Annotated in this window: 45 protein-coding genes and 5 pseudogenes (1 of these 50 running past the window's edge); 23 read left to right on the plus strand and 27 right to left on the minus strand. The window is 57.7% G+C overall.

Annotated features, from left to right (window positions below; translation table 11 throughout):
• From glgX to ACSKB8_RS04430, 5 genes and pseudogenes are all read left to right on the plus strand, one after another.
• Positions 1-1,306: pseudogene (gene glgX / locus ACSKB8_RS04410) on the plus strand (glycogen debranching protein GlgX) (it extends 931 nt beyond the left edge of the window).
• A gap of 181 nt (positions 1,307-1,487) precedes the next feature.
• On the plus strand, positions 1,488-1,721 hold the full coding sequence (locus ACSKB8_RS04415; RefSeq protein WP_438102768.1) for a DUF3551 domain-containing protein: 234 nt from the start codon (positions 1,488-1,490) through the stop codon (positions 1,719-1,721).
• A 59-nt stretch (positions 1,722-1,780) separates the two neighbouring features.
• Entirely contained in the window at positions 1,781-2,059 is a 279-nt protein-coding gene (locus ACSKB8_RS04420) for a patatin-like phospholipase family protein (protein ID WP_438102770.1), read from the plus strand.
• 1,032 nt (positions 2,060-3,091) lie between these two features.
• Positions 3,092-3,316, plus strand: coding sequence for a hypothetical protein (locus tag ACSKB8_RS04425; RefSeq protein WP_438102772.1), 225 nt, complete (start codon positions 3,092-3,094; stop codon positions 3,314-3,316).
• 380 nt (positions 3,317-3,696) lie between these two features.
• Entirely contained in the window at positions 3,697-4,074 is a 378-nt protein-coding gene (locus ACSKB8_RS04430) for a hypothetical protein (protein WP_438102774.1), read from the plus strand.
• A gap of 196 nt (positions 4,075-4,270) precedes the next feature.
• On the opposite strand, the gene ACSKB8_RS04435 is transcribed toward ACSKB8_RS04430, so the two are convergent.
• Positions 4,271-4,405, minus strand: a complete 135-nt coding sequence (locus tag ACSKB8_RS04435) for a hypothetical protein (protein ID WP_438102775.1) — start codon at positions 4,403-4,405, stop codon at positions 4,271-4,273.
• 1,567 nt (positions 4,406-5,972) lie between these two features.
• On the opposite strand from ACSKB8_RS04435, the gene ACSKB8_RS04440 reads away from it, so the two are divergent.
• Positions 5,973-6,587 carry a LabA-like NYN domain-containing protein gene (locus ACSKB8_RS04440; protein WP_438102777.1) on the plus strand — a complete coding sequence of 205 codons (615 nt, stop codon included), beginning with the start codon at positions 5,973-5,975 and terminating at the stop codon, positions 6,585-6,587.
• A gap of 76 nt (positions 6,588-6,663) precedes the next feature.
• Here ACSKB8_RS04440 and ACSKB8_RS04445 read toward each other — a convergent pair whose 3' ends face one another.
• From ACSKB8_RS04445 to ACSKB8_RS04455, 3 genes are all read right to left on the minus strand, one after another.
• Entirely contained in the window at positions 6,664-7,122 is a 459-nt protein-coding gene (locus ACSKB8_RS04445) for a hypothetical protein (protein WP_438102778.1), read from the minus strand.
• A 6-nt stretch (positions 7,123-7,128) separates the two neighbouring features.
• Positions 7,129-7,350, minus strand: a complete 222-nt coding sequence (locus ACSKB8_RS04450) for a hypothetical protein (RefSeq protein WP_438102780.1) — start codon at positions 7,348-7,350, stop codon at positions 7,129-7,131.
• A gap of 439 nt (positions 7,351-7,789) precedes the next feature.
• On the minus strand, positions 7,790-8,797 hold the full coding sequence (locus ACSKB8_RS04455; protein WP_438102782.1) for a PAS domain S-box protein: 1,008 nt from the start codon (positions 8,795-8,797) through the stop codon (positions 7,790-7,792).
• Between the two features lie 241 nt (positions 8,798-9,038).
• Between ACSKB8_RS04455 and ligD the strand changes: the two genes are divergently transcribed.
• The gene (ligD, locus tag ACSKB8_RS04460; RefSeq protein WP_438102784.1) at positions 9,039-10,853 is read left to right on the plus strand and encodes a DNA ligase D; all 1,815 of its coding nucleotides are present in this window, start codon (positions 9,039-9,041) and stop codon (positions 10,851-10,853) included.
• A 452-nt stretch (positions 10,854-11,305) separates the two neighbouring features.
• On the plus strand, positions 11,306-11,677 hold the full coding sequence (locus ACSKB8_RS04465; protein ID WP_438102786.1) for a low affinity iron permease family protein: 372 nt from the start codon (positions 11,306-11,308) through the stop codon (positions 11,675-11,677).
• Between the two features lie 480 nt (positions 11,678-12,157).
• Here the strand turns inward: ACSKB8_RS04465 and ACSKB8_RS04470 are convergent, their stop codons facing one another.
• Entirely contained in the window at positions 12,158-12,280 is a 123-nt protein-coding gene (locus ACSKB8_RS04470) for a hypothetical protein (protein WP_438102788.1), read from the minus strand.
• A gap of 64 nt (positions 12,281-12,344) precedes the next feature.
• The gene (locus tag ACSKB8_RS04475; protein WP_438110388.1) at positions 12,345-12,545 is read right to left on the minus strand and encodes a DUF892 family protein; all 201 of its coding nucleotides are present in this window, start codon (positions 12,543-12,545) and stop codon (positions 12,345-12,347) included.
• A gap of 322 nt (positions 12,546-12,867) precedes the next feature.
• Between ACSKB8_RS04475 and ACSKB8_RS04480 the strand changes: the two genes are divergently transcribed.
• Positions 12,868-14,139 carry a DUF892 family protein gene (locus ACSKB8_RS04480; RefSeq protein WP_438102790.1) on the plus strand — a complete coding sequence of 424 codons (1,272 nt, stop codon included), beginning with the start codon at positions 12,868-12,870 and terminating at the stop codon, positions 14,137-14,139.
• Between the two features lie 1,104 nt (positions 14,140-15,243).
• Positions 15,244-15,795 (plus strand): DUF962 domain-containing protein, encoded by a 552-nt coding sequence (locus tag ACSKB8_RS04485; RefSeq protein WP_438110390.1) that lies wholly within the window; start codon positions 15,244-15,246, stop codon positions 15,793-15,795.
• Positions 15,796-16,535: 740 nt separating this feature from the next.
• On the opposite strand, the gene ACSKB8_RS04490 is transcribed toward ACSKB8_RS04485, so the two are convergent.
• The 5 genes from ACSKB8_RS04490 to ACSKB8_RS04510 all read right to left on the minus strand — a co-directional run bounded on the left by ACSKB8_RS04490 (position 16,536) and on the right by ACSKB8_RS04510 (position 19,444).
• Positions 16,536-16,892: a TSUP family transporter gene (locus ACSKB8_RS04490; protein WP_438110392.1), complete on the minus strand. Its 357-nt coding sequence runs from the start codon at positions 16,890-16,892 to the stop codon at positions 16,536-16,538.
• Positions 16,883-17,269, minus strand: coding sequence for a TSUP family transporter (locus ACSKB8_RS04495; protein ID WP_438102791.1), 387 nt, complete (start codon positions 17,267-17,269; stop codon positions 16,883-16,885). Before ACSKB8_RS04495 ends, ACSKB8_RS04490 begins: the two co-directional genes overlap by 10 nt.
• A gap of 835 nt (positions 17,270-18,104) precedes the next feature.
• Positions 18,105-18,425: a DUF736 domain-containing protein gene (locus ACSKB8_RS04500; protein WP_438102793.1), complete on the minus strand. Its 321-nt coding sequence runs from the start codon at positions 18,423-18,425 to the stop codon at positions 18,105-18,107.
• A 177-nt stretch (positions 18,426-18,602) separates the two neighbouring features.
• Positions 18,603-18,797 (minus strand): hypothetical protein, encoded by a 195-nt coding sequence (locus tag ACSKB8_RS04505; RefSeq protein ID WP_438102795.1) that lies wholly within the window; start codon positions 18,795-18,797, stop codon positions 18,603-18,605.
• Between the two features lie 170 nt (positions 18,798-18,967).
• The gene (locus tag ACSKB8_RS04510) at positions 18,968-19,444 is read right to left on the minus strand and encodes a hypothetical protein (protein WP_438102796.1); all 477 of its coding nucleotides are present in this window, start codon (positions 19,442-19,444) and stop codon (positions 18,968-18,970) included.
• 1,845 nt (positions 19,445-21,289) lie between these two features.
• Between ACSKB8_RS04510 and ACSKB8_RS04515 the strand changes: the two genes are divergently transcribed.
• Complete coding sequence (locus ACSKB8_RS04515; RefSeq protein ID WP_438102798.1) at positions 21,290-21,730, plus strand: VirK family protein; 441 nt, start codon at positions 21,290-21,292, stop codon at positions 21,728-21,730.
• Between the two features lie 1,136 nt (positions 21,731-22,866).
• Here the strand turns inward: ACSKB8_RS04515 and ACSKB8_RS04520 are convergent.
• The 3 genes from ACSKB8_RS04520 to ACSKB8_RS04530 form a co-directional block, all read right to left on the minus strand.
• The gene (locus tag ACSKB8_RS04520) at positions 22,867-23,802 is read right to left on the minus strand and encodes a DUF2493 domain-containing protein (RefSeq protein ID WP_438102800.1); all 936 of its coding nucleotides are present in this window, start codon (positions 23,800-23,802) and stop codon (positions 22,867-22,869) included.
• Positions 23,803-24,439: 637 nt separating this feature from the next.
• Positions 24,440-25,522: a DUF7146 domain-containing protein gene (locus ACSKB8_RS04525; RefSeq protein WP_438102802.1), complete on the minus strand. Its 1,083-nt coding sequence runs from the start codon at positions 25,520-25,522 to the stop codon at positions 24,440-24,442.
• Positions 25,522-26,376, minus strand: coding sequence for a strawberry notch-like NTP hydrolase domain-containing protein (locus tag ACSKB8_RS04530; protein WP_438102804.1), 855 nt, complete (start codon positions 26,374-26,376; stop codon positions 25,522-25,524). The genes ACSKB8_RS04525 and ACSKB8_RS04530 overlap by 1 nt, the downstream gene beginning before the upstream one ends.
• A gap of 640 nt (positions 26,377-27,016) precedes the next feature.
• Here ACSKB8_RS04530 and ACSKB8_RS04535 point away from each other — a divergent pair.
• Positions 27,017-29,672 (plus strand): annotated as a pseudogene (locus tag ACSKB8_RS04535) (PAS domain S-box protein).
• 2,060 nt (positions 29,673-31,732) lie between these two features.
• On the plus strand, positions 31,733-31,939 hold the full coding sequence (locus ACSKB8_RS04540; protein WP_438102806.1) for a cold-shock protein: 207 nt from the start codon (positions 31,733-31,735) through the stop codon (positions 31,937-31,939).
• A gap of 744 nt (positions 31,940-32,683) precedes the next feature.
• Here the strand turns inward: ACSKB8_RS04540 and ACSKB8_RS04545 are convergent.
• Positions 32,684-32,888: pseudogene (locus tag ACSKB8_RS04545) on the minus strand (antirestriction protein ArdC); the annotation flags it as partial.
• 746 nt (positions 32,889-33,634) lie between these two features.
• On the opposite strand from ACSKB8_RS04545, the gene ACSKB8_RS04550 reads away from it, so the two are divergent.
• The 3 genes from ACSKB8_RS04550 to ACSKB8_RS04560 all read left to right on the plus strand — a co-directional run bounded on the left by ACSKB8_RS04550 (position 33,635) and on the right by ACSKB8_RS04560 (position 36,437).
• Entirely contained in the window at positions 33,635-34,351 is a 717-nt protein-coding gene (locus tag ACSKB8_RS04550; protein ID WP_438102807.1) for a winged helix-turn-helix domain-containing protein, read from the plus strand.
• Entirely contained in the window at positions 34,348-35,796 is a 1,449-nt protein-coding gene (locus ACSKB8_RS04555; protein WP_438110394.1) for a type II and III secretion system protein family protein, read from the plus strand. Before ACSKB8_RS04550 ends, ACSKB8_RS04555 begins: the two co-directional genes overlap by 4 nt.
• 281 nt (positions 35,797-36,077) lie before the next feature.
• Positions 36,078-36,437 carry a CpaD family pilus assembly lipoprotein gene (locus tag ACSKB8_RS04560; RefSeq protein ID WP_438102809.1) on the plus strand — a complete coding sequence of 120 codons (360 nt, stop codon included), beginning with the start codon at positions 36,078-36,080 and terminating at the stop codon, positions 36,435-36,437.
• 167 nt (positions 36,438-36,604) lie between these two features.
• On the opposite strand, the pseudogene ACSKB8_RS04565 reads toward ACSKB8_RS04560, so the two are convergent.
• From ACSKB8_RS04565 to ACSKB8_RS04615, 11 genes and pseudogenes are all read right to left on the minus strand, one after another.
• A pseudogene (locus tag ACSKB8_RS04565) lies at positions 36,605-37,644 on the minus strand (EscU/YscU/HrcU family type III secretion system export apparatus switch protein).
• Positions 37,641-38,456 carry a type III secretion system export apparatus subunit SctT gene (gene sctT, locus ACSKB8_RS04570; protein ID WP_438102810.1) on the minus strand — a complete coding sequence of 272 codons (816 nt, stop codon included), beginning with the start codon at positions 38,454-38,456 and terminating at the stop codon, positions 37,641-37,643. The pseudogene ACSKB8_RS04565 and the gene sctT overlap by 4 nt, the downstream one beginning before the upstream one ends.
• A 266-nt stretch (positions 38,457-38,722) precedes the next feature.
• A complete protein-coding gene (locus tag ACSKB8_RS04575; protein WP_438102812.1) occupies positions 38,723-38,998 on the minus strand; it encodes an EscS/YscS/HrcS family type III secretion system export apparatus protein in 276 nt (91 codons plus the stop codon).
• Between the two features lies 1 nt (position 38,999).
• Positions 39,000-39,665, minus strand: a complete 666-nt coding sequence (gene sctR, locus ACSKB8_RS04580) for a type III secretion system export apparatus subunit SctR (protein ID WP_438102814.1) — start codon at positions 39,663-39,665, stop codon at positions 39,000-39,002.
• Complete coding sequence (gene sctQ, locus ACSKB8_RS04585) at positions 39,658-40,149, minus strand: type III secretion system cytoplasmic ring protein SctQ (RefSeq protein ID WP_438102815.1); 492 nt, start codon at positions 40,147-40,149, stop codon at positions 39,658-39,660. Before sctQ ends, sctR begins: the two co-directional genes overlap by 8 nt.
• A gap of 625 nt (positions 40,150-40,774) precedes the next feature.
• Complete coding sequence (locus tag ACSKB8_RS04590) at positions 40,775-41,311, minus strand: hypothetical protein (RefSeq protein WP_438102817.1); 537 nt, start codon at positions 41,309-41,311, stop codon at positions 40,775-40,777.
• A complete protein-coding gene (sctN, locus tag ACSKB8_RS04595) occupies positions 41,287-42,642 on the minus strand; it encodes a type III secretion system ATPase SctN (protein ID WP_438102819.1) in 1,356 nt (451 codons plus the stop codon). The genes ACSKB8_RS04590 and sctN overlap by 25 nt, the downstream gene beginning before the upstream one ends.
• Positions 42,639-43,262 (minus strand): type III secretion system stator protein SctL, encoded by a 624-nt coding sequence (gene sctL, locus ACSKB8_RS04600; protein WP_438102821.1) that lies wholly within the window; start codon positions 43,260-43,262, stop codon positions 42,639-42,641. The genes sctN and sctL overlap by 4 nt, the downstream gene beginning before the upstream one ends.
• On the minus strand, positions 43,259-43,891 hold the full coding sequence (locus tag ACSKB8_RS04605) for a nodulation protein NolU (RefSeq protein WP_438102823.1): 633 nt from the start codon (positions 43,889-43,891) through the stop codon (positions 43,259-43,261). Before ACSKB8_RS04605 ends, sctL begins: the two co-directional genes overlap by 4 nt.
• Before the next feature lie 10 nt (positions 43,892-43,901).
• Complete coding sequence (gene sctJ, locus ACSKB8_RS04610) at positions 43,902-44,768, minus strand: type III secretion system inner membrane ring lipoprotein SctJ (RefSeq protein WP_438110395.1); 867 nt, start codon at positions 44,766-44,768, stop codon at positions 43,902-43,904.
• 10 nt (positions 44,769-44,778) lie between these two features.
• Positions 44,779-45,294: a nodulation protein NolB gene (locus tag ACSKB8_RS04615; RefSeq protein ID WP_438102825.1), complete on the minus strand. Its 516-nt coding sequence runs from the start codon at positions 45,292-45,294 to the stop codon at positions 44,779-44,781.
• A 215-nt stretch (positions 45,295-45,509) separates the two neighbouring features.
• Between ACSKB8_RS04615 and ACSKB8_RS04620 the strand changes: the two are divergent.
• The 7 genes and pseudogenes from ACSKB8_RS04620 to ACSKB8_RS04650 all read left to right on the plus strand — a co-directional run bounded on the left by ACSKB8_RS04620 (position 45,510) and on the right by ACSKB8_RS04650 (position 54,861).
• Positions 45,510-46,171: pseudogene (locus tag ACSKB8_RS04620) on the plus strand (secretin N-terminal domain-containing protein).
• A 730-nt stretch (positions 46,172-46,901) separates the two neighbouring features.
• Positions 46,902-48,695 carry an HrpF/NolX family T3SS translocon protein gene (locus ACSKB8_RS04625; protein WP_438102827.1) on the plus strand — a complete coding sequence of 598 codons (1,794 nt, stop codon included), beginning with the start codon at positions 46,902-46,904 and terminating at the stop codon, positions 48,693-48,695.
• A 1,537-nt stretch (positions 48,696-50,232) separates the two neighbouring features.
• Complete coding sequence (locus ACSKB8_RS04630; RefSeq protein ID WP_438102829.1) at positions 50,233-51,126, plus strand: SctD/MshK family protein; 894 nt, start codon at positions 50,233-50,235, stop codon at positions 51,124-51,126.
• 30 nt (positions 51,127-51,156) lie between these two features.
• On the plus strand, positions 51,157-51,687 hold the full coding sequence (locus ACSKB8_RS04635; RefSeq protein ID WP_438102831.1) for a hypothetical protein: 531 nt from the start codon (positions 51,157-51,159) through the stop codon (positions 51,685-51,687).
• Between the two features lie 2 nt (positions 51,688-51,689).
• Positions 51,690-52,115, plus strand: coding sequence for a hypothetical protein (locus ACSKB8_RS04640; protein ID WP_438102832.1), 426 nt, complete (start codon positions 51,690-51,692; stop codon positions 52,113-52,115).
• A 10-nt stretch (positions 52,116-52,125) separates the two neighbouring features.
• Positions 52,126-54,243, plus strand: coding sequence for a type III secretion system export apparatus subunit SctV (sctV, locus tag ACSKB8_RS04645; RefSeq protein WP_438102834.1), 2,118 nt, complete (start codon positions 52,126-52,128; stop codon positions 54,241-54,243).
• 216 nt (positions 54,244-54,459) lie between these two features.
• Positions 54,460-54,861, plus strand: a complete 402-nt coding sequence (locus ACSKB8_RS04650) for a tetratricopeptide repeat protein (RefSeq protein WP_438102835.1) — start codon at positions 54,460-54,462, stop codon at positions 54,859-54,861.
• Positions 54,862-55,850: 989 nt separating this feature from the next.
• Here ACSKB8_RS04650 and ACSKB8_RS04655 read toward each other — a convergent pair.
• Positions 55,851-56,645 (minus strand): effector protein NopP, encoded by a 795-nt coding sequence (locus tag ACSKB8_RS04655; protein WP_438102837.1) that lies wholly within the window; start codon positions 56,643-56,645, stop codon positions 55,851-55,853.
• Between the last annotated feature and the right edge of the window lie 1,026 nt (positions 56,646-57,671).

The following is a 57,671-nucleotide window of genomic DNA, read 5'->3' on the forward strand; positions in this document are numbered from 1 at the left end:
CAGCTATTACCGCCTGCTGCCGGACGAAAGGCGCTACTACATCAACGATACCGGCACCGGTAACACCGTGAACCTCTCGCATCAGCGCGTGCTCCAGCTGGTCGCCGACTCCTTGCGCTATTGGGCCACCGAGATGCGGGTCGACGGCTTTCGTTTCGACCTCGCAACCATCCTGGCGCGGGAGCCTTACGGCTTCGACGAAGGCGGCGGCTTTCTCGATGCCTGCCGCCAGGATCCCGTGCTCTCCAGCGTGAAGCTGATCGCCGAGCCCTGGGACATCGGCCCGGGCGGCTATCAGGTCGGCCAGTTTCCGCCGGGATGGGCGGAGTGGAACGACAAGTTCAGGGACACCGTGCGCGCCTTCTGGAAGGGCGATCCCGGCACGATCGCCGACTTTGCCAAACGCATTTCGGGGTCGGGTGATCTTTTCAACAAGCGCGGACGCCGGCCGTGGGCCAGCGTCAACTTCGTCACTGCGCATGATGGCTTCAATCTGAATGATCTCGTCTCGTACAACGACAAGCACAACGAGGCGAATGGCGAGGACAATCGCGACGGTCACAGCAACAACCATTCTTGGAATTGCGGCGTCGAGGGTCCGACCGATGATCCCGAGATCACGGCCTTGCGCGAGCGCCAGAAACGGAATCTGCTTGCGACGATGCTGCTCTCCCATGGCACACCCATGCTGCTGGCCGGCGACGAGTTCGGGCACACCCAGAAGGGCAACAACAACGCATACGCCCAGGACAACGAGACGACCTGGCTCGATTGGATGCGCATCACCGCGAACGGCCGCAACCTGCGCGAATCTGCGCGAAAGCTGATCGCGACACGCAAAGCATTCCCCATTCTGTACCGCAGTCGCTTCCTGGTTGGCTCGCACAATGAGGAGCTCGACGTCAAGGACGTGACCTGGCTATCACCATCCGGCGAGGAGATGACTACGGAGCAATGGCAGGACGGCAATACCAAGTGCTTCGGGATGCTGCTCGATGGACGCGCGCAGGAGACCGGAATCAAGCGCCGCGGCTCTGATGCGACCATGCTGCTGGTTTACAACGCGCACCATGACGTCGTGACCTTCACCTTGCCGGCCGTGGCAGATGGCTTTAGTTGGTTGGGCCTGATCGACACCAACCAGCCGGACGCGCGGATGGTCGAGTTCGAGTTCGGGCACGCCTACGCGGTGACGGGGCGATCCCTGTTGGTGTTTGGGCTTGCCAACGATAACATCGCGACGCGACGCCTGCGGCAGGGTCTTGGCGCACTTTTGGATATCGCAGACACACCTCTGTCTGGCTAGATAGACCGGTCTCGACACGGCTGATCAGCGATCCATCTCGCCCGGACACGATGTCGAGCCCCCAGAATCGCCGAGACCTCGGCAAGCAGATGCCTCTTCCCAGGCAACTCCATATGCGGACTGAGGAGCATTTGGAACGCCGCTTCAAAGCCGGCGTTCAATGTCGAAATTGGAGATTCGCATGAAACATCGTTTACTCATGGCTGCCGCCGCCGCTGCGGTCTTGGCGAGCTTCGGCGCTTCGACGGACGCCGTCGCACAGGATCGTTATTGCCTTCAGGGCCGTATTTGGGGCTATCCCGGCAATTGTCAATTTGCGAGTTATGCTCAGTGCATGGCGAGCGCATCTGGAACGAACGCCTATTGCGGGGTCAATCCGCGTTATTATGCACGCCGTTATAGAGGATACCGCTAGGCTGCTTTTCGAAGCTGTGGCTGTCCTAACTGAATCACGCCACTAAGCCGAGCCGCATCATGAACCCGGAGCGATGCCTTACGGCCGTTGTCTTCTCCGGCGGTCTGGGCCTTGGTGCCCATCATGGTGGAGTGTTCGAAGCCTTGACCGGTCTCGCGCTGTCGATCGTCTGGGTGAGGGGTTCATCGGCGGGCGCGATCGCGGCCGCGCTGATAGCGGGAAGCTCAAATGCCGATCGACTGCGGAATTTGCGCAGTCGTGGGCATGCCGCCCGTCATCTGAGTTCTATGCACGACCGGAATAGTATTCTTGAGCTACGTCAACAGATGACCAACTGAGGGCGGGATCATGCCTTAGGGTCAAACCTAGTTGCGGGAGTGCTGCCGCCTCGGCTAAGTAGCCCAAGCCGTCGTTCCAGCTCTTCCTTTTTGGCAATGATCCTCCCCGCGAGAACGTCATTGACCATTGTGTGGAGTCGCCACAGCTCGTCTACAGACATGCTCTGAAGCCACTCCCGTTCCATGAAGCCCTCGACTCGCGTAGCAGCCTTAGCTTGGAGTGACCAGACCGGGCCGGCAACGAGACGCCGGTTGAAGGTGGAAGGTTATCTACATTTCCGGCGTTGGCTTCGCTTCTACGAAGCTGACCGACTCGATCTTCACCGAGAGCGGCACATTGCAGCTTTTTCGGCAACTAGGTCCCTGGGCATTCAATGGGAAATTTGGACCAAGTACGAACGGTGCCAGACCAAACATAAGAACAGTAGGAGAAACTAGGATAATAACACTGAGAAGGTCCGGCTCGCCGAGCTCGCTCGCGTATTGCACTAACGTTGGCCGGCTTGAGGCGCGTTAAGACACCCCCGGGCGGTTTCGCACCTCCACCCGTAAATTTTCCAATATCGATCGCGTTGAGCTCATTCGATCATTTCGAAATGAGATCGTCGAAACCGAAGGAATGGACTGAGGCAGAGCGGAAGCGACTTGCCTGGCTAGCGCGTCGTCAGGTCGTGTCGGAGATAGCGGCGGCGCTAGGTCGGCACACCGGATCCGTGAGGCGAATGGCGCGCGCAATGGGGCTTATTCTGAAAAAATAATATTGCCTACCTTCCAGGCTCATCCCTTGCGCTCCCGCAAGAAACGATGAACCGCATCGGCCGCCGCACGACGATCTGCATTCTCGTCCTGGTGATCGAGGCGGTGGTTTGGCAATTGGCCAACCGAGGGTGCTTACGCGCCCTTTGGTCGTCGCCCTTTGATTGTGATGGTCAGAGGAGCGACCATGGTGGTGGACTGGCACCATAGGCAAGCAGCATTGAGAAGCAGCTCGATCAGCTAAGAAAGGATCTTGCCCCCCTTGTGTCAGCAGGAATGAAGCTCGGCGAGCGCGAGGGAACGCTCGGCGAGTTGCGTTCGAGCGGCGTGCGCGACTTGATCGCCTTCTGTCAGGACTATCGCTGTGGCCACAGGGTGAAGCTTTCGGCCATGGTCGTTGACGAGTGGTCGGACGATATTGTCGTAACTCGAGCCGCGGTTCATCTGTGGCGTGTGACCAGCGCGGCGCCATCCTGCGCGCCGGCAGCGATGGGACCATGATGGCAGTTGGACGGCCCCGGCCCAGGTAGAGAGGAATGTCGTAGGCCGGGGCCGCTGGAGGTTGCCTGGTCCTTACGCTAGCAAGGGCCAAGCGAGAACGAGCCTATTCCCAGGTCACCGTATTCCTCTGTTCGCTTCAGCACTGTTCCGATTAGGAACTTGCCCTATCGGCTAGGATTCGTAAGTGGTGCCTATCTGCGTTTCATGCGTATGGCGTACGAGCTCTGCGGCCACTGCTGCGAAGCAAGCACGACGGCTATCGGATGCTGGTCATCCGGGAGAACGAGCGCGTGCGCTTGCTCTCTCGCAACGGTACCGACTGGACGAAGCGCTACCCCTGAATTGCTGAGGCCGCCCGGAAGAACCGGCAGAAGTGCTTTGTGATCGACGACGGGGCCGTGATCCTTGGGGTGGGCGGCATCAGCGGCTTCAACGCGCTCCACAGCCGGCAACCCGACCACGAGGTGCAACTCCACGCCTTCGATATCCTCGTCATAGGCGGCGATGATTTGCGGTCCCTCGCCCTCCACATGCTCAAAGCAAACTTGGAGCAGCTATTGGCGCGGCGGCCGGACGGGATCGGCGTGGCCCCTTTCGAACGAGGCGAGATGGGGTCTGACCTATTTCGGGCGGCCTGCCCCATGGGACTTGAGGGTTTGGTCTCCAATCATCGCGATCGGCCGTACCGCGGCGGTCGGCAGAAGCACGGGATCACGGTGAACAGCCGAGGCCATCCCGCGATGACACGCGAGCTCTGACGATGACGGCCCCGGCCATGGGGTGGAGTGGGAGGCCGGGGCCGTTGGGGTGCTTGGACCTTGGGGAGGATCAAGCAGCTCCGAGCTTACTCACGGTCGAAGCGCCGTTATGTTCGTTTCCGGACATTGTCAGTACTCTTCCGGAGAGCACCGGTTTCGCGCTTGCGGCCCGCCAACGTGAAAAGCTAAAACGGCCTTAGTTCATCTTCTGGCGTAGCCGTCTGATGATCTCGCGCAGGTTGGCAGCGTACTCTTCAATAACCCGACGCGCCTCGTCCAGGGGCGACGACTTGTCTTCCTTGCACTCGGTCCGTTTTTCGGGGTCAGGCATGGCCTGATGGACTGTCGCAGAGGGGGCATCGCTTGAGCCAGATCAAGAGAACGGCGCCCAGCTGAGGCGGCCTTGAGCAAGGCGGACCCGGTGTGCCCAGGAGGCCTGGCCCATAGCCTCAGCAACGGCTGCACCGCCGTTCGGCTACCAGCCCCTTAAGTGTCAAAGAGAACATTCGTTCCTTCGGGAAATTTGAACACTTTCCAAATTCAACTTAGGACACCGGGGCTTAAACACGAACGGTACTTGGACGATGCGCAAGAACATTTCGTGAAACGAGAACAATGGGGCCTGCCAGGGTGAACCAGACAGGCCGCCCAACTGGGCGGGCCTACTCGGGCTCGAACGTCTCGATTTTGGTCGCGCCTTCCCAGAGCTCTACAGCGTGCCCGTCAACAAGCTGCTTGGCTCTTTCCCTCGCGGCTGCCTCGTCATGCACATCGAGGTCAATCCGCAGCTCGATGTGTCCATCGGCACCAATTATGTTAGCTCGATATACGCTCATGATCTTCTTCCAAAACAGCCGTTCCGAAGCCGGAACTAGCTTAGAGCCGATCTAGACTCGCGTCACCATGGGATATTCACTTCGGGGACTGGGACGCGATCTTTGAGCTTTCTCCGCCATCGCCAGCCACTGTTCCCCCAGCTTTAGCCAAGCCTCCTTATCGGCCGGGCTTGTGGCCTTCTCTGCCTCATCGAGGCAGTCCTTCGCTTGGCGGAAGTATCTCGCGGCGGCGTCGCTCATTGCCGAATAATCTGCCCGCTTGAAGAAGGTGCCAACGAAAGCCGCAGGCGCCGATCTGGAACAGCGCCTGCGGCCGGTGCCACGACGTTCCGCACGATCGGCGGGGCACGCCAAATTTGCTAGCACAGAGGCCCGCCAGCGTGAACCGGCGGGCACGTGTCGCACACCTGTGGCATGGCCGTTGCACAGTTGAGACCGACTGGGCACTCAGTTTGAGAAGAAAACGTTGCCGGGACAGGACGCAAATAGCGTCAGCATGCATCTCGACGGGACGGCCTGGAAGCTCTCGGGGATTGGGCGACCGCGAAGGCTGTGATCTCCTCTTCGGCCTATTACCTTGGATCGAAATGCATCCTGGCATTCGTGTGGATGCGAGGGTGCCGACGGCGCTGCCTTAAACCCGGTCGATTGCGATAAGGGGCTGTCAACAAAAACTGGAAAATGGCGCGGGCAGCCATGTATTGCGCCCCAGGCCGGCTGCGCTCATTTCCCGCCAACAGAAGATTCCCGCATTGATCTGAGACAGACCACCGCCAAGTGCGGCCGCGCCTGCTGATGGAGAATTCGAAGAGAGCAAAATCGCCAGACGTCATGACGCGACTAGCCTCAAAAAGCTTCTGGAATGGACAGCAAAAATGACAAATTTGACAGAACAACTTTCGTCTACAGCACGAGTTCCGAAGCAGGCTTGAGCGCCTCGAGCTGTCCCATCTGGCGCTCAAAACCTCCGTTGATTATCTGTATGAAGCGCGATCGCTTCTTCCCGCTGAGCGCGCAAATCCTGGCATCTTCAATTCATCACTTAGCTTCTGTAAACGGCAAATGCCCTCTCCTACCAACAAGATCGCGCTCTTCATCGACGGGGCCAATCTCTACGCGACGGCGAAAACTCTGGGCTTCGACATCGATTACAAGCGCCTGCTGAAGGAGTTTCAGAGCCGCGGAACGCTGCTTCGGGCGTTCTACTACACCGCGATCATCGAGGATCAGGAATACTCCTCGATTCGCCCGCTGATCAACTGGCTGGACTACAACGGCTACACCGTCGTCACCAAGGCGACCAAGGAATTCATCGACGCCTCCGGCCGCCGCAAGGTCAAGGGCAACATGGACGTCGAGCTTACGGTCGACGCCATGGAGCTCGCCGAGCATATCGACCAGATGGTGCTGTTCTCGGGTGACGGCGACTTCCGCTCCCTGGTCGAGGCCGTCCAGCGCCGCGGCGTGCGGGTCACCGTGGTCTCCACCATCGCCAGCCAGCCACCGATGATCGCCGACGAGCTGCGCCGCCAGGCCGACGTCTTCACCGACCTCGTCGAGCTGCAATCCAAGCTCGGCCGCGACCCGTCCGAACGCCCCGCCCCGCGCGATCGCGAGCCGCGGGGCCGTCCGCCGAAGTTGTTACAAGAGCCGAAAGGGAATGACCCACCGGAGTGAATCGGTCTCGCTGCGTCGGGTCATATGGGCGGTGGATTAGGGCGGGTCTCTTGATTGCGAGCTCCTCAAGCGGGCTCTAGCTGGGATAAAGGCGTACGCGCGAACTTCCTCCCTCCGAGGAACGACTAACGGGTAGGCGCCACTGGACAGGCCCCGGGAAGCTGTTGGCGATGTTCAAGGCGCGTTCTTCGTCCGTTTCGAGAGCTATTTTCTGGGCGAGCATGACGTCGCCCTCGACCAAGCCGCCCAGCGGGACGAAACACCACCCGGTTCCGAGCCGCCCGTATTCGTCGATCTCGTTGACGTTACCGAACGTCCCCCGCCGGATGCGGTATCGCTTCCCGGTATCGCATCCTACGACGTCGAAGTAGCCCTTCGCATCGAACTCGACCCTTTGCTGGGGCGAAAGCCAAGAACGCAGCAGTCGCAGCGCACGAGCCTGAATCGTTTTCTCGTCCTTAGCTGCTTGATAGAGCCTACCAACAGCCAGGCTTCGAAGCGGCCACCGGCCGACGCGACCAATCTTTCTCCTCACTTGATATCACCCGCCGACGAGCCGCGGGAAGAACAACGTCTCTTCGGCGGTCGGATCGAAAGTGGTGATCCTGGTTACCTCGCCCGGCCCGTTCCGCACCGCCGCGATATACCCTTTGCCTGTAAATCTCCGAAAAAGCTTCTCGGCTTCTGCCAAGGCATCTGCACTGGAGTTGTCGAAGAAGTGCCGGCTGTCGCCGCTGTGATCCATCACGATTTGCGTTGCCATGCTGAGGCTCCCGATTGCACCTCAGAAAGAATGTGGAAGCCGAGAGCTCGTTCCTAACTTCTCAAAGACGCCCGTGAGACTTTCCATCGCGCTGCCTCATCGGCGCGGGACAGTGTATCCGCCTGATAAGGCCTGCCGGACGATCGCTTCTAATCATTGCTCGATTGAATGTCGAAATCTGCGATCTCGCGGCAGCGTGGGCGGAGTGGCTCTGGGCTCTCGAATCGAACGGCTAGGTACTGCCGCGCAGCTTGCAGCATTAGATTGAAAGCTTGTTCACCCCTCAAGCCTGGATTCCAATAATCAACGTGTTCCCAAGATGATCAACTGCCAGCTGCACCTTATCCGCTCTCTCATCGCAAGCAGACGAAACATCTCCAGGGCTTGACGTTTGCAAAGGGCCTTGCCGCGGCTGAGAGCCGCGAAAGCGCAGTTCATTTCACGTCGGAACGGCGATTTCACAAATGAGCCCTTCCGCGCGCCAGTCAAACCGCGTTTTGCCACCTAGTTGGCCGATCGTTCCTTCGATGAGGCGACTACCAAATCCCATGCGTTCGGGCGCATTTACCTTCGGACCGCTCAATTCGGTCCAGCGGAGCGCTAGTTGCCCATCCTCACTGCGCGACCACGTCAACCTAATCTGGCCGTTAGCGTCAGATAGCGCTCCATACTTGGAGGCATTGGTCGCTAGCTCGTGTAAGACCACAGCAATCGCCTGCGCAATGGTGGGTTCTAATACTATTTGCAGACCCTCCATCCGAACCTGCGTGTCGTGGCATTCATCGAGATAAGGGGCCAGCTCCTGCTTGGCGATCGCTGAGATTTCGGCTCCTATCCAACGCGTTTCAACAAACAGGGAGTGAACATTTGCCATCGCTTGGATGCGGCCGCTGATCACTTCCTTGAGGCTTTCGGAGGTATCAGACTGAGAAAGATTAATGATCGCCTGTACGTTCGAGAGGATATTCTTGCTTCGGTGCTCCGCCTCGCGAGCCAAAACGCTAATCTGCTCCTGAGCTCGTTTCTGCTCGGTAATATCTCGAGCAATCTTTGAAGCGCCAACGATGTTGCCGACGGCATCTTTGACAGGAGAAACGGTCAGCGAGACGATGATTGAGCTACCATCCCTACGTCGCCGAACAGTCTCAAAATGGTCGATGCGGTCACCTCGGCGGATGCGGGTTAAAATCTCACGCTCTTCGCTTTGCCGATCCTGCGGGATCACAAGTGTAATGGGCTGACCGATCGCCTCCGAGGCTGAGTAGCCGAAGATGCGTTCAGCCGCCTTGTTCCAGCTTGTAATAATGCCATCTAAATTCTTGCTAACGATCGCGTCGTCGCTCGATTCAACTATGGAGGCCAGCAGATTGGCCAAGAGCTCGGCACGTTCCAGAGCCGGCTCCCTGACGAGAGGCTTGCTTTGAAGTTCCGCTTCGTCTTTACGCATCACTGAGAACCTCCAAAATCCAAATGCTGCAGTGCCGTTGGCGGGTCCAATCATAGCACCAAACGCGAGGGCCGCGACGAGTCCCTTGAGGCTTCGGACGCCGGCCGCCGAATGCGCGGCGACTCTCGCAAGCGGCGTGTAGCGCCTCAACCTAATACCCGATCAGCCGAGGCGAACTCGATCGCATTCACCAGAGCCGACGCCAAGAGGGAACGAATCGGCCAGGACGCGTTGAATCCGCATGTGTGCCGTAGCGTTGCGTCAGCCTCGTTCGGGAGTATCGCGCGTCGCGGGAGCGCGCAAAGCTGCTATTCCAGGTTACATCGAACCATGTGATCCCACGTTGCGCGAGAAACCACCGCGCGACGAAGGTTGGGTCTATGAGATCAAGGCCGACGGCTACCGCGCGCAGCTGCACCTCCACGACGGCGAAGTCAAAGTCTACTCCCGCACGGGTTACGATTGGACCGAGCAGTTCTCGTCAATTGCCAACGCCGCGCACCAGTTGAAAGCAAACAGCGCGATCATCGACGGCGAGGCTGTGGTTTACGGCAGCGGTGGATTGCCGGACTTTCAGCAGCTCCGGCGCGAGCTCGGCAAGAAGCGCAGCGAGCGTGTGCGCTACCACGCATTCGATCTGCTCTACCTCGATGGCTACGATCTGCGTCCCGTTGCGTATGAGGATCGCAAGCGTTTGCTGCAAGGCCTGCTCAAGCACGCACCTGAGACCTTCCTCTATGTCGAAAGCCTGGAAGCCGACGGCGACCAAATCTTTCAGAACGGGTGCAAGCTGGGCCTGGAAGGGGTCATCGCCAAGCGGCTTGGTCAGCCCTACCGTTCGGGCCGGCAGGAGACCTGGATCAAGCTCAAATGCAAGAAGAGCGAAACCTTTCCAATCGTGGCGTTCGTGGAGAAGCTTGGGGCTCACCCCCGCAAGGTCGCTTCGCTCTACGTGGGTCGCCGTGAACACGGCAAGCTGCGCTATGCTGGCAAGGTCCGCACCGGATACACGGAGGCCACCGCGCGTGAGCTACGCGAGCGGCTGGATCCGCTGATCCGGCGGACGTCGCCGCTGGACGTCCGGATCAAAAAGCCGAAAGCCACCTGGGTCGAACCGAAGGTAAACGCTGAGGTCGAATATGGCGCGTTGACGGACGACGGCCTGCTACGCGAGGCCGTGTTCAAGGGACTTCGCGACGACCTCAACGTCAGGAACGTCAAGGCGCCACGGCTGGTCCCCTCGGCCGCCGGACGGCCGAAGCTTGGAATCCCCAAGGAAAACATCCTCCAACTGCTGCCCGACGCAGTCGTCCCCTCGAAGGAAGAACTCGCGAAGTACTGGAAGCGCGTGTGGAGGAAGGCGCTTCCCCACCTCGGCAATCGTCCGCTCAAGCTCGTCCGCCACGTGCACGGCACCACCTTTTACCACAAGGGGCCACTGCCGAAGGACATCCCGCACGCTGTGCACCAGCTCCGACTCCGAAAGCGCGAAGGCGGCCAAGGCACACGCCTGTGGTTCGACAGTCTCGACGGCTTGCTCGGTCTTGTCGAGATTGGCGCCGTCGAGCTGCACCCGTGGAATTCCACCGTGGATGACTTCGAGCACGCCGACCGCATCGTGATCGATCTCGATCCAGGAGATGACGTGGAGTGGGAGACGATCGCCGACACCGCTCTTCAGCTCCGCGCGCTGATGGAGCGTGAAGGATTCGACACCTGGCCGAAGGCGACCGGAGGCAAGGGCATCCATTTGATGGCCCCGCTGGATCAGCCCATGCTGCACGACCAGGCGCACCGCATCGCGCGAGGGCTCGTCTCGGACTTCGCAACGCGCAACCCCGCCCGCTACATCCTCTCAGCACAGTCCAAGCGCAGCGGCCGGATCTTCCTCGATTACTTGCGGAACGGACGCGGCACCACCGCCATCGGTGCCTACTCACCGCGGGCGCGAGATGGCTTTCCAGTGGCCGCGCCCGTCAGCTGGACACGCATCGAGAGCGGCATCAGGCCGGATGCCTTTACGATGGACAATCCATTCCACGCGAAGCGGAGGTAATGGCTTGAGCGGAACGCACAGAACGGCAAGATCTGGGAGTATCCGGTCGACGAGTAAGACGTGCGCACGTTCGCCGACAGCTCGGTATGGTTCGCCGCCGCGTACAAACGCGACCGCGACAACCTCGCCAAGTCCATACTGCTCAGCATCGATGGTGTACTCTCACGGATCAAGTGCTGACTCAGACCTCGCAACTGCCCAGGGCCCGGCGGCAGGGGTCGCAGAACGTTATGGAGCCTGTTACGGCGAGCGCCTCGAAACGGCTTGGAAAATATCGGAAGCATATCCGACTGAGGAGCTGTCGCTCGTTGACCGCACAAGCTTCGCGGTGATGCCATCATGCCTTCGCGCTTTCAAACGGGGCAGGCAAGTAGGGACCGCGGAATAGCCGGTCCCAACTCAAGACGGCTTTCTGCCGCAACCAACAGCCGCCGCAAGATACGGAGGATCGCATGACCGGTTCAGCACGGACACACTTGCAGACACTACAAGCTCGTCAGGAGAATAAGAGCCGCGAGTGGTTTCATTGGTTCGCTTGTGAATGCGGCCGTCTTGCCGGGAAACCTGTCGCGTTCATTCTCGCATCCGCGGCTATTGTGCTCTGGGCCGTTACCGGACCGATCTTCGGCTACAGCGATACTTGGCAGCTCGTCATTAATACGGGCACGACCATCATTACCTTTCTGATGGTTTTCCTGATCCAGCATTCCCAAAACAGGGACACGCTCGCCCTGCAGGTCAAGTTGAGCGAGCTCGATTCTCGCCGTGGAGGGCGCCCGCAACAAGATCGCGGCCGCAGAAGAATTCGATCAGGATCAGCTTGAGAGGATCAAACACTCTCAAGACAAACCTGCGAGCAGCGGCGGAGCCGCCGACCGCAAGTGACGGACTAGGGGATTGAACAGCGACGGGACCTGATCGGCTCAGTCTGCGGTGCTCGGAGCGGCTGATCCGAACCCTATGCAAGCGGATCGCCCATCCGTAGCCCGTACATTGATTGGCTTACCCGTCTATCGGGATTAGGCTCTCCGTTATGGACCTGCGGCTCATCCGGCGGCACTTGGTGCAGCGGAGCGGCAAGTCGCTCTGAGCCGACAAGCATATTGCCCGCCGAGTGGGAATCATCGATCAATTGGAGCGCATGGGGCATCCGACCTGCTGGCGCTGGAAGTCCTGCAGATCTATCGCATTCTCCGCGCAGCTCGTGCTGCGTATCGCGATTTCATTCGCCGGAGAGCTCAACGAGACGGCCTCGCTGGTGCGGAGCCGGTAGCCACCTTCGGCGCCTTGGTCTGCTCGCTGCCTCACGCGGCTCGTTCGTGGGCTACATACTCCACTGTCACCTTCGCGAGGTTGGCATCGATCCAGGCCGCCATGCGCTCTTCTTCCTTCAGCGAAGTCTCTAGGGGCGCCCGGGCTGAGTCCATGCCGCCCGCCGGGCACAGCGTTAGCAGCGACTTGTACGCGGCGATCTAGAAGTGCTCGAACGCGTTATTGGCGAATGTGTTCTTCAATACCTCGTCGCCAGCCATGGAGTGCGCCATCGCCACGGCATTGGCAGCGAGCGGACTGGGCGGTGTCCTTGAGCGTGGAAGTGCTCTCTCCGCAAGCCTCGAGACACTGCTCCAGCCGCTTCGACTGTTCGTTGGTCTCCTGAAGGTGAGCCGCGACCTTGCCTTCACCTCCGGGTATTCGTCCAGCCGTTAGGACTGCCTCTCCATCATTTCACGAGCCTGGATCTCCATCGCATGCTCAAGCCAACCACAAAGATGTGGCGCGCCCCGTCTGTGTCATCTGTCTCTCCATCGTGCCTAGTTTGAATCCAATCGTCGAACTCAGCCGGCAAGAACAGGACGCGAAGATCAATGTTCCTATTCCTAAGCAGGGTGCGCGGTTTAACCGCGCCGTATCACAATCTCCTTGTTCGGTCGCGCCGAATCTTTCGGCGCTCTAGGAACAATCCAGAACGCCTGCCGTTCGGGAGTGATCTTCCTCCCGACACCCGAGGCCTTTCATGTATCACCATGTCAAGAAGCTCATGTTCACCGTCCGCGTCGATGAGCCGGACCCCCGCTTCGGCAACATGCTTCTCGAACAATTCGGCGGGGCGAATGGCGAGCTCGCGGCGGCAATGCAATATTCGATACAAGGCCTCAACTGCGAAGATCCGGATCGCAAGGACCTTCTGATGGACATCGGGACAGAAGAGCTGAGCCATTTGGAGGTCGTCGGCACCCTTGCCCGCATGCACCTCAAGCCTTCGAAGTTCGACCGTCAGGCGGCGGAGGCCGACCCTCTGATTGCGATCGCCGGAGGCGGCGGGGTGAACCTATTCAATTCCCAAGGCAACGCCTGGACCGCCGACTACCTGAAGATCACCGGCGAGCTCGACGTCGACCTGCGCAGCAACATCGCCGCCGAAGCGCGGGCCAAGATCGTCTATGAGCGGTTGATCAACTTCTCCGACGACGCAGGCACCAGGGATGCGCTCCAGTTCTTGATGACGCGGGAAATCACGCACATAAAGGCCTTCGCGCTCGCGCTCGAGAGCATGGAGAAGCCAGCCTTCACCATTGGCCGGATCGCGCCAACACCCGGCCTTGTCAATCAATTCTTCAATGACTCCACCGGCACGGGCGAACATGGCGAAATCGATACCCGCGGCCCTTGGAACGAGGGTGGCGACTGGGTTTTCACGGAATCGCCCGCCATCCAGGCCGGAGAGCCGAGTCCGGCGACCGCCATTGTCACGGAAAGCTCCTCGCCGGTGGATGAAAATGGTCTCGGCGATCTGCTGCTTGATGAGCTCCGCGATATTCTGCACGCGGAGAAGCAACTGACGAAAGCGCTTCCCAAGATGGCGGAAGCGGCACGGTTCGACCAGTTGCGGGAGCTCTTTGAGCAGCATCTCGCCGAGACCGAGAGCCAGATCGAGCGCATCAATGAATGCTTTGAGCTCCTTGGCAAGTCTGCCCGAGCCAAGCCGTGCAAAGGCATGATGGGTCTGGTCGAAGAAGGCCAGGAGATCATCGCCGAAGGCGAGGAGAAAGAAGACGCGGCTGCCGACCTCGCGCTGATCGGTGCCGCACAGCGGGTGGAGCACTATGAGATCGCCGGCTACACCACTGCGCGCAATCTCGCTCAGCAGCTTCGCCACAGCGCCGTCGTTGCCTTGTTGTCAAAGTCCCTGGCCGAGGAGGAGAACGCGGACCAGTTGCTCAACCAGGTGGCTCGATCGTTGATGTCTGTCGCAAAGATGCCCGCGGCTATCGAACAGGCCGAGTAACTCTCGGTCTTATGGTCGGAGTGCTAGCGGCCATCTGCTCAGCCCGTATCCACCTCCGTGAGCCGTGGGGGTCCGCAAGCTCGTGCCTGTGTCCGAATCCCGAATGGCTTCGGCCAAAGCTCTCAGTGCACGCTCTTCCCTTCAGGTTCCAGAATTAACCCGCCACCGCGACATCAAGCTTAATGCGAAGCTTTGATTGCGGACGCGCGCCAGAGCGCTACCTTTTGCGTGCCGGACATTGCCCTTCGTCCGGATCCCCCAGTGGCGAAGCCGTCGCGCCATCATATTCGGAGCGGCGGCTTCGCTTAATTGCAGGCCACTCGCGAGAGCTTCAACTGAAGAGGCAGTCAGACCGAGAAATTCTGGACCTCATTGAGGTGCGTCAACAGCTGACGGCGTTGCGTTCGCAACACTCGAACAATCTTCAAATCGCCTCGCTGTTGAACCGCTTTCTCGTCAAGATAGCTTTTCTGACGGAGCCTGATGACCTCGCGCACGAGCAGCATCTCCGATCGGAATTTGAAAGAACGTTGGCAAAGGTCACAGAGATTAGTGCACGGACCAAATCCGGCTGATCCGGCGCATCCCTTTCACCATCACCGCCCGCGTTTCCTACTCTGCCATGCCCCTAATTCCACCCGCTGATCCGGCGCCAGAAACTGGAGCCGCACCGGGAATGCCCTGCTCGCGATCGAAGAAGGCGCGGACAGCGCGCGTGTATCGACCGCCCATCAAGCCGTCGATGTTTGGGAAGCCCCGTCCTTCGAGCAAGGTAACGACGGCCCGCCGATAGGTGTATTTGCGGGCCCTAAAAGGGCGTGGCTCAGCGACCGTTCGTCGGTGAATGAAGTTGCTCAAGAGTGACTGTCGATCCCCTGACGCCCTTGGCGAACACTTCCGGAAAAATCTGGCGCTTCACACGCGTCGCGGCATCATCGGGACGGCCGCCACGCCGGCGGCCGGCAAATTCGAAAGCCCATTGACAAGCAGGTTACGCGAATCTGCTAACTATCATGTTTTTGGGAGATTTGACGTGAGGCTATACCGCGCTTAAGCAACAGTATGTTTCCCAGGGGGCGAGCATTGGGTTTGCTAGATAATAAATTGTGCCGTCGTCGCAAACACAGGCGAGGCGAGCGCCTCTTAAGCTCTTACTTCCGGCGGCTGCTCGCGGATTACGTGGAATATCATCGCGCTCCCTGGAATTGCGCGATGCACGTCGTTGGCATCCTGTCCTTGTTTCTGGCTACTAGTCTTCCTCTCGATCTGTGGTTCATCACGGTATTGGGGATCCAAATCAACATGGCGTTTATCGCGCTCGTGCCGGTGCTGATCTTTTGGCTCGTGCTCGATCTCGAACTTGGCGTAATGATCCTAGGCATCGTGATTGCATTGCTTGCAGTCACGACCATGATCCTCAACCATCTGACGACCGTCGGAATGTGGTCGCTTACAGCTGTCCTGACCGTGATCGGCGTTTTGTCCCTGATCATTGGTCATTTCGTGTTCGAGCGGCGGCGGCCGGCGATGGTCGACAATCCTACCCATCTGCTGGTCGGACCGATGTTTGTGATGGCGAAGTTGATTGTCGCGCTGGGCTTTCGGCCCGATCTCCGCACCATCGTCAGCAAGCCTCGCCAAGCGTCTCCCCGGTAACAGGGCTTTGTTGCCACTTCGCTCCGGCGAGCCATCCGCCGCATCTCCCCACGGCTTCGTGAAGACGCGACATCGGATGAGACGCCGCGGATCAATGCAGGTGATTGTCCCTCGCGAGCTACGTTTTGATGGCTATCTTGTGGATTCGAGATCCAAGCCTACGTAACTTGAGCACCATGATCTTTAAAGTGTTCAAGCTGGAATTTTCCTCCCACCGCGCGGACACTGTTCGCTCCCCGGCCGCCAATTCGCCCGCCTTCAGTTGAAGGAACCTGCGACAGCAAGCCTTTACGAGCTCAGCTGCCTGCGCAGAGCGTCGCGCTCTTCGAACAATTCGCGAAGCCTTTGAGCATTGTCGGATTGTATCCCCTGCCACTCGATGCGATCTTCTGCGGTCCACAAGTAAGACTTGCGATTGAACCGAGCTTTCTCAGCCTTATCAAATTCTGTGTACAGTTCGATATCGCACTCAACTTGGCGTAGTTGTTCCTGGAGAGTTCTTAGCATCAGCCGCTCCTTCGGCTTTGCCTCTAGTCCGCTTCGAGCTTGCACGCCATCGCTTTGCTGCCCGTTTTTGTGCCGTTGATCCAGTTTACTGCCGGCACATCGACAACGGCGTCTCCACCATCCTTTGACCTGACTGTCTTGTAAGTGGCGATATCCAAGCCTACGGAACACTTGAGTATTAAGCTCTTTCAAGCCACAAAACACGGCTGCGCAAGGCGGCGATATATCTGGGCCTAAACAATTTGATTTTGTTGAAAGGCCATAAGCTGGATGCCAGCGGCACCGAGTACAACGGCAAGCACGTAGCGCGTTGTCTTGTCGGAGAGCCAGCGAAGACCAACTGTGGTTCCGATCATTGCCCCGACAAAAGCGCCTAGGGCGTATAGCCAGGTCTGCGGTGAAGGCAATTGTCCGACGTGAATTGCGCCGACTAGCCCAATTGCGGAATTCACCCAAATGAAGGGAGCGGATAAGGCTGCGGCCTGTTTGGGTGACGCCCATCGCAATGCGACCAGGATAGGCGCGAGAAAAACGCCACCGCCGACGCCAGTGACGCCTGAAACGAAGCCGACGCCAGCGCCTATTGCAATCGCGCACCATGACGGCGCGACGGGGTCTGGAAGTCTTCCTTCGCTCGCCCGAGCAACAAAACGGCAGCGGCTATTAGAAGGACGGCACCGGTGATAACATCATAAATTTGTTGGGGTAGGACTGTAAGACCTCCGATTAAGGCAGTTGGCACCGAGGCGATTACAAGCGGTGTCAGCTTCTTCCAATCAACATAGCCACCGCGATTAAAGACCCACGTTGAATACGTCGCAGCAACGATGTTGAGCAACAATGCCGTCGGGCGCATCTGAGTTGATGGAAATGACGAAAACGCCATCAGGGCGAGAAACGCTGTACCCCCTGCTTGGCCAACTGTTGCGTAAAGAAGGGAAATGATAGCAAAGAAGATTGTGAGCATTGTAATCGTCGCTTCAAAGTGTCCGCAATGGCGGATGCGGCATGCCCTCCATACTGATGCATTCGCGGGTATGTCAGAGAGCCTGCCATCAAGAAAGCTGCAAGGCGCCGAAAAGCAGTCGAAATGATCCGATTCGCCTCGGTCCCTACATCTACTGTGCCCAAGAACCGGGTCGAACGGGCTTCGATCTGATAAAGCATAGGCCGGCCATCGCGCGCTACAACAAACATGCTGCAACGTTCGTTCAGCCTTTGTCTATCTGGCTCTGGCTGGCGACGCGTCAATCGAATGCATGCCCTGGTTTTGAGGAACGTCACAACACCATGCGTCAACGTGACGGCTTTGCACCCCATCAGAATTGATAGTTCTCCAGGATGACGGCCTGCTGAGATTATCTTCCTCCTCAAGGTATTCATGCGAGTGCCAAATACAGCATCGCGCAGATTGGCCCAAAGCGGAGGCGCGATGCCCTCTTCGCGGCGTCGGCCTATAGGCGCAGCCACACGCACAATCCACCTTAGTACCCCACGCGCCTGGCGACCGCATCTTATCCCAGTGCACCGTCTTGTTATGAAAAGATCTGATGATGTCCCGGCCCGCTGGCCGAGAGTGGCCTGCTCCACATTATATCGCCCAGAGCCCGCTTACACCGATCCTCGCAGAAGAAACCGGATTCGGCGTGTGGGCGTCGGCTTCGAGCAAACTCGTGTTCATCACGAAAAGATGGCAACATCGTCTATCCTCTGGATATAAGTGCCTTTGTCTCACTTTTAGCCTCGGCTGGAAGAAGGCGCCCCGCCCGATGAGATCGGGCGGGGCGTTGGCGGTGCGAGGCTTACTCGCCGGTCTTGCGCGGCCGGGACCAGAGCAGGTTGTAGCCTTCGCCGGCTTCATCGTCGAACAGGTTCGCATAGATCGGCGCGTTGAACGAGGGATCATCGAGCTTGAGCGAGAGGTAGTCGCGGCCTTCCTCGGAGCGCTTGGACCAGGCCGCTCCGATTTCTGCCCGGCCTACATAGACGCGGTGGCTGGGAGCGTTCTCGTTTGAGCGGTTGGCCTCGGCGACGATGCGGACGCCTCTGGCCTGCAGGCTCAGCGTGACGATCTCACCCTGGAAATCGTTGCCGACCTTTTTGAAAGTTCCGATGCTAGCCATGTCACTTCTCCTTGAGTTGTTTCGAGCCCGCGACCACCGCGGCCTCGATGGCGATCTGACGGCCGAAGACGATCGGCAACGCACCCGCTCTTTCGCGGGCCGGAGCGAAGCGGAGGACGCCGGCGGGGAGACTTTCTTGTCTCGCGAGGAATGGGCGTAGCCCAGGGGAAGAAAGTCTCAACCGGCGGCGTTGCGGCTCAGACGATCGAGGCGCAGCCGGTCTTCGGCCAGATCAAGCCAACGAGGCGAGGTGCGTCCGAGCGCTGAACACAGACTTAAGCGGAAGAAGATGTGGCAGAGCTCGTTCTGCAAAACAAGAAGGCGATCGGCTTCGAGGTAGAGAAAGAAAGCGCCTGCGGGGAACGGCGACATTATCGCTGAATAGAAGCCCGACCGAGCCTTTCCCGTTGCCCCCGACTGGGCCGAATGAGGCCGACACAGCACTAGACCAGCGCAACAAAGGCCGCTGTATTCCGGCAAATTAGCCATGTGAGCCTGGGCACCAGGGAAAGGGAAGTAATCCCAGACATAGCGGCCAGAGGCTATTCCTCACCTCCCTCATCCGTCAGAGCCATTGAGGCCGAATCGGTCGTCCTGGTTGGCTCGCCAACCGGCCCGGTAAGAACAGCGATCTGCATCCAAGCTTTGCTGGCGATGCAGATCGCGCCGACGCTTGCGAACGCCTCACGCCAGAACGGCGACGACACGCTGATCTCTGACAACGAGAGAGTCACATGGTAACCAGCCATTCCCGCCGGAATGGCAAAGACCGCGCCAATCAAGCCGCGCAGCATGACCAGCCGTGTCATAGAATGGGCGAATTGAATAATGGCAAGCGTCAAGGCGGAACTGACGATGGCGGCAGTGAGCGCACCAGTAATGCCGCCGCCGCGAGCCAATGCCATTGCAGCGGCATTGATGGCGGCAAAAAATGGGAGGGCGTATACTGCGAGAGCAACGGTCAGCCAGAATAGCAGACCGAGCCCAACGAAATTAAGGGCAAGTCCAAGGGCAAGCACGGCGGTGGCCCCGCTTTAAAAGGAGTCGCAACTGCGCCTTCCACCACCACCACAGCGCAACTTATTGTATAGAACCAAAAGATGATGAAATCGAGATGCACACTTCCTGGCCCGATTTTCCGGCGCAGAGAGAGAGAGAGAGAGAGAGAGAGAGAGAGAGAGAGATTTGGCCGCACCAAAACGATTTTGATTTGGATTCGGCCAAGACGACGCTTGCGAGCAATTTTTGCCGAACTCCCGGGCCGGAATAGCCTTCCGGAGGTTTGCTGAGTTGGACGCTCGTTTCAAATTTGCCATGCTCTGCTGCTCGCAAAGTGGTGGTCTGCCTCCGTCAAGCGCAGGCAACGAGGTGGAGTCCAAACGGATGTCCGGCCATCCAGGAATAAGCTCACACACCATGGTGAGCCAAAGATGCAATTACCGATCGAGATAGCCAGGCACTTGCTCGCCGGCAATGATTGCGAGCCGAACTCTGCCAGCATCTAGTCGCATTCGCGTTGTGCGGCGCTCCTGCAGGCAGGAACGCAAAGCGCGCGACTACTCCCTTGGCCAGCCACCCTGAATACCGGTCAAGCCACAATGACTTAGGATGGTAGAGATCAGCTGCGAGCTTGGCCTGTCAGACCGCGAACTCAAGCCAGCTTCCCGATTTCTCCCTCACTCAGATCTGATTACTAGAAGCATAAGGCTTCATTTGCGAACTCAGTGTGGTTGCGCCTCGCCTCGGCCGATGAACTCCAATACCAACTCAGCCTGATTGATCTCACGTGAGATGCGCTCCAAGATCCGGATCGTAGATGCGCGCGTCCACGTGAGGCCCACTCGTTCACACGCAACGTTCAGGTGATGCATCACCTGTTCGTGGGTGGGAGCCGCCCGATTCTGAAGCGCGCTAATTGTTAACGATGCGAGCACGTGCTCGACTACACTTTCTTCGGCTTCGATCAATTCTGGTCGTCTCTCCTCATAGCAGCTCTCCTCTGACATGAATTATCGACAAAAGTGTGTGCACTCCGAGCAATTTGCCCAAATGGACGCGTACGTTGTCGATTTGAAAGTGCGTATCATGCAGCGATGCACTGCGTCGCGAGCCGCAGAGATGCCGCCCCACACCTAGACGAATAAATCGAGATCGCGCGAATCATCCGCCCTGTTTTCGACCAGTGGCTGCTCAAGTTGGTCAGAGGAGGAGAACAATCAGAAATCGTCACACGAATTTGAATCTTGATCGTTTCTGTGCGCACGGTGCTGTTCTGCGTGTTGGGCCAACTTCTCGTATTCATCGGCCACCTTCAGGAGTCTGTCTCTAGGTCTGCCAGGTGGGAGCGCATCCGCTTTTGTCCGCGTTGCTTGTGCACGACCTCGCCAGAGCTGTGAATCGTAGATTGGTCTATATGGCGTCATGTGAAGAGGATGCAATCCAAAGATCAAGATAGTACGACGGCCGACCTCCGTATCGTTACGTAGGCTTACGGATCAGAAAGCTTCTCGCGTCGAAAGACGCGCGCGGGATGCAGCGGCTACTCCTCAGTGCAAACTGATAAGCCGCTTGCGTGGACATAGAGGATCACCGATTTCGTCGCGTTTAGTGCCCGTTCTGCCGTTCGTCTTTCGCCGGAATAGATCGTGCGGACGATAACGCAAATCGCATGCCAGCTCGTAAAGCTTACATACGAGGTTGTGACGTTAGGTTTGCGTTCGCAAGCACTTGCGTGCGGTTGTCGCACATGTTGTTTGTCGCAAAGGCGACGTTCGCCTGACGTCTGGAATCCGCCAAAGTGTCTCCGAACACGATACGGGCAGGTTACTGCTTACGTCTGCGAGCCTTGTATTGGAGAAGAGCATATGCGGTTCAATGTCAAACGTCTGACGAATCTGTTGCCCTTGCTTTTGGCTGCAAGCGTGAGCACGACTGCGAAAGCCGACGAGCCCTCGGCGAAATACGTGGAGGTGCTAAGTGCCTTGCAGGCCGGCAAGGAAGTCAAGCTCATACTAGATCTAAATCGCTGTACGACCGTTGATGGCGGCCAGCCCGGACCGGCCGTGCAAGGCGGCCTGATTATCAGCGCCTTCAGGGTGAGCGCGCAGAATGGCATCAGCTTCGCCAATGCGCATCAAACCTTAGACAGCTCAGGACACCCAATTACCGAATACATCCGCCACAGTCTCAGCCGCGAAGGCAAGCTCAAGGTAAGGGCCTCAAAGCTGGCCGTTGGGGCGGCCGAAGCCGTGAACCAGGGTGAATTTGTCTGCGAGCTGCCAGAGGGCGCGAAGTTCGTCTGGTAAGCGCAAGAAGCGCCTGCGAGCGGCCGAGCTGCCATTTCGGTATCGGCCGCCGGGGTTCTGTCAGCAAAGAAGCGCCGCAAAAGATCGCGACCGGCACGATCTCAGAGAGATTAGCTGACCACGGCAGATGAGAATGTGGCGTGCAGCTCGACTTGCTCGTTCGGCGTCAAATGCCGCTGCTCGTCACAGTGCAGAGACGCGAAGAGCCTCACCATCGCGAAGGCCACTGTGGAGAACAGCTGATAAACGAAACTCAATTTGCGCTCGAGTTAAACTTCGCGTTGTCGCTATTTGGCCGAGCGCGACGGGTTCAACCTAAGGAAGTTAAGGTCGGAATGAAAAAACTTTGGCTTATATCTGCGATCGTCCTCGCCCTCGCGGCGGCGGTGCCCTTTTTCGTCTACGTCGCAAGACAGGCTGCGCAACATCGCGATGCCGAAGCGCTCGCAGCCGAACCATCAAGTCCTTGCGGCGGTGACCCGTATGGATGTGTAGATTTTGCTCCGGATCCTGTTGGTCCGTATATTTGCAACCGTTACCCAGAGGCGTGCCGACGCTAGGCACCAGTTACGCAAAATGCTGTGGCCAGAGCGTCGCAGGGCCGTCTTGCGAGTGCGTCCTTTACTGGATCGCGCAAGGTGTCATGCAAGACGTTCCCTGATTCTAGCGGGGCTCACGACGTGGGTGGGGAACTCTCTCTGCGAGCACTGCTGGTCGAAGCCGACCTCACCCGCTCCAAGTCGTGAAGGAATGGGATTAATCACTCATCGCTATGGCAGGAAGTGATTTGCTGATTCGATCGCAGCAGCAATTACTGCACGAGCGCAGGTAAAGCGCACAGCCCTCCGCTTCGGAGGGGTGCAGCGCCTCTCATGGGCGCGGACCTTCTGGCCAGCGTAACGGCGAGCTATTTGCGACGGCTAATCTGAGGTTAACATGAAGTGCTAAGGCGAAGTCGCGCGGGTTAGCTTCCCAATAGCCAGCAACCTGAATGCGTTTCGACAACTCTCGTGAACAACCAAGTCGGCCCGGACATAAGCGCTACGTGACAACAGAAAGCCGGCCTCAGCGACCGGTTTATGGAGGCGACTAGCTCGCGCGCTGCGGCGTAGCTTTCAGCGTCAGTAGGAGGGCGCTCAGGCGTCGTCTTTGACAAACTTCCAGACCGGGATGCCGAGCTTCTTGGCCTTATCGACGAGGTTGTCCTGGATGCCTGTGCCTGGGAAGTGCAGGACTCCGATTGGCATGATCTCCAGCATCGCATCGTTGCGCTTGAATGGTGCAGCCTTCGCATGTTTCGTCCAGTCCGGCCTGAAGGCGATCTGTGGAACCTTGCGATTGCCGGCCCATTTTGCAGCGATCAATTCGGCTCCTTTCGGCGAGCCGCCGTGCAGCAGAACCATATCAGGGTGTTTTGCATGCACTTTGTCGAGGCCATCCCAGACGAGTTTGATGTCGTTGAAATCGAGTCCTCCGGTGAGCGCGATCTTCGGCCCGGGAGGGAGCATTAGCTCGGTTTCGGCCCTGCGCTTTGCAGCCAGAAAGTCGCGGCTGTCGATCATGGCGGCAGTGAGGGTACGATGGCTGACGACTGAACCAGAGCGCGCCCGCCAGGGCGAGCCGGTATGAACTTCGAAATTCTCGGCAGCCTGGTCACGAAAGAACTCTAAGGCGTTGCGGCGTTCGATGAGGGTGATACCTTCCGCGATGAGCCGTTCGAGCTGGACGGATCGCACTTCCGAGCCGTTCTGCTCGCGTTGGCTTCTCTGCTGCGCTTGCTCGTTGCCGTCGAGCTCACGTTCGACGCGGTCCGTCGCACGATGGAAGAGGTTGACGGTCGACCAAAGCAAATCCTCAAGGTCCGGCTCTAGGCGCGTGTCATTCAAGGTCGAGACAAGCGCATCGAAGATGTCGGCGATGGCGCCGGTGATCGCATTTCGTTCGGGCAGCGGCCGTGGATCGGGTTCGTCGTGCAAAGGACGGAAGCCAAAGAGCTGAAGTTCGGCAAAAGCCCGATCGGTCGGGGATGAACCGTGGGGCTCGAATTGCGGATCGTCGTTGTCGGTCGTCATGGTTGAGGTCCTTCGCCGGATCGGCCGCGACCATCGCGGCCTTCGCGGCGATCATCTGACGGCGAGCGGCACGGACCAGAACCCAAAGCGAAGCGTCGGGCCGAAGCGGAGCGGAGGATGGCAGAGACACGGCTATTTTGTTTCGCGATGCAAAGGCGCGGAACGCGCCGGCGGAAAATAGCCGCGGCTTCTGCCATTGCAGGGCCATGTCGCTTGCCGTCCGATCGCCTCTAGAAGGCCAGGGAGCAGCCCTAGCCGCGGGAACGACACCAACGGACCGATCATCAGCTGTATCACAGCCCAGCTACATTCAACCAGTCTCAAGCGATTGGGAGGCATCTAGCGCAGAAAGACCTGTGCGGCGACCGAATTCGTCCAATTGATGCTGGCACATCTTCCGCCCAAAGCAGAACGCTGGCCAAGAGATTTCGACATGTTCATCTGAGGATCGGGCACCTGACAGATGCGGTTGCCCCTTTCGGGAATCACGGTATGAAACATCGCGCTCTCGTAAGCAGGCTTTCGCGGGGAGTCGACGGACAAAATCAAGCGCCTCGCAATGGCCGCGCTTGGCCAAGCGATTGAGCCGATTGTAGATTGTTGTGTAAGGGTTACAGCCGTTAAGGGCTGACAGGCATCAGCGCGACCTCACAGAGACCGTAGTCGGGAGACCTTGGGTTGCAGCCGGGCCCATGAAGCGGGCGACATCCTGCGGAGTAAACTGGAGCTGCAAGGCTGAGCGTAGCTCGCCGAGACCTAACGTTTGCAGGTCTTCGTTGAAGTCTGAAAGCCGAGGTGATAACGCAATCGCCTCGATGCCAGCCTCCATAGCTCGCTTGGTTAGGCCCGCTACAGCGAGATCGCCGGCCCTATCGGCATCGCGTGCAATGTAGAGCCGGCGGAGCGTCAGCGGAAGCAACATGGAGGCAAGATGGTTTGCGGAAAGCGCCGCAGCCATGGGCATCGCCGGAGCTGCGCAGCGAAGCGAAAGCATCGTCTCGATACCCTCTCCCGCCGCCAGCACATCATCGGCTGCACCGAATCGGACCGCGTTGCCGAGAAGGTTGCCCAAGGCACGCCGAGGCGTGTCGATTGGCGCCTTTCCGAGACGCACGCGATCGAAGCCGTCAGGATCGAGCCAGGTGCGATGCACGCCAGTGATCCGAGCTTTGAGGTCCGTGACACGGGCAATCAACGCCGGCCAGATCTCCGTCCCCGCATCGGACCGGTAGTAGCAGCGCGGGTGGAAGCGCAGCTCACCATCGTCGCTCAAAGGCGCAATGCCTCGCTTGCGCAAATAGGCTTCGCCGAGAGTTCCGGCGATCGGCTGCGACATGGCGAAGAGGCGCGCCGCCGCATGGGAAGAACCGGCCAGTGCTCTGTTGTGTGCAACCTTGGCTGATGGGGCAGGATCCGATCGAGGCAAGTTGAGAAATCGCCGCGCCTCATCTGCGACGTCGCGGAAATCGAGAAGCCCGCAGCTTTCGCGGATGATGTCGAGGAGGTCGCCATGTCGATTCGTTGCGGCGTCTGTCCATTTTCCGGCCGGCCCCTTGCGCGAGGCAGTCAGTCGCACGAACATGGAACGCCCTGGTGTGTTGCGAGCATCGCCGACCATCCAATAGCTGCCTTGGCGCCGGCCGTTGGAGAGATAGTAGCGGCACACGGCCTCGGCTTCGCGCGCGAGATGATGTGCCAGATCGAGCGGCTGGCGTGCCATCACTCGGCCTTCCGTTCGGCGCCCAACTCGAGCTGATTGCGCGCAAACTCCTTAGAGGCCTCCCCAGCTCCGGTCGCATTTGCGGCAATTGATATTCGCGGCTTATAGGAGCTGATCTCGTGGAAGAGGTCGTCGTCCGGCATCGTGTCGTTGAACCAGGAACGTTCAATTCGCTTGGCATCATCCATCACCCCCGCGCGACGGAGCTGGAGACCTTCTGCGAACTCAAGAACGCTCGGCCGGTCAATCACCGTAAACGCGGCGTCTGCCGTCATTGACCGTACATCGGGTGAGGCAATCTGTATTGCATAGGACTCGTCAAAAACGATCACTCCGTCCAAGTCAAAGTCCAAACATTTCACAATTTTCCCGACGCGCGAAATCTTCCCGCCTCGTGGATCGGCGCACGGCGTGGCGTAGGTTATAAAGAGGACGCCTTTGGCGAGGCGGATCAGCGAGCCCGGGCGGAGCCGCGAGAAAAGCGCGATGAATAGCAGCTCCATGCCCAGCAGGGCGAGTTCACGCTGCGCGTTCTCGATCAAATTGTCTGGCTTGTTAATCCACACGTCGCGACGCCTTCCCAACACCAAATTGTCGATCAAAGTGCCGCCGACCTGGCGCTGTGTCGAACACTGCTCAAGCGTGGGATTATCTTCGCGGTGGCGGGGGTCGGTCGCGAGAAGCTCCCGGATGCTCCAAAGCATCGCCGACAAGGAAATCGTCCATTCAGCCTTCGCCCGAATGAGCAAGCCATATTTGCGAAAGGACAGGATGGCGGCCTCCTCCCAGGCATCATAGGCGGTTATCCGAACCCTTGGGCCGATCGCGGCGATGAGACCGAAACCAATCTCCATGGCGCTACCCAAGATCAAGGCGAGGAATGGGCCGCGCTCAAGGCTTGGAAGTAGAAGGCGGGCTACACGGCGAACAGAAGAGGCTGCCGCGGGCGAGAACGTTAGGGCAGCCGCGGCCGTAGACTCGGATGGCTTGAGCATATGAAACACCTGGGGAGAGCGGTGGGGATCGAGCCGCCGGCGCTCTCTCGTGATCCGACGGGCTCAAACGAGCCCGTCCTCCCTCTTCCTCTCCATCAGAGGAGCCGCTCAAACGCCCTCGCCTGGCACCTCCCGGATCCGACACAGCAGACTTTCTCGTGATCCCTGAGACTATGGAATGCCGCGCGAAGCGCCATCCGTCGGGGCCACCGCGATTGGTTTCCACTCCTCTGCCGGTTTACGTGCCAATCCGGACTGCAGCTGCCAACGAGGAGGACAGCTAAAAGCACGAGACGCAGGTAATTTCCTATGTGAGCGTTCGATTTCTAATGTTTAGGAGAACTATACGAAGGTTTGTAATGCGCCTTTTTCGGCTATGCTGATATCGGCGACCGACGTAGAAAGCGCTCAGGAGCGTCTGTCCGGCGGCTCGAATAAATTGCTGGATTTTTGTCTGATCATTAATCACTCCCGCCAAAAGGGCCGGACGGCTACAAGCATGTTTAACCAGCTCACGACGTTGGGACGTTCGTCGACGCAGTTTATTTTGGCTAGCATTACGCTCGCGGCGCTGACGCTAGCTTCCTTGTATATTCACAGCCCTTTCGCAGCCACAGCGTTTGTCTATCTGGTGGTGATCTTGCTGTTTTCGCTGATTGGCAGCTTCATCGCATCGTTGGTGCTTTCCATAGTCGCCGTCGGCGCTTTAGTCTACGTGTTCACGCCGCCCACGTTCAGTCTCCAGATCGACGACCCCCATGACCTTTTGGTGGTTATCGCCTTCCTTACTGCGTCCATTGTCGGAACACACTTGATCGGAAAAATCCGCTACGAAAGGGAAGCTGCGCGTGAGGCCGCTGCCAAGCTAAGGGAGAGCGCGGCCGATCTGCGCAACCGAGAGAAACTTTGGCGCGCAATCTTTGAGCATAATCCGGCCATGTACTTCATGGTCGATGAAGCCGGAACGGTCCTTAACGTCAATACTTTCGGCGCAACTCAACTTGGCTATACGCCTGCGGAACTGATCGGCCTATCGATATTGCGAGTCTTTCTGAAGGACGATCGTGAGGTCGTTCGCAAATGCATCGAGGCGTGTCTTACAGATATCGGCCAATCGCGAACGTGGGACATCCAGAAGGTCAGGAAGGACTGCTCGGTGTTGTGGGTGCGCGAAAACGCCAAGGCCATGGTGTGGGCCGACGATAAGCCCATCGTCCTGATTGCTTGCGAAGATATCACCGAACAAAAGCGGACAGAACTTGCTCTGCAACGCAGCGAAGCCCATTTGGCTCAGGCGCAGGAATTGAGCCACACTGGCAGCTTCGGGTGGAACGTGGCCACCGGCGAGGCCTTTTGGTCCAAGGAACACTTTCGGATATTCCAATATGATCCAGAGATAAAAATAACACCGCAACACGTCCTTGACCGCACTCACCCAGAAGACAAGGCTTCCGTCCAAGACACTTTGGATCGAGCGCTTCGAGGTGAGGATTTCGAGCACGAATATCGACTCCTGATGCCCGACGGCTCAATAAAGCACGTTCACGCGCTGGCACGTGCCACGAGAACCGCGTCCGGTGATATCGAATTTGTCGGGGCGGCAACGGACATCACGGCAGCAAAGCAGACGGAACAGCAACTGCGACGTAGCGAGGCCTATCTGGCCGATGCGCAGCAGCTCAGTCGCACGGGCACTTGGTCCTGGGACTGCAACCGTCGCTGTTTTGCGTATCGCTCCGCCGAAGTCAGTCGTTTGTTTGGCTTTGATCCGGAAGAGCCGGTAACCCTTGAGGCCATCCGGTCGCGTATACATCCAGACGACTTGCCGCTGCAGCAGGAAGTGCAACGTCAGGCTATTGAACAAAGAGCAGGAAACTTCGAATACGATTTCCGTATCTGTCTCCCCGACGGCGCGATACGGCACATACACGCTGTTGCGCACGCCGTGTTGGCAAGCGATGGCTCGACCGTCGAACTCATCGGAACGCATATGGATGTCACCGAGCAACACGCAGCCAGAGAAAGATTGGAAAACACCCTTGCTGCGCTACGCGAGAGCGAGCAGCGCTTTCGCGACTATGCGGAAACTGCTTCCGATTGGCTATGGGAGACCGGGCCAGACCACCGGCTCACCTTGTCGGAGCACACCGGCCCTACGGGCCTCTTGGCAAAAGCGGTCATCGGCCTGCCTCGCTGGGAGATTGCGTGCGACGTTGAGGAAGAACCCGAGAAGTGGCGGCAGCATCAGGCGACGCTAAATGCTCGTCTGCCATTTCGCGATCTGATCTATCGCGCCATAAGCAGGACCGGGTCACCGGTCTACTTCCAGACCAGCGGCAAGCCCTTTTTTGATGTAGGCGGCAATTTTCTGGGCTACCGCGGCGTCGCCACCGATATCACGGCGAAAATTCGCGCCGATCAGGCTGAACAAGAGCTGCGAAAGGCACAGGCGGATCTTGCGCATGTGACCCGCGTGACGGCGCTGGGGGAACTGAACAGCCTCCATCGCCCACGAAGTGAACCAGCCGCTCGCAGCCATAATCAGCAACGCCGATGCGTGCCTCGGCTGGATACGTCGCGAAACTCCCGATATTTCCGCCGCGCGCAGATCGGTGGAGTGGATCATTGATGACGCGATGCGGGCGAGCGAGGTGATCCGCAGGGTCCGCACACTTGCGAAGAAAGGTGATATCGAGATGGTAGCGCTCGACATTAATGAGGTCGTGAACGAAGCTATCGCGCTGGTAACACGTGAGCTGATCAATCATCAAGTGACCTTGCGAACTGAGCTGGCGCCAACACTTCCCACGATTCTCGGTGACCGGGTTCAGCTGCAACAGGTGATCATCAATCTGGTGATGAACGGAATTGAGGCCATGCAGGCAGTTGACGACCGGACGCGTGAACTGGTGATTCAGTCATCCAGAGACAATAAGGGGCGCGTGCAGCTCTCCGTGACTGATAGCGGCGTCGGCATCGCTGAGGATGATAGGGTCCGCATCTTAGATCCGTTCTTCACCACCAAATCTACTGGCCTTGGAATGGGTCTGTCGATATGTCGTTCGATCGTAGAAGCTCACGGAGGCCGCCTGTCGATCGTCCGCAAGCAAGAGCCGGGCGCGACCTTTCAATTTGCCCTGCCGGTCGTGTCGTGATTGGAATTTGACTAACCGCGCGAAAGAAGGCCAATCGGCCGACAAGTACGATCGTGTTTGTTGTCAAAGCCAAATGGCTCGATGCCTCGATCCGACGAGCTTTTTACTCGGTGGGTCTGGATATCGCCGCATTCGGATCGACCCACGGAATGCTGCAGAACAGGCTTTCGGATCTTATTAGTCATCGATTCTCGACATCCGACTGCCACGACCGAGTGAGCTTCTATCTGAGCTGGCCAGAGTTGAACATTCACGCCCCATGAGCTTCAGGCCCAGGAATGCGAAACGTTCGAACGGATCGCATAGCATCGAGGCCGAGCAGACGATCACGAAGCCGAAGCCTTATGAGACTTTAAGGCCTCGCGAGCAAGCACCGCTGACACTGGCCGCGACCGGTCTAATGAACAAGCAAATAGCTGCGAGCTCGGGCTGGCCGAGTTGGGCATCAGAACCAATTCTGGGGGTTACCCGCAAGACCTCGTCCGGGCGCGACGTTCTGCAGCTGCGCGACAGCCGGTTTCACCGGAGGAGCCGCTCCGAGGCTCTGCACTATTTTGCAGCTCCATATCAGCGGGCCTCTCCAGCCAGCGCGGTGAGAAGCCTTTGCGACGAGGAGTGGCTCTCGACCGATTAACTTTGTGAACCAACGCTCGCGAGCTGCCGACGGTCGCGGATTACGATCTCGCGCTGACTTGTTCCGAAGAAATTGAGGACTCCGTGCCTGTGCAGCTGGGACACGGCGCGCGAAACAGTTCGAGCGTCAGGCCAAGGCACTCGGAGATATCGCGGCGGGACATGCGCATGGACAATGGGCCGGACGCGGCAGATCGCTCGTCATTTCAAGCAAAAAGGCCGCCGCCACCTTCTCCAGCGTCCAAGCACAAGCATATGGTTTCTCGGCGTGCTGCAGATTTTTAGCGGTCATCCTGAGCAAATTGTGGAGAACGACCGCATCGTTCTCGGGCGCGTCCTGGTGCGCCTGATCAAGCGAACCGTAGTCTCGACGACTGCCTCTGCTGTGAACCGCGGCTCCGACCATTCTCAAGTCTGGAGAATATCGCGCACCAGATGAAACGCACAAATCTGGCGGCGACCGCTCGAAAGCAGCTTGTAGGTGCGAACCCGCACCTTTGGTAACCTTATACATCATACGCAGAAGGCTCTTTCTCGCCGTAAATCTGTTTGCCCTTACTGTACGTCAACTCACCCGAGTTGACGCTCAGATTTGAGCTGCTTGTAATCGCTGGGTCAGAAGCGAGTTGGAGCGAGGCGCTCTGTGGTTAGTGGTGAGCAAGAACATGGGGCACTCCTGAGCTAGGCCGAATGCAGTTTGCATGTGCAATCTTGTGTGTCCGATGAGGATCTTACTCAATGATTGTACCCAACATCCCTGCAAAGGTGGCGCCACTGCAGCCAAACTATAGCGTTGCCGCGTGGCGAGTCCGCAACGTAATTCTGCAGAGCCTATAATAAGTACATCGCCTCACGTCAGGCTTGTGGCGCCAATCAGCGCCGCTGCCGCCCCGCGAAGTCCCAGTGATCAAACGCGATAAGACCAACGAAGAAAGAGGGCGCTAACGCAACAATATAGAGCTGAGATGCGGTGTCTCGCTTGGCGCTGGGCCTTGCTGAGATAGAGGATCCTACGGCGTCAGGCAACGGCACATAGCCGACAGCGGTCGTCACCAAGAAAGCTGGCTGGGAGGAGCTCACAATCGGACTGAAGATTCTCGAAGGCATTCGCGGTCCACCAGTATTCATGCACTAATCCTGCTGCTTCTGGCAAGAATATTGCAATTCCAGCGAATGTGCGCTCGAGGCTGACAAGGCTCACACGGATCGTGTTACGAGCACGACATCGCCGTGTTCGTTTGCGTACTCGACCGTCGGTCGATTGACACAAAGTGGCGGCCATTGAGATTCATCTAACGGTCGCGCCGCATGCACGCGCTTACTGTGGATTGGCTTGTTATGGGAATGAACAGCCTTCTTGCTTCGTCGCCCTTGATGCCGGCCTCCGGCCTCGGCTAAATTGAGTTGCCTCAATTGGAGATACTGCAGTGGCAATGGGTACTGTGAAATGGTTCAACGCGACCAAAGGTTACGGCTTTATCAAACCAGACGATGGTGGCCCAGACATCTTCGTGCACGTTAGTGCCGTTGAAAAAGCCGGCCATACCGGCCTGGCGGAAGGCGCCCGAATTAGTTACGAGCCGAAGGCCGGTCGTTCCGGGAAGCTTTCTGCCGAAAACCTCCGAGTTGGATGAGCTCGTCGGCAGGGACGGCAAAAGGCGAACTGATCGGTCCCCCGGTCGGTCTCGATCAAGAAGAAAGAGCAATCTGGCCCCATCGCACACGCCGTGCCACTGTGGCCGCCTCCTCGTCGACCGACGCGATTGCGATGTGCTAAGGCCGCCGAGGATCTGTACGATGATTTGCGGCAGCGGCCAGGCTCATCAACAGGCGCAAACCGCGCGGCAGCCCTGTGCAGGAGATTGGCAGAAGCCTGCGTCCTTCGGACCATCGCAGTCACCTCAAATGAAGAAGCGCAGCGGGCGAGCGAGGGGACAAACGGGAAATTTGGGATCAACATACAACGTTCAGGCTCGCAGCCCTCGACGTGAATAGGGGAAGAGGCATGCACTCCGATGAATTGCTGGGGTATCGTTTCGCGGGGCACGGCCTAAACGACTAGAAAACTGGTTCTAGCGGGGCATCAGAGAGACGGCCTGCCGAATTAGACGAGATATCTTGAGAATTTAGAGGCAACACGGATTTGGTGTTTCATGGACGAGGATTTCTATCGAGCTCGGGCTTCGCAAGTCCGTGACATTGCAGAAAGGGCTGATCCGTTTACCAAGCAACGTCTCTTGAAGCTTGCCGATCAATATGAACTCAGAGCGCGTAACCCTTCGCGTGCTTCCCGCTCCACAGCCCGACCAATTCCGCTTCCGTTTGCGCAAGAGGATGGCAAGACCTGAGCGGCAAACCCATCGTCAGATGGCGAAGCGCTAGCGATTAGCTGCAGTCTCCAGAGCCAAACTTTGGCTGGCATACCCTGGTCGCACCGCCACTGCGTCTTTATGGCCGAGCTCATGCAGCGCTGTGCTCGGCTCGAAGTAGGCTTGCGGCGGCGGCACCTGCACATTTCGATACATGGAAAGCACCATCACCGCCAATGCCGATCGCGTTGATCAGGGCTTCGACAGCTGGCTGACCATTCCCTGCGGCCGAGAAAGATGTGACCACGATTTCCGCAGCTAAGCTTCTCACTGATTGGCACTGAAGATGGCAAGGCGCGATACATGCTCGATCGTTTTAAGCAGCTGGAACAGCGTTGTGCCGCCTAGAATGCATAATCCATTCTCTCGCGTGCAGTGCAGTTGCGGTCCGGACGAGTGACAGAGCGACAACGGTTCGTCCGCCGCCACCAACCTGAAGCACCTCCGATGCCGCTTCGGCTTGACGGCACACCATAGCCGCAGACCTCGGAACGCACAATCGAGCCGCGGCACCCAACCACCGCATCAGCAGCGACGCTCGATGCTCGAGGCTATGCTCTTTCGCCGCGTCACACCAAGGCATGAGAGCGTTGCTACTTCCATTTACGATTGCCTGTGATGGACGGGAATAGCAATTGCTTGACGTCATCAATTTGCGCCGAAGCCAGGATTCGTTCGGTAATCTTCCACCCGGCGCGCCTCACTCCATGCATCGCGCTACAATCTATTCGCGAGTTGGATACCTACCATAAATAAAATAGATTTTGCTGATCTTACCTGAAGCCCCATAAGTCATGGCCCGTTCTTTAGAAGGAGCAATCAGGAACTCGTGCGATTCGATTCTCTCTTCAGTCACCTCCTCACCAACTCGACCTGCTCGAGCACGTGGTGGGTTCACCGGAGTTCGTTGTCGATCGTAATTCGCTCAGGTTTTAGCGCAGTCTTTCGATAGGCGATGAAATGCGAATTCTCCTGGTAGATCGCGATGCGGCCTTTGTGCGAGCCGCCAAGGAAACGCTGTTGGTTGGCGGCTTTGCCGTCGATGTAATCCACACTCTTGACGAAGCGGAGACCGCGCTAGGTTGCGCCAGCTATCACATTCTCTTGCTCGAATTGGTTCTGCCGGATGGAAATGGCCTGGACTGGCTGAAACAGTTGAGACGCGAAGGATGTTCGATGCCCGCCATGATGATGAGCAACCTCAACGATCTCGGCACCCGGATTGCGATATTCAATGGTGGTGCCGACGATTTCCTGCCTAAGCCGGTGTCTCTCGATGAGCTCATTGCTCGCATGCGAGCCATTTTGCGACGATCGACGCAAATGACGGCACCCGTCGTTACCTTCGGCAACCTACATTTCGATCCTATCGGCCGGCAAGTCTCAGTTGGCGGTCGGCCCTTAAGAATTGCGCGCCGCGAAGTCTGCATTCTTGAACATCTGCTCAGCCGAGCAGGCCGCACCGTGCCGCGAGCGTCGCTGGAGGAAGGCCTCTATACGTTTGACGACGAAGTCTCGACCAATGCCTTAGAAGTGGGGATCTATCGATTGCGCACACATTTGAGCAAGTCGGGTGCGACGCTACGGATCAAAACCGCGCGCGGCGTCGGCTACGCGCTTGAACTGAAGAACGATCCGCTGCCTTGCCGATCAAACTTGAAAACGAATCTCCCTTGAAGTTCGCTCCTGATCCCCGCAGCAGTCGATGGCCGAGCGCCGTCACGGCTGCCATTCTTCCCTGCCTTCTGTATGCCGTCTGCACGCTCCCTCTCGTGCTGCCCCCCACTTGCGCAGCTCAGATAAAGCGGGACACTGATCAGGGGACGCCGCGCGCGACGGCTGACAGCCTTAGCGGAACCTTGAATCTTTCCTCCTCTCAGGGCAAGACCGTTCATCTTCCGGCGGCGGCGGCCAGCATATTTGTTGCCGACCCAACGATAGCCGACTACCAGGCGCCGTCGAACACGACCATCTTCGTCTTTGGAAAAAAGTCGGGACGGACCAGTCTGTTCGCTTTGAACGACAAGGGAGAGGCGTTAGCCGAGTTTCGTGTTGTTGTTACCCAGCCTGTGGAGGATTTGCGTGCCGCACTGAAGGCCGAGCTCGGGGACTATCCGATCCAAGTCACCTATACGCCACGCGGCGCTATTCTTAGCGGGACAGCGCCCAGTGCCGACGTCGTTGAGCGCGCCAAGAAGATCACCGAGCAGTTTCTCGGTGCGGGCGCGCTGGTCGTCAACAAGGTCCAGGTGGCCGGCTCATTACAGGTGAATCTGAGCGTGCGCGTGGCCGAGGTCTCGCGCAGCGCCATGAAGGAGCTTGGCATCAACCTCTCTGCATCGGGTCAAAACGGCGCGATCTCTTTCGGATTTAGCAGTGGCAAACCTGGCGGTTCCGGTGCGAGTCGGGGTGGCGGAACGGCAAGTATCGGAGTCGGCGTTGGCAGCATGAACATCAGCGCTGTTCTTGACGCACTCGCCAACGAGCACCTCGCGTCGGTACTAGCGGAACCAAATCTTACCGCGATGTCCGGCGAATCAGCAAGCTTCTTGGCAGGCGGCGAATTCCCAATTCCGGTCATGCAGGACAATCGTCAAGTCTCAGTTCAATTCCGTCAATTCGGAATCAGCCTGGAGTTCGTTCCGACCGTTCTCAGCAACAATCAGATCAATATCCACGTCAAGCCTGAAGTCAGTGAGTTATCGAAAGAAGGTGAAGTCAATATCAATGGAATGTCTCTGCCCGGCCTCTCCACGCGACGTGCCAGTACTGTCGTCGAGCTTGCCAGCGGTCAAAGCTTTGCAATCGGCGGGCTCATCAGGCGCAATTTCAACACCGACATCAGCACTTTTCCTGGGTTAGGCGATGTCCCGATCCTTGGTGCGCTGTTTCGGTCCTCCTCATTTCAGAAGCAGGAGACGGAGCTTGTCATCGTCGTTACCCCTTACATCGTGCGGCCAGCATCGTCTGCCGCCAAGATAAGCGCGCCGACTGACCGCCTCCGGCCGCCATCAGACGGGGGGCGCATTTTGACGAATACGTTGGCGAGTTCCCCGCGAAGCCGCGACGCTCCCCGCACCGAACCAGACGCGACCGGCGGAGCCGGCTTTGTTATCGAATGAGGACCGCTAATGACCTTGCGAAACCTGGGCCACTTGATCGCTGTGGCGGCAACCGTAGGCGGATGCACACATAATGCTGCGATCTATTCTGGGCCGACTGATCAAGCGATCCAAGTGGAGCAGAAGACCAGTATCTTGCGACTACAGAGCCTTCGTCGCGCCGAGAGGTATGGTCTGCGTAATTTCATTGCGAATGCCAGCCGCGGTCGGCGGGATGCACTCCATCTGGACGTCAGTGGCTCCCCCGGCTCATTACACAGGTGGCTCATGAGGCCCGCGCGATGGGCGTTCCCGCCTATAATATTCGCCTGTCCGCTTCCCCCGTAGATCTGCCCAGCCATTTCGGTGTCAAAATCGAGGCGATCATTTACGAAGCACGTCCTCCGCTCTGTCCATCCCTTTCAATCATCGGCCCTTCAGTAGACGACAATTCTTTCAATCCAACGCTCGGCTGTTCGATCCGCAATAACCTCGCAGTCACGGTCAACGATCCCGGCGACTTGCTCGAGAACAGAGCTATCTTGCCAACCAGTGGTGACCGTGCGGTGCTTCCCCTTACCGCACGGGGAGGTCTCGCCGCAGGCAACAAGAGCAACTTGGAAGGTGACACTCATAATAGCGTTGCGTCAGAAGCCCAATGAGCACTCTTGAGGGCTGAGCAGCAAGAGCATTGGCGATACTCTGGCGGCCAACATCTGCAGAAGCCACGATCTGCTTCCGCCTTTCCCGACGACGTCACTTACAGATCAAGTTGCGACTGGGCGTCTTTGACTGAAAACGCCCGAATGCATCGCTTTGCCGCGCCAAGCTAGACCAGGCCAGCGGCAAAGACTGCCTTTGCAACCCCCTCGAAACAGTCCATCGGAACGGCCTTCCCCATTATTCCCTTTCGGATCAGCTGACGCGCCAAAGCGGGTTCCTGCATAATGCTCAGATGCAGAGCCCTCGCCTGATCAAGCAACTGTGAAGCAAGTTCGTCCTCGCCGCGGCACACCAAAACCGGGACTCCGGTCTGCCCACGAACGTAGCGCAGTCCAACCAACATCGCGGGGCCCGTCAGTATCAATGTGGCCCGATTCGACTCCGAGCGGCGGCTCACTCGCCAATTCCCGACGAAGCCGACGGTGTTCGCCCTTTACATGTGGATTGCCTTCCTGTTCCTTTAAACTCGCGCTTCGCTTCACTCTCCGTCATGCGCATGTCACGCAAGAATAACCAGCGCTGAATTAGCAGATCGGTCAAGCCGCCGATCAGAAATGCCCCAGCAGCAATCTCCATTAAAAATTTGAGCTCTTTGAATACAAAGCTAAAACAACCCAAACCGCAGACAGGCAGGTACACCAGCGCCTTCCAACTTGCGACTGAGGTGAAAAACAGCGTTATGCCGAGAACGAACACTTTGATCAACGACTTACCAAGCTCGACAAGCGACTTCTGAGAGACAATCCGTTTCAGCCCTTTGATGGGATCCAATTTCTCAAGGCTTGGTTTCAGCGGCTCCACGGAGAACGTCAGCCCACCAGCAGCCAAGACACTGGCTAGAATGGCTGCAGCCACGGCCGCTCCAATGATTGGGGCAACGCTAGTCAACGAAAGTTCGATCAATCCGACCAGTGCCTGCTGGACCGCACTGTTGAAGGGCTGCCCCTGCAGCTTGTCGACGAGCCGCACCCCTTCACGCCATGCGTCCTCGATCGCGCCCGCTCGGAAACATAGGCAGCCGAAAGCGGCGCAAATGCTGAGCGCGCTCACAAAATCGGCGCTGCGCGGGATCTGTCCCTTCTTACGCGCCTGCCGTAGCTTCTTAGGAGTTGGCGGAAGCTTCTTCTCTTCGCTCGAGTCGTTCATTTTAAGAACTTCCCGAGCCACTCCAGCACTCCGTAGGACTGGATAATCTCCGTTCCCATGTATTCAATGAGGAAGACGGTGTAACTCACCATGATGATGCCAAAGGCGGCGTTCTTGATGGTAGGAGAGAGGTCGTTCAGCTTAATTTGCGGCGCAAACCGCCCGAGCAACATGAGAGATACCTCAATCAAGAGGAGCAGAGCCAGCACGGGTCCGGAAACTAGCAGGGCCGTGTGCATGATATGATCGAGAAGCGCTACAAATTCCATTGCCCCTTGCATTGTTAGGGGAGGTAGTAGCCGGTACACGGGCCAGATCAGATAGCTGCCATAGAGGCACCGAACCATCGTCTGTAGACCTCCAGACACAACGAAAATCGTAACCGCAGCAGTTCCGAGAAAGAGACCCGTGGCGGAGGCCTGGCTGCGTGTCGCAGGATCGTCCAACTGGCTTGAAACACTCCGCTGCGTGTCAATGATGTCGCCAACTGCCTGGATGCTCCATAGCGGTATACTTAGTAACATCCCGAACAGTAGGCCGATGAATATCTCTTTGAGACCGAGGAACGCGACCGCGGCCAGACGGGTGGCCGGATCTAGGGTCTGCAGACCGGCCTTGACATGCGCAAGGCATGGCAGTCCGATCACGATCGTCAAGCTTGCGCGGATCATCCCGCTAATCTGCGGCCGCGTGAATACGGGAAGCACCAACATAATGCCTAAGGCCCGCGCAGCACTAAGGCCCGCTGCAACGACGAACTCGACAGCAGTCTGGATTAGAGCTTGCGCCTCGGTGGGTGACAAAGCATGCATTCGCGGTGCCCGTTGTTCGCTTCAGCTGATCTAACCGGCTCCGCTCGCCGTGCCTTAACGTTTGGCGCCAGCAAGCCGCAGATAATCGGCGGCGTTCGTTCTATGAGCGCTCAACGAGAGCACCGACCGAACTGCTGTCCTGCACGGTAGGCCGACGATCTCGATACTCTCATGCTCGCTCGATAAACTGGCCAACTAGCTTTGGTAATTCACCGGTGATGCCGATGGCCGGTTTTGTCCTCACAAACTCGGCCTTCGGTTCCGCACTAATACCTCGATGTGAGAGAGGGGAACTCAGTGAAGATATGCTGGGCTTGTTCGATAAGCGGCGCGCTCAGCACCGGAGAAAACAGAACGAGCACGGCGACGACGACGAGGAGCTTCACGGTTAGGGGCAAGGTTTGATCCTGGAGCTGCGTTGCCGCCTGTATGATGCCAACAACCAATCCGGCCACGAGAGCTGCTAGGAGCGGTGGCAGAACCCAGATCATGAAGAGGACGAGCGATCGGGTCAAATGCGTGAGGATGCTGGCCTCGTCCATATTAACCTCCGGGCGTGGCGTAACTTAACACCAACCCGTGCATGAGACGCGACCATCCGTCGATCGTGACGAACAGAAAGAGCTTAAAAGGAACAGATATCATTGTGGGCGATACCATTGACATGCCCATGGCCATCAGAATCGTCGTTACAATCAGATCAATCGTGATGAATGGAAGATAGAGAAGGAAGCCGATTTCAAAGGCACGCTTCAATTCCGAGATCAGAAAGGACGGTACAAGGATCGCAAAATCATCCGCTGTCGCGTTTCCCCGCATCTCCTCTGACCAAACATGTTCTGTAGATGACAGGAAGAACGTGCGCTGCTCCTCATTGGTGAACTTTTTCAGGTGAGCGCGGAGCGGCTCGCTTCCCTCCTTAGCGGCTGCCGCCCAGTCATCGAGCGTTTGGTAGTGAAGTTGCGGGGCGGTAACGCGGTTGTAGATCTGCTCCAGCACTGGAGCACCAATGAAGACTGTAAGGATCAATGCAGCGCCATACAGAACGATGTTCGGGGGTATGGATTGGGTCCCGAGCGCGTTACGCACGAGGAAGAGAACGACGGAAACTTTTATGAATGCCGTGGTCGTGACGACTGCGAAAGCCAGCAGACCGAGGCCGACCGTCACTGCGAGAAGCGCAAGGATGCCTGGCTGAATGTCAGTCATTGACCGCCAACCCACCACGTAGCCTGATAGCCAATTCCTCCCCGACACGCACGATGTCGCCGTGGCCGATCAATCGACCATTGGCAACAATGTCAACAGGACGGTCAACGGGACGGCCAAGTTCGAAGACATGCCCTTCGTTGACGCTTCTCAACGTACCCAGCGGGATAGGCCAGCGGCCGCATTCGAACACGAGCGTAATCTCAATACTGTCGATGTCGGTTTCCGAGGGCAAGGTCGATGGCTGGGTTTGGGGTCGTGTCGTCATATATGCACTCTTTAGAGGGTGGGGTTGCAGGCGGAAGGGCCCCCGCAAGATCAGTCTGTCGCCAGCAATCTCCGCCGGCGCCCACAATTTGTCCGCAGTCAGGATGACCTGACCGCTCGCAAAGGGAATGACGTCAGGCAACAGCGCATCGCCAGTTTGTGCTTGGCGAACAAGCCCGACGGACACGCGCAGCGAGCCAATCTCGCTGGCAACCATGATGGGCAACTCCGGGAAAGCTTGCGCATTTCTCGGGGCAATTGGCGAAGCAACTCGCCTAACTTACAGAACGCAGCCAGAACCGGACCGTCAAGAGACGAGAATAGGAACAGCCGCGCCTTGCCCGCGAGCGCCCCGTAGACGATGTCGAGTTCCAGATAAGGGCCTTGCGTAGTTGCTTCGTCGATGCGGATAATTTGCAAATCCCGCGCTAGCAGATCCTCAAGTCGAGTGAGCCATGGTTCAAGCGCAAGTTCGAGGACGAGCGAGCGGGTTGGGTCCGAAGGTAAAGTGAGGCCATGCTGCACTGTCGAAATCAATGCCTCCGCCAGCGGGCGCGGCACCGACAAGACGGCCATTTCGGCTCCGACGCGAAATATCCAGTCAAGCATCGGCGCAGTCGATGGATGCGCCTGCCACACAAGCCGGTTAATACATATCGAGACCGGCGTATCGCCAAGGCGGCTCTTCAGAATCGTTCGCCGAGGGGCCATCTCATTGAGGCACGAGACCGCGCTATGCGACAATCTTAGCGGTGGCACGAATCGTGCTGGTTCACCGATCGCATTTTCCGCGCTCATGTTCACGGGATCGGAAGTTCGCGCCGACATAAGAGAAGCAGCCATTAAGTCGAAACGCCAACTGCCTGGCTCCGCGAGCCACTCTGACACCGGAGCAAGACCTCATCGTCCGTTTCGATTTCAGCTGCAAACTCCGAACAAGCGTTGGTCGTGCGCTGAACATCGCACTCAATCTGCTGCCATTTCTGGCTCGCCGCCGAACGCTTGGCCCACACGACCTGCGCCTCAACAACCGCCGCCTGGGCCTGCTCTTGAGCGATGCGCGCTTGCTCAAGCGCTTCGCGTGCAGATGCGATCTCAGCTGTGAGTCGTCCAATGACGAGATGACACCGACGGTCGAGTTCGGTGACGCACATCGTATTAGACGATGCGAGTTTTAGATAAAGTTCAGCTTCGAGGCTTGCGCGGCGTTTCTCGGCACTGGCAACATTCTTGGAAGCTTTCTCCATCGCTTCAACCGCAATTTGGCGTTTGGCTTGCATATTTGATAATTGACGAAGCGCACTTCGCTCCCTCATGTCCTTCACCAGCCGCAATTTCGACGCTTGGATGGGATTCAGGCGGTCAGACGCGACATCCACGTGACGGCCTCCTCAAAACTAGACGGTTCATCCTGCCCCTGGCGCAAGAAATTCCGCAACTCCTCGATCGACGCGATTGCTCGGTCAGTCAGCGGATCGCCCCCTGGCTTGTACTCACCGACCTTGATCAAAAATTCGGCCTCATCATAGCGCGAAAGAAGATCTCGAAAGAAAGAGGCGGCCTTTCGATGTGACACAGAGACAACCGCATCCATCACGCGACTTCGGCTCGACAACACGTCGATGGCCGGAAAATGCTCTCGCGATGCGAGCGCGCGTGAAAGAATGATGTGACCATCGAGAATACCGCGCGACTCTTCGGCGATTGGATCGCCTGTGCCGTCACCTTCGACAAGCACTGTATAGAAGGCTGTGATCGAGCCCTGCTCGCCCATACCGGCACGTTCCAACAGACCCGGCAGCAGCGCAAAGACGGAGGGAGGAAAGCCGCGCCGCGTCGGAGGTTCTCCCGCGGCTAGGCCGATTTCACGCATCGCGCGGCTGAAGCGCGTCAACGAATCCATCATGAGAACGACCCGCAGTCCCTGATCACGAAAGTACTCGGCGAGTGCCGTCGCCGTATGAGCACATTGCGCGCGCTCCATTGCCGACCGGTCGGAGGTCTCAACGACAGCGATCGTACGATCGATGGCATCGCCAATATGGCGCTCGATGAATTCACGCACCTCACGTCCGCGCTCTCCTATAAGCGCAACGACAGTCACGTCAGCGTCCGCGCCTTTAACAATCTGCGACATCAGCGTCGACTTGCCGCAACCAGCGTCTCCATAGATTCCGATCCGTTGACCTTCGCCACAGGTCAGAAGTCCGTCGAGCACGCGGACGCCGAGCGGAAAAGGCCGTTCGATACCGCGCCGCCTCATTGGGTTGGGTGCCCTGCCGCGGAGGGGGTGAGTGTGGGCCGTCTTTATTGGCCCCTTCCCGTCGAGCGGACGGCCGAAGCTATCGATGACGCGGCCCAGCAAATCGGCCCCGACTGCAACTTCCTGCATTCGCCCGGTCGGAACCACTTCCGCGCGGCTAGACATGCCTACCATGTCGCCGATTGGCGTGAGCAATACCCCATCCGGCAGCAGACCGATCACCTCCGCCTCAAGTGACCATCCCGTATTGTGATCCTGCAATAGGCACAGCTCCCCAACACGGGCCCCGGGCAGCACGGCATGGACCAAGGTGCCGACGGCTCGGGTGATCCGTCCGCGCACAGCACGCGTATCGATATGCTTTGCCGTAGATTTCAGAGATGATAATGCCGCGTGCACAGCGCCTTCATCAACCGCATCGTCATAGCTTGGCCTTTGGGAAGTCATGGTTCGCCCTTCTGAGAAGGCGGAGCAAGGGCGAGACGCAATGTGCGGAGCTGCGCGGCAAGTCCTAGATCGACATTACCAAGTTCACTCCACAAAACGCATTGGTCCGGCGTTAGAGCCGGGTCCGGATCAATTCTGACCTTCGGACGCCCATGCGTTCCATCGAATGATGCGAACTGGCATGTCATGGCATCGACGTTCACAGGAGACACATGAAGGCACAATTCCGCGCCGCCATATCTTTGCTTGATAGCGTGACGAACCGTCCTCACTAACATCTCGCCCGGATCGAAGGAGCCGACCAAGTCATTCAAGATCTCAACGACGAGTTGTGGCAGCTCCTGTTCCAGCGCGGCTTTTCGTCGCGCCAGCTCAGAAGCAGCTCGGGCAACCAGCCGCGCCATTTCGTCCGAGCCTGCCTTCAGGCCTTCGGAGTGGCCGCGCGCCTGCTCGCGCTGATAAGCCTTCCTTGCCCAGTTGCGAACCTGCTGTAGATACCGCTCTGCTAGCGCGCGCGTCTGTACCGCATCGTACCAGATCCCAAGTTCCGAGGCTGGTATGAGTGGACCCACCGGACGTATCTGCGGGCGTTCTGGCAATGCTGGCTCATCCGCGGTCATGCGGGCCGTGTCTCCGTGGCGAAATGGGTCATTACCAAAGACATCAATTGGCCCGCGGCTTTGTAGTGTTCGGCGGTTGGGCTCTCTGCGGCGGTCCCGACAGGCAAGCAGAGAAGCACGCGCGTACGGTCGAGTTCTGAGGCTTGCTTGAGCCAAGCGCCAAGGCAGGCATACCCGTCATGTTTAATCCGCTGCGAAAGTTGCTCCGGATCGACAATCGATTGGGTTTCGACGGCGCTGGATATATGTCGGATAGCGAAAGTATGTGCTTCCGCACCGATATCGCCGATCAGTAGAGCAAGATCATGCTTTGACACCAGCTTCAGCACCGAGCGGGCATGCCAGATACTGCCGGCGAGCAGTGCCGCACGATGCGGATCATGCCCAAGCAAAGCGCCCCTTCCCCAGCTACTTCCCCTCGAGACCAGTTCACTGCCTAGCAGCAGTTCGGCTAGTCTTTCCTGCAGTCTGGAAGTTTTCTGCAGTTGCAGCACTGTAGAAGCCGCCAGCGACGCATCAAGCCGTTCAGCAAAACGGCTTGGATGGATTAAAGCAGTAAGCTCGCGCGCCCGATCGGAATGTTGGTTGAGCGAATGATTTGGTTCGGTGGATGTCATCGTTGCGGACATTGCATTCCGCCTATCTCGCATCGGAGTTCAGCTTTTTGCCGGCGGCTTGGACGGCGGGCATACCCGCCGCTGTGCCAATATTCGCCACTTTCCGCCAGAACTGACCGAGCTGGCGCGCACGTGTGCTCAGCAGCACGTAAGATAAAATGCCGAATGCGGCGCCGGCACCTCCGACCACGACCGCAAGAAAGGTGGCTGACGTGAACTTGGTCGGGTGGATCGAAGCAGCTGCTGGTGCCGAGGACATCTCATGCTGCGCCCGCTCAACCGGCACGAAAACGACGGTCACCTTGTCGTATGATAGTCCTTCAATGCTGTTGGCGACGAGCATCTTGATTTGGGGTAACAAGGCTGAGAGGTTCGCATTGGAGCCATGTCGAATGAAGACTGACGCCGAGGACGGGATCGCATCCTGTCGCAAAAGGTCATTCTTCGGCAAGACAACATGAACCCGGGCGGAGAGAACCCCATCGATATCATTGATTGTGCGCGACAATTCTTCGCTTAGGGCATAAACGTAACGAGCGCGCTCCTCAACCGGGGACGCAACCAGGCCCGATCCCTTGAACACCTCCCCAAGATTCTTGAACACCTGGCGCGGCAAGCCCTGGTCATTCAGCAGTTCTATCGAAATGGCCAATTGCTTTTCTTCGACCTGAATCGTGCTGGTACCATCCTTAGCGACAACTCGGACTGCATCGACACCCTTACTAAGGAGAAGGGCAAGCATCTCGTTGGCTTCACGCTCCTGAACTTTCGTATAGAGATCGGCCTTGCAGCCAGCTAGCAACAGCACAAGCGGCAACAGCAGAAAGGCATGAAGCTGCCTTCCAGCAGGCGCGCCGCGGCCGATCTTTCTTTGCGCGAAAAGTACCATCAACCGCCGCTCAGCCCGCTGATAGCAGCTTATTCAGAGATGAACCGACGGCGCCAGTACTCTTGGAGATGAGCGAAACCTGAATAACGCCGTTGTAAACATCCCGCAGATTCTGCAACGTCGACTCGAAATTGTCCGCACCTTCTGATTTTCCGACAGCATGGACATCAACTCCGTCCAAGCGCGAGATAGGCTGCGCGGCAGGCCCAAGCTGGACGCTCTTCGAAGGTCCCGGCTCGCCGATCGAAGGAAGTGCGGTCGACGGATATGGTTTGCCTAGGTGCGCCACAGAAAGATTCTGAAGGATGCGATCGCCCGGCGGACCGGTCTGCGTGACTGCGCGCTGAACCTCCGGTACAGGTGGCGCCGACGCACTGTCGGCCACCAAAGAGGCGGCACCCTGCTTCGAGGCCGCCTTTGCAAGATGCTCATGAAAGTTGCCCAGCGCCGATGAACACCCCTCGGTCAGACACTCGCCGAGGCTGGCAGAGATCGGCATCGCACCAAACATCACGGAAGAAATCATTGCTCTCGCGTCTATTAGCTGTCGTTGCCGTGAACGGCTCAGAACCCTAGCGAAGCGAGCTGACCAAAACCTGACGCGGATCACGAGCTACGTCATCCAAAAATCACGATTGGCTTCCAAGATTTGTGACGAATTTCGTCTTCCAACTTAAGAATTCCAGCGCATGACCGCCAGGAATACTCAACCAAACTACGAGGCTGCACACGTTGAAGAACATTCTAATTGTTGGTGTTTTCATCTGCTTGAGTGTGGTTAGGGCGCTCGGCGCCCCCTAGAGCTGCCATCCACGCCTTATACTTATACGGTTCTGGATCAGGATCTCGCGGCCGCACTGCAGGAGTTCGGCAACAACTTAAATATTCGAGTCAATGTCAGCACCCAGGTAAAGGGACGGATTCGCGGGCGCATGCCGGATCTCGCGCCGCGAGATTTCCTCGAACGCGTGACCAATCTTTATAATCTTCAGTGGTACTACAACGGGCTGGTGCTGTACGTATCTGACGCGCACGAGGCGGAAAGTCGTCTGCTTGTCTTAAAGCCGATCACTTTCGATGCATTCAAGGCGGCACTCGATGCACTAAAAATTTCCGATGAACGCTTCGTCGTAAGAGCTGCACCGGAAGATGGACTGGTCCTCGCTTCTGGCCCGCCTCGCTTTATCGCGCTTGTCGACCAAACGCTCAAAGGCCTAGTGGCGGAGGCGGAGGCGCGACGAAACCTTACGACGGCCGCAAAGCCGCCGCCCGAGTCGGTCTTGATGTTGTTTCGGGGCTCTTCAAGTGCGGTCATTCGTGATGGACGACCGGAGGGACCTGTTTCGCCCGAGGCGACGCATCAAGACAACGTGGCTCACGCGCCTGGCCCAAGCCAGAGATGAATTGGACAGCAAGCGTCGCTTACAAAGGAACTCAATGCGGCCGCGGCATTCTTTGTGAGCATTTCGAAAGCTGATGCTGTCGGCATGAGAGCCCGAGACCTAGACGATGATGCCTTCAACTGGAAGGCTTGGCAGCATCATTTTGCGGTGGCTACGGCTTTAGCTCCGCTCAACAATCGACGATCTCAGCTGTTTGAGTACATTTGCCGGCAAACGGTGTCTGATCCCATTATGCTTCATGGCGCGATGGGGCAGACGCTACCCCTCTCGTAACGGAGCGGTAGGCCACTCGCCATCGCCAGGCGACGCGGCAGTATCATTTAGACTTGTTGCACGAACCCGCGCCGATCTTCCGCGGATTCGCAGGCCCGAGTTCCCAATTTTGCCATCTGCCGCGTCAGGACGCGACGGAATGGCAGACAATTTTGGGCTGATACGGATATTGTAAATGCGTTGCAGCGTTGCGCAACACCGCATTCATGTCCGTTCGCGCATTCCGCTGAGCGCCGTCAGCTTCTCGAAAGCTAACTCCCGCTACTATAAGGGGGTGAATATCTAGTAGGCAATGAGCCTATTGATCGCACGGACCTGAGCACTGGACGCCCACTCAGTCGCCGGGAGCAGCCGCCAGGAGTTGTTGGATCTGCCCATCAACCCTTGGTGTTCGTCGCGAACTCGGGCTGCACGGTGTGACAGGACTGTGGCGCAATCTCACAGCACAGGATGTATAATGTCAGTCAACAACCTATCCCTCGCCGCCAACTCGAACATGGCTTTGTCCGGGCTTGCCCCCGGGCTGACACCGGCGCAGGAGCTGTCAAGTTTCGAGGCGGTGCTTGCGAGCTACGCCTTAAAAGACACGACCGGCGATCATTCCGCACCACAGGATTCGACCTCGCAGTCGACCAAAAACCTGACGGAGGAGCTCATACAGCTGACGGGGAATATCGTGCCACCCGACGTTAGGGCTGCATTGGATGCAGATGCGTATGGCCAGCTCCCGCAGTCAACCTCTGCTGCGGGCTCCACTGCGATTGCAGCGGCGCCAGTACCCAGCTCACGGATCACATGGAACAGTGGCACTCTGACTGACGCCGAGTTGCAGATTGTGTCGGTGCTGAACCGTCATAAAGATAAATGCCCCCTCGATTGGAAGTCGCTCGGAGATTTGGCGAAGGATCCCTCCACACCGCCGGATCTGAAGGCGGCGATCGAAGCATTGCAGCAGGATCCGGAGCTCTTCTATGCGATAGGCTCACAAGGCGATGGCCGCTGCGGCGGGAAAATCAAGGCAGGTGATCTCTCTGGTTTCTCCGATCATCACTCACAAGTGGCTGCATTCCAGGAGCAGCAGGCGCGGAGCTACGAGCATAACTACGTTCCGTCGGACGGCACCGGAAATGGCCAGCCATGCGTTATGACCCAGACAGACGCATTGCGTGAGCTCTATCGCTATTCTGATAACTTGCCCAAGAACCTGAGTCTCGCGGATTTCAGACAGATCGTTGATGGCGAGGCTAAAACCGGCAAATGCCCACCTCAGGTTCTCGCAGCCGCTCAATACTTCCTCAATCATCCGGAGGAATGGAAACAGTTGTATGGCGGCTCGGTAGATAAGGTCCACAAAGAGGACTTCTTGCAGGTGGCTTCATCATCGATGAGCCTCACGCATGCCGAGTTGGATACGCTAGGTACAATCAACAAGAACCAAGGGGCTTTTTTCGGGAAGGGTGACCTGACCCGGGAGAAGCTCGCGAGTATGGTCGATGACAAGAGTCTCGCCCCCGACGTGCGAAAGGCGGCCTCCCAGCTGCTGTCGGATCCTCTCTTGTTCGGATTGCTGAACAACTCGATCACAGGCTACAAGACCCACCACAAGTTCTTCGACTTCGGCGGCGGCCACACGGTCGATTCCGGCAACATCAGCAATAACGACTTCACCCATTTCTTCAGCAACATGTCCGATGCGAACCGCACCGCTCACCAATTGAAGCCGCACGCCGTTCAGACGGCTGCCGATCAGGCTGCCGTCAAGGACATGATGACGGGCGTGGCGGACCAGCCCGACATCAAGTCACCCAAGAAAAACGGAGGCGCCTTCATGCACGCCCTTGATGACGTGCTCAAGGTGGGCTCCAAGGTGCTTGACTGGGCTGCGACGGCAGTTGGTGTACTCGGCTTCATTCCAGGTTTGGGCGAATTGACCGATCTCGCGTCAATGGTACTCGAGAGCGAGGCGCAAGCAGCAAATCTTCTGCACACAGCCATCACAGGCGGCAACATAAAGCAGGCGCTGGAAGAAGCGGGACTCAGTCTTGCGGCACAGGCGGTGGGTTGTATCGGCGGCCCGGAGGTCAAACTAGCCATGCGCGAAGGCTTGACGAAGCAGGCAATTCAAGAAGCCGCGACGGCCGGCGTCAACCTTCCGGTCTCGATGGCACAGTCTTACGCGGAGGACTATTTGAACTCCCTAAAGGAGAGGATTGAGTCCGCGGACATGCAAGCTGCAGGCGTTTACAGCTAGTCAGAGTGACTTGGGCTCTCAGATCACAACTGAGTAGCTAGGCGAGCTTGCGCAGCCCCCGTGCGGTTGGGTCTCCACTGCTAACCGGTAGGGGCTCGCAAGCTTTGCCAGCATGTTCGAGCTCCTTACCCACATCCGACGACTTTGCTTCGCTGGTTTTCACCAAGGCCCACTTTATGTTTGGCTGTATTCGACCGCCGCCTCGGGAGCAGCCGCAAATGCGGTACGTCGTCGCAAAAGTTCGATAGGCGGCCATCCGGCTCCAACAGCCGACGCTAAACTTGTCGACTTTCTTAACACCGGGACAGAACCAGATGATGTCGACGAGAAGGCACACGCCGCACTGAGATGCGGACATAGGGCAGAACGGATGAGGCCAAGGGCGACCGCACGAGGCGTACCCCTTTGCCCGCGCGGCGAGAAAGTGCTCGATGACGCTGAGGCCTTAGCCGGATTGAAGGATTTGCCTTCGCACTCTAATCGTCTCAGCACGCTTAACATCCCAGGTCGTGTTTGATCCGATCTAGGCACATCACGCCTGCGCTTGGCAGGAGAAAATGCCTTACCAGATGGAAATGCCGCCGGCGACGGTGAGCGGGACGTTATAGCATCTCGGCCTCAAAGCTTGATGATCAACGAGATCGCCCCGGCTTCATAACATGATCGTCTTTCTTGGTGCCCACTATCTGATCTCCACACGTGGCCATGCACCAATCACGTTGAATTCGTTAATCCGCCAAAACCAGTTGAATTTCTGAGATCCGTCAGCTTGTCGAAAGCTAATGCTCGCACAGTGAGGAAAGCCACGACGGCATGATCAAGTTGACATAGGAGAAGCCTTTGCCAATGCGCATTCCGAGTTCAAGCGCCACTGCGCGCGTCGATCCCGACCTCCATGCTGCTCGTGGTGACAAGAAAGGCTCGCGCACACCCGACGACCATGACAATCATGGTCAATCGCCTGGTACAAGCAGCCCTGTAAATGGCACGTCAACTCCGGACAGTAGCTCGCAAGAGGCCGCGTTGCGCCAAGCATTCAACGCCGCTCTCGGAGCCGCGGCTTTCCAAATGGCAAGTAATGCAATGGCTCGTTTCCATGAGGCCATTAGCGAGGAGGATTCCTGACGCCGGATGTTGCGGCGTCGGGAAATAGGAGCCGCCAGGAGCGGCAACACCCGAACAAACAGGAGAACAAATATGCCTTCTAAAGTTGGTGCGACCACTACCTCGGCTGCAGGGGGGGCGGCTGGCACTGCTACTGCTGCAGTTGGTACTGGAGCTGCTGAAGTTGCCGGAGACGCCGCTTGGCACGCCCAAATCGCCGCTCTGACTGCCGAAACCACCAAGGCTACTGAGAGGGATGTGCAACTTCGCGTCGTTTCAACGGAGCTCACGACCATCAAGAAAGTAGCCGACGAGCGGGTGCAGTAACGGAGGAGGTGGGACGACGTCGTCGTCCCACCTTTCCTGGCCTGCGTAAGCTGCAAAGCTCGCAACGAGCCGTACGGCTCCCTCGCTGTTCAGGAGACCGTCGACCGTGAATGAACCACACTCCCTGCATTTCGAGGTGCTGTCGGGGCTTTACTCCGGGCTAACCGGCAAATTGGGCTTTGGATCGAGCCTGATTGGTAGCGACCTGGATGCTGACTTGGTCTTCATCGAACAAGGGCTCGAACGTCATCACCTTCGTATCACCCCACATCGCAATTCGATTGAAATCGAACCTCTTGCTCGGGAAGTCAGGATCGAGGGACAAGAGACAATTCTCCCGAACGAGCGCGTTATTGTTCCTCTTCCCGCCGTCATACATGCGGGCGAGATGTCCATCCGTTGTTCCATCGAGGATTCTAAACAAGCTGGCTCCATCGGCCGCTGGCTCGGATCGACCGCCGTAGTCGCCTCTGTCCTGATCAGCTCCGTCGCGGTCGGCGCCGTCTCAACTGGTTTCGTCCAGACGGACAGCGCTGTTGCCGTGAACGCCGACTTGCCCCGTAACGTCGACGTTGCACCTAAGCTGGCGCCCAACGCTCCTGATGCTCTGACCGCCGATGCAGCTGCCGCACGGCTGCAAGAGGAAGTTGATAGAGCGGGCCTTTTTGATATCAAAGTCAGATCTGAGCCGGGTGTTGTCGCTGCTGACGGTACCGTAACGCGCGCCTCTCTCCCAAAATGGCGGGAAGTTCAGGAATGGTTCGATCGCGATCGAAAGGGCGCATATGTTCTCGTCAATGCAGTAGCCATCAAGGAGGAGAAGACGCCGTCCTCGATTTCTGTCGAGGCCGTTTGGCGGGGAAGTGAGCCATATCTGGTCATCGCTGGCCAAAAGTATTTCGTGGGCGCGCTGTTGAATAACGGATGGACCGTCAATGGGATTGACGAACGACGTGTGCTGCTGAGCCGGAACGGCCGGCTTGTTGCCCTCCCCTATTAGTTTCAGCCCGCGGCTAAGAAGGAAAGACTCATGACTAGGTTGCCTGAGCATTCGCTAGAGCCTGGCGCCTCTTTTCAGGGGCTCAATGTCGACGACCACCCACCTGCTATTACCCCCGCGACTGCTAGAGCCAAGGAACCCGAACTCGAGAGAACTCATGCAAATGGTGGCAAGAGCTTCGCGATTTTCCAGGATGCGCCCCCGCAAGATCTGCCTGTTGTCTCCGCGATCGAGACCGCACTGGACCTTAACTCGATTGATCCCGTTTCGCGCGTCAATGCCAACGAGGCGCGCGGCCAGATCGGTGAGATCAAGCCAGGCTCAGAACTTGCTTGGCTTAATGGTCCCAGTCTCGCGGACAACCTGCTCTCCTTTGTCACGCCGCGCCTATGTCATTCGGATGTTCTGCGCCCAGAGAAACAGGGCATTCTTCTCGAACGTTTGGCTGATACGCTGTCGGCTGAGAGTTCGGTGTCTCGTGAAGACCTCGCGATTTTGCAGTTGGAGCTGCGACGGTTAATTCTGTTCCGGCAGAATCACAACAGCTTGATCAAAGGCTAGCAATGGCCGAGCCTGACGGAGAGCAACACCTCACACCTGCTCCGCCGGCACACTCATCAAGTGCCGGTGATGTTTTGCACATCTCAAGGAGGGAGCGTGATTTGCTCTGCGCGCTTTCCTATGTGCATCTTGCCTGCGGTCAGAGCGCACAGAGCCTGGCTCTGTTGCAAATCGTCGCTCATGAACATTCTCACGATGTCGAGCTGCTCCGCATTCTGGTCTACGCTCTGATCTCGGAGGGCCACGGTGACGAAGCACTGGCGGCGTTAGATCGGCTAGACAAACTTGACGACGCCCCGTCTTCGCGCCTGCCTTTGATGGTTTTGCGCAGTCACGCGCTGCGTCAGGCCGGCCGCATGGCCGAGGCACGCGCAATCTTCAAGAGCTATGTTTCATTGCGGAGCAGCGCAGCTCCATCCAAACAATAATAGGCTCCTCATGGCCAATATCCTACGTAGTCTCATCGTGCGCGCACCAGCTAACCCAGATTTGATGGTCGCGTTGATGCTTCTTCTGGCGATCGGAATGATGATCATGCCGATCCCGATTGTAGTGATCAACATGCTGATCGGATTCAACCTCGGTTTTGCCATACTGCTGCTGATGGTGGCCCTGTATCTCAAGACGCCGCTTGACTTTTCGTCCTTGCCGGGCGTCATCCTGATCTCCACCGTCTTTCGTCTGGCTCTTACCGTCGCAACGACGCGGTTGATTCTTGCTGAGGGGGATGCCGGCAGCATCATACATACATTCGGCGATTTCGTTATATCCGGCAATATCGCTGTTGGCATCGTCATATTCCTCATTGTGACCATGGTGCAATTCATGGTTCTCGCCAAGGGCGCAGAACGGGTCGCAGAAGTGTCGGCGCGTTTCACGCTCGACGCGCTGCCGGGCAAGCAGATGGCAATCGACGCGGAACTGCGCAACGGGCACATCGATCAGAACGAATCTCGCCGTCGGCGAGCGGCGCTGGAGCAAGAAAGCCAACTTCACGGCGCCATGGACGGCGCTATGAAATTCGTGAAGGGCGACGCCATCGCCGGGCTCATAGTTATCTGCATTAACATGCTGGGCGGCATCACAATCGGGTTGCTCTCCAAAGGCATGCCCCTGGAGGAGGCGCTGCATCAATATACGATTCTGACCATAGGTGATGCGCTAATTTCGCAGATTCCGGCCCTACTGCTGTCAATTACGGCAGCAACCATTGTCACTCGTGTCAATGGTCCTTCGCGGCTCAATCTGGGTGCCGATATCGTCAGCCAACTGACGGCCAGCACGCAAGCGCTGCGGTTGGCCGCCGGCGTCCTGATTGTGATGGGGCTCGTTCCCGGTTTCCCTTTGCCTCCGTTCATCATGCTGGCCGTACTCTTCGGCGCGGCGAGCTTTGTCAATGTTGGCGTGCAGCGCGGCAAGACCGCCGCCAAGACGGAGGTCAGTAGCACCGGTGCGTCTCCAGCTCCATCGCAGGGTCAGAAGCAAACCTTGCCTGCAGAGGCCCTTCCAATCGCGCTGTTCCTCGCACCAAACCTTGCAGTTGCAATCGACAAAGACGAACTCGAGCAGTCAATCGGGCGAGTTTCGGCACTGGTCTCATCTGATCTTGGTATCACAATTCCGCGCATGCCAACCAAGGTCGACCAGCACTTACCTGAATCGCAATTCAGGGTAGACGTTGAGGGAGTGCCCGTCGGGCAGGATTTTGTGGACCCGACGCAACTCATGCTCAACGACGACGTAGCGAACATTGAATTGAGCGGTATCCCCTTTCGGCAAGACGTAGAGACAGATCGGATTTGGATCGAACAAGGTCATGCGTCGGCCCTCAAAGCAGCTGGAATAGGGCATCACCCTCCGAGCGAAGTCGTCGCCTTGCGCATCCAGTCGACATTGACGCGCTATGCACAGCGCCTGGTGGGCATTCAGGAGACCCGACAATTGCTGGGCCGAATGGAGCAGGAATATGCCGATCTGGTGAAGGAGGTGCTGCGGACGATGCCGGTTCCCCGGATCGCCGATGTCCTGCGCCGCTTACTGGACGAGGGCATCCCCATTCGCAACACTCGCTTAGTTCTGGAGGTGCTGGCCGAATGGAGTGAGCGCGAACAAAACGTCGTCTTGCTTACCGAGTATGTTCGCTCCGGTCTGAAGCGGCAGATCTGTCATCGCTATGCCAACGCTCACCGTGTTGTGGCAGCCTTTATCGTAGAGCGTCAAACCGAGGATATCGTGCGCGGTGCGGTGCGCGACACCGCTGTGGGTCCTTATCTCGTTTTGGAGGATCGCGAGAGCGAGATGCTGCTTTCGCAGTTCCGCAAGATCCATTCGAGCATCGCACGCGGTCAGAGCCAACCCGTCATTCTGGGTTCGATGGATATCCGGCGTTTCGTCCGGGGTTTTCTCACCCGCAACGGGATCGACCTGCCTGTTCTTTCGTATCAGGATCTCGCTCCGGATTTTACGGTTCAGCCGATTGGATCCGTCAAGCTAGAGGCTTCAAAACATAAGACTTCCCCAGGAGAGCGTCGTGACCCGATCGTCGCAACCAGCTAACAAGGCACAGCAGTGGTCGTGAGATAGTAGTTGAATTTATGTAAAATGAATGTCTGGCGCCGGTTCTTCTCACTTGATCCGAAGTTGCACTCAGCCATCCTCGCTTCGCTTGCCATTCTGCTACTCGGAGGCTGCGCGAGCTCGCCTAAGCCCAGTCCTTTATCGCAGCAAGAGACCGCTCCAGAACGACGAGGCGACAAGGAGATCGATCCTGCTATGCGCGAGCGCATTGCGTACGCTCTCCGTGCGGATGGTGACGAGGAAACTTTGCGCGAAACGTTGAAGCAACAACCGGGCAACGTCAATGCGGCGATTCCTCTGGCGCGTGCCCTGCTGGAGCGCAAGCGCCCGGATGACGCGCTTGAGGTCCTTGACAAGGTCTTACTTGCAGCCCCTGCAGACCTGCGCGCCTTGAATGCGAAGGCAGTTGTGCTTGATAGCGAGGGGCGTCACCGTGAAGCACAAGCGCTATATCGGCAAGCTCTCGCAACGACCCCCGATAATCCGATGCTGCGCAACAACTTAAAGCTGTCGCTCGCACTTGATGAGAAGGCCAAAACAGGAAGCGCGAGCCTACAGCCGTTTCAGCCGCCCTATCAGGGGGCGCAATCTCGCTAGCGCCGTTGTTCGCTAACGATACATTTACTGCAGGGTTTGGCAGGTTGAGCACGGCTCAGCCTGCATCCGCTTGGGTCCGTTTTCGGCTAACGAGTTTGTCGCGAGTCAATGTGCAGATGCTCTCTTATCCCTGAGGCTTGGGATTGCGCGTGCTGGTTCTGACACTCATGTCTGTCTTCCAGCGACCTGGTGGATGCGATGGACAGCGCATTTGCTGGTTTTTCTCTACAGCAACGCCGAAGAAACATTGCGCACGACGCAAGGAATTTGCATTGCTTGTCGCACCGGCCGAAGCGTTGGTATGAGAATAGATCAAGGATGAGTTTATCGATTGCAATCTAGAACATTGCACTCGGGCGATCTTTGGAAGGAGGGGTGCCTGCTCAACGCCTTACTCAAGCAACCCGGCCGGGAGGCCGCAGGTGACTTAGCCAAACGGATCCAAAGCCTCAGCGGCAAGATCAACTTTATCGCAATTGGCAAGCCCCCCGATAGTGCAGCCGATATCTGGTCGCCTTCCACCTTAATACGCCTCCGCCGCCGACGAACGACTTGATGGTATGCCCGGCACGAGGTGGCTCGACATCTCTCCAGATTTGGCGTCTTCGATCGAAACGGCCGAAGACACTTATAGCCATCAGATTTGCTCCTCAAACGGAGAAATCACTTCGGACCGTTCTGATGGTGAACATTGACGCACACCTCGACTGGCTGGAAACGGCCACGATGACGTGTGGCCCCCATGGCGTTAATCCGCGAATGATTCCTCCTCTCCAGGATGCAAATGGAAAGCCCCGGCTCGAAGCCGGGGCTTTTGTTGAGCTATTCATCGCCGCGCAACTCTCACAAGCCCCACGGTGCGGTTGTTACCCGGCATCTCATCCGATCGAAGCGGTCGGTTTCGCTCCGCCCAAGACTCAACGTAAGCCGACGATGTCGACTTACGTTGCTCCACCGCCTGCCGCAACATGAACGCTTGCAGATCCGCGTTACATAAAGCCACCGTCCTCGTCGGAATCTGCTGCAGCTTCAGTATCACTGTCCGCTTTGGAGAGATAGCGCCGAGAACTAGTTGCACGCTGCCATTCACCATCGCTGTTTAGCTCCCACTTTCCGGACTGGGTGGGATCGAGCACCATGTCGTCCTCATCCACTTCAACGAATCCCATCGCTTGTGCGCGGGCTTTCGCTTCTGGATTAGCAGGACGCCAGTTCACCAACGGTCGTTCGCCGTCTTGCCGAAGTTGATGCTCGAGCAGAATATCGCCAGCATTCGTGACAAGCGGATGAGCCACCTGAAAATCGACAACTGAGGTGACTTCACTTCTTCCAGGGAACTGGTCTCGCCACCTATCGCTTTCGAAGTCAGTCATGCTGAATCCGCGTTCCGTCCTTTGGAGGCCGACGCTCGTATTTCCTAATTGGTAGCTGTAGTATCGGGCCTCGTCGGAATCTCTTCTGACGGCGTACTTCTCGGCAACGTCTGCTGTGCGCCTAGCTCTTTCGGATACAAACTCAGAGTACTCCTGAGGATTATTGGCGATTCGGTTGATTGCGTCGCCGTGAAAGTTCCTCGCTTCTCTCCTGAATGTAGCTTGATCGATCTCGACCACGGGAGGCCTTGAAACGAGGGAATAATTCGGATGCGAAGATGAGCTGCCAGCGGAATCCTGCAATCGCATTCTAGAGAACGCATCCGCGAAGTCTTGGCTTTCGGTATCCGAATGCTCAGCATCTCCCCAATAGCTTTCATTCCCGGACCAATTGTTAATTCGACCGTACATGACGAGCGCACTCCTATGGATCATACGTTACATTGTGTTCAGGTCAATTTGACCTTACTCGCCTGTAGACAGCTTAGCTGTCCGCAACCTGACGCCAGCGTATGAATGGCAGACAGGTGGGCTGATAGGTCGGACCTTGCGATCCGAGTTCCGAGTACAATGATAGGTCCGCAGCCAATATGCTGCGACGCAGTCATATGGGGGAACAACTCACAATTCTGAAACCTTCCCATTCGCCTGCGACTAAGCGCACGTCGCGTTCCTCGCACGCAAGTGGAGACCCATAAAAGACGACATGCCCCCTCGACGTACTTTAAACTTGCGGACCGCACCCTAACCTCCGGCTCGTGGCTTGAGCCTGATTACATCTTCGACGCAGAAACCCTTACTTAGACCAGTGAGCTGTTCCGCTTTCTTTAGGATGGCTCCTTCTAAGGCAACCTCCCGTTGGGGCATCTCTGCAGCGTCATCTTCCTGGGCCGGAGGGACCGATCATACCAACGACCTCTCCGGCATTTGCCTCTGCACATACTCCGTTTTGGCAGCGAAGTCTCCGTACGTTCTATGATGGTGCTGCAGCTACCATTGGCGGATTGCCGGTCACATTTCGCCGCTAATCCATTTATGTCATTCTCCTACTTCGTACTTTTCTGCTGATTTCCAGTCGACGAGGTTTTGACTGCGAATACCCAAGAAGGAATAGATTACCGCCACGGGGGCTCGATGATACGAAAGCTCTGCGCCCTCGCCTGGAGAAAAGATAGGAACGCTCCTCCATCGCGATGACGGACACCAGAGATGTGTCCTTGAATAGAGATAACCACGTATCGCTCCATGCCGGCAACACGCGTCGCAGCGCCCGCGAAGTATGATTTTAGGTCATTCCTAACGCGAGGCCGGCGTCGCTTTGGTCTTGTCGTATCGAGTTCACGCCTGCGCGGAACGTCTCCGAAACGTATGCAGAGACCATCATCGAAGTTGCTCCCATCAATAAGGGCGGGAACTGAGCGCCCAAACGCGGCACGA

It is taken from the genome of Bradyrhizobium sp. BR 1432 (assembly GCF_051547705.1).
Taxonomy (GTDB): domain Bacteria; phylum Pseudomonadota; class Alphaproteobacteria; order Rhizobiales; family Xanthobacteraceae; genus Bradyrhizobium; species Bradyrhizobium zhanjiangense.

Excerpts from the sequence above, each read along its gene's own strand:
- ACSKB8_RS04655 (WP_438102837.1), bottom strand. The coding sequence starts at position 56,645 with ATGTACGGTCGAATTAACAATTGGTCCGGGAATGAAAGCTATTGGGGA.
- ACSKB8_RS04455 (WP_438102782.1), bottom strand. The coding sequence starts at position 8,797 with ATGCGTAAAGACGAAGCGGAACTTCAAAGCAAGCCTCTCGTCAGGGAG.
- ACSKB8_RS04560 (WP_438102809.1), top strand. The coding sequence starts at position 36,078 with ATGGGCGTTCCCGCCTATAATATTCGCCTGTCCGCTTCCCCCGTAGAT.
- sctQ (WP_438102815.1), bottom strand. The coding sequence starts at position 40,149 with ATGGTTGCCAGCGAGATTGGCTCGCTGCGCGTGTCCGTCGGGCTTGTT.
- ACSKB8_RS04500 (WP_438102793.1), bottom strand. The coding sequence starts at position 18,425 with ATGGCTAGCATCGGAACTTTCAAAAAGGTCGGCAACGATTTCCAGGGT.
- ACSKB8_RS04480 (WP_438102790.1), top strand. The coding sequence starts at position 12,868 with ATGTATCACCATGTCAAGAAGCTCATGTTCACCGTCCGCGTCGATGAG.
- sctN (WP_438102819.1), bottom strand. The coding sequence starts at position 42,642 with ATGACTTCCCAAAGGCCAAGCTATGACGATGCGGTTGATGAAGGCGCT.
- ACSKB8_RS04615 (WP_438102825.1), bottom strand. The coding sequence starts at position 45,294 with ATGATTTCTTCCGTGATGTTTGGTGCGATGCCGATCTCTGCCAGCCTC.
- ACSKB8_RS04435 (WP_438102775.1), bottom strand. The coding sequence starts at position 4,405 with ATGCCTGACCCCGAAAAACGGACCGAGTGCAAGGAAGACAAGTCGTCG.
- sctT (WP_438102810.1), bottom strand. The coding sequence starts at position 38,456 with ATGCATGCTTTGTCACCCACCGAGGCGCAAGCTCTAATCCAGACTGCT.
- sctR (WP_438102814.1), bottom strand. The coding sequence starts at position 39,665 with ATGACTGACATTCAGCCAGGCATCCTTGCGCTTCTCGCAGTGACGGTC.
- ACSKB8_RS04465 (WP_438102786.1), top strand. The coding sequence starts at position 11,306 with ATGACCGGTTCAGCACGGACACACTTGCAGACACTACAAGCTCGTCAG.
- ligD (WP_438102784.1), top strand. The coding sequence starts at position 9,039 with ATGTGTGCCGTAGCGTTGCGTCAGCCTCGTTCGGGAGTATCGCGCGTC.
- ACSKB8_RS04650 (WP_438102835.1), top strand. The coding sequence starts at position 54,460 with ATGCGCGAGCGCATTGCGTACGCTCTCCGTGCGGATGGTGACGAGGAA.
- ACSKB8_RS04520 (WP_438102800.1), bottom strand. The coding sequence starts at position 23,802 with ATGACGACCGACAACGACGATCCGCAATTCGAGCCCCACGGTTCATCC.
- ACSKB8_RS04530 (WP_438102804.1), bottom strand. The coding sequence starts at position 26,376 with ATGGAGATTGGTTTCGGTCTCATCGCCGCGATCGGCCCAAGGGTTCGG.
- ACSKB8_RS04525 (WP_438102802.1), bottom strand. The coding sequence starts at position 25,522 with ATGGCACGCCAGCCGCTCGATCTGGCACATCATCTCGCGCGCGAAGCC.
- ACSKB8_RS04625 (WP_438102827.1), top strand. The coding sequence starts at position 46,902 with ATGTCAGTCAACAACCTATCCCTCGCCGCCAACTCGAACATGGCTTTG.
- ACSKB8_RS04640 (WP_438102832.1), top strand. The coding sequence starts at position 51,690 with ATGGCCGAGCCTGACGGAGAGCAACACCTCACACCTGCTCCGCCGGCA.
- ACSKB8_RS04505 (WP_438102795.1), bottom strand. The coding sequence starts at position 18,797 with ATGTCGCCGTTCCCCGCAGGCGCTTTCTTTCTCTACCTCGAAGCCGAT.
- ACSKB8_RS04550 (WP_438102807.1), top strand. The coding sequence starts at position 33,635 with ATGCGAATTCTCCTGGTAGATCGCGATGCGGCCTTTGTGCGAGCCGCC.
- ACSKB8_RS04415 (WP_438102768.1), top strand. The coding sequence starts at position 1,488 with ATGAAACATCGTTTACTCATGGCTGCCGCCGCCGCTGCGGTCTTGGCG.
- ACSKB8_RS04495 (WP_438102791.1), bottom strand. The coding sequence starts at position 17,269 with ATGCTCACAATCTTCTTTGCTATCATTTCCCTTCTTTACGCAACAGTT.
- ACSKB8_RS04420 (WP_438102770.1), top strand. The coding sequence starts at position 1,781 with ATGAACCCGGAGCGATGCCTTACGGCCGTTGTCTTCTCCGGCGGTCTG.
- ACSKB8_RS04515 (WP_438102798.1), top strand. The coding sequence starts at position 21,290 with ATGCGGTTCAATGTCAAACGTCTGACGAATCTGTTGCCCTTGCTTTTG.
- ACSKB8_RS04635 (WP_438102831.1), top strand. The coding sequence starts at position 51,157 with ATGACTAGGTTGCCTGAGCATTCGCTAGAGCCTGGCGCCTCTTTTCAG.
- ACSKB8_RS04470 (WP_438102788.1), bottom strand. The coding sequence starts at position 12,280 with ATGGACTCAGCCCGGGCGCCCCTAGAGACTTCGCTGAAGGAAGAAGAG.
- ACSKB8_RS04605 (WP_438102823.1), bottom strand. The coding sequence starts at position 43,891 with ATGTCCGCAACGATGACATCCACCGAACCAAATCATTCGCTCAACCAA.
- sctV (WP_438102834.1), top strand. The coding sequence starts at position 52,126 with ATGGCCAATATCCTACGTAGTCTCATCGTGCGCGCACCAGCTAACCCA.
- ACSKB8_RS04575 (WP_438102812.1), bottom strand. The coding sequence starts at position 38,998 with ATGGACGAGGCCAGCATCCTCACGCATTTGACCCGATCGCTCGTCCTC.
- ACSKB8_RS04450 (WP_438102780.1), bottom strand. The coding sequence starts at position 7,350 with ATGGCAACGCAAATCGTGATGGATCACAGCGGCGACAGCCGGCACTTC.
- sctJ (WP_438110395.1), bottom strand. The coding sequence starts at position 44,768 with ATGGTACTTTTCGCGCAAAGAAAGATCGGCCGCGGCGCGCCTGCTGGA.
- ACSKB8_RS04440 (WP_438102777.1), top strand. The coding sequence starts at position 5,973 with ATGCCCTCTCCTACCAACAAGATCGCGCTCTTCATCGACGGGGCCAAT.
- ACSKB8_RS04425 (WP_438102772.1), top strand. The coding sequence starts at position 3,092 with ATGAAGCTCGGCGAGCGCGAGGGAACGCTCGGCGAGTTGCGTTCGAGC.
- sctL (WP_438102821.1), bottom strand. The coding sequence starts at position 43,262 with ATGACCGCGGATGAGCCAGCATTGCCAGAACGCCCGCAGATACGTCCG.